The 57,117-nt window shown below is 61.9% G+C and carries 54 protein-coding genes, 1 pseudogene and 1 riboswitch (2 of these 56 only partly in view); of the genes and pseudogenes, 27 read left to right on the forward strand and 28 right to left on the reverse strand.

Annotation, left to right across the window (positions count from 1 at the left end; translation table 11 throughout):
• The 3 genes in view from SKA53_RS09565 to SKA53_RS09575 are tightly spaced (at most 60 nt apart) and all read left to right on the forward strand, a layout consistent with a single transcriptional unit that may run on beyond the window.
• A protein-coding gene (locus SKA53_RS09565; RefSeq protein ID WP_007205935.1) for a helix-turn-helix transcriptional regulator crosses the window boundary here: on the forward strand, positions 1–821 show its 3' portion. It extends 13 nt beyond the left edge of the window; 821 of the gene's 834 nt are visible here — the last part of the coding sequence; the start codon falls outside the window, past its left edge; the stop codon is at positions 819–821.
• 60 nt (positions 822–881) lie between these two features.
• Entirely contained in the window at positions 882–1,889 is a 1,008-nt protein-coding gene (deoC, locus tag SKA53_RS09570) for a deoxyribose-phosphate aldolase (RefSeq protein ID WP_007205936.1), read from the forward strand.
• Between the two features lie 45 nt (positions 1,890–1,934).
• Complete coding sequence (locus tag SKA53_RS09575) at positions 1,935–4,250, forward strand: aldehyde dehydrogenase family protein (RefSeq protein ID WP_007205937.1); 2,316 nt, start codon at positions 1,935–1,937, stop codon at positions 4,248–4,250.
• Here SKA53_RS09575 and SKA53_RS09580 read toward each other — a convergent pair whose 3' ends face one another.
• The 3 genes from SKA53_RS09580 to SKA53_RS09590 form a co-directional block, all read right to left on the reverse strand.
• Entirely contained in the window at positions 4,251–4,901 is a 651-nt protein-coding gene (locus SKA53_RS09580) for a DUF1523 family protein (protein ID WP_007205938.1), read from the reverse strand.
• Positions 4,902–4,909: 8 nt separating this feature from the next.
• The gene (locus tag SKA53_RS09585) at positions 4,910–5,185 is read right to left on the reverse strand and encodes a hypothetical protein (RefSeq protein ID WP_007205939.1); all 276 of its coding nucleotides are present in this window, start codon (positions 5,183–5,185) and stop codon (positions 4,910–4,912) included.
• Between the two features lie 76 nt (positions 5,186–5,261).
• On the reverse strand, positions 5,262–5,606 hold the full coding sequence (locus SKA53_RS09590; RefSeq protein ID WP_040483251.1) for a hypothetical protein: 345 nt from the start codon (positions 5,604–5,606) through the stop codon (positions 5,262–5,264).
• A 103-nt stretch (positions 5,607–5,709) separates the two neighbouring features.
• On the opposite strand from SKA53_RS09590, the gene SKA53_RS09595 reads away from it, so the two are divergent.
• Positions 5,710–6,054 (forward strand): cupin domain-containing protein, encoded by a 345-nt coding sequence (locus SKA53_RS09595; protein WP_007205941.1) that lies wholly within the window; start codon positions 5,710–5,712, stop codon positions 6,052–6,054.
• Between the two features lie 4 nt (positions 6,055–6,058).
• On the opposite strand, the gene SKA53_RS09600 is transcribed toward SKA53_RS09595, so the two are convergent.
• The 6 genes from SKA53_RS09600 to def (SKA53_RS09625) all read right to left on the reverse strand — a co-directional run bounded on the left by SKA53_RS09600 (position 6,059) and on the right by def (SKA53_RS09625) (position 10,741).
• Complete coding sequence (locus SKA53_RS09600) at positions 6,059–6,874, reverse strand: L,D-transpeptidase (RefSeq protein WP_040482901.1); 816 nt, start codon at positions 6,872–6,874, stop codon at positions 6,059–6,061.
• A gap of 153 nt (positions 6,875–7,027) precedes the next feature.
• On the reverse strand, positions 7,028–8,233 hold the full coding sequence (locus SKA53_RS09605) for an aminopeptidase P family protein (protein WP_007205943.1): 1,206 nt from the start codon (positions 8,231–8,233) through the stop codon (positions 7,028–7,030).
• 102 nt (positions 8,234–8,335) lie between these two features.
• Positions 8,336–9,235, reverse strand: a complete 900-nt coding sequence (gene fmt / locus SKA53_RS09610) for a methionyl-tRNA formyltransferase (protein ID WP_007205944.1) — start codon at positions 9,233–9,235, stop codon at positions 8,336–8,338.
• Between the two features lie 15 nt (positions 9,236–9,250).
• A complete protein-coding gene (def, locus tag SKA53_RS09615; protein WP_007205945.1) occupies positions 9,251–9,760 on the reverse strand; it encodes a peptide deformylase in 510 nt (169 codons plus the stop codon).
• The gene (gene def, locus SKA53_RS09620) at positions 9,757–10,215 is read right to left on the reverse strand and encodes a peptide deformylase (RefSeq protein WP_007205946.1); all 459 of its coding nucleotides are present in this window, start codon (positions 10,213–10,215) and stop codon (positions 9,757–9,759) included. Before def (SKA53_RS09620) ends, def (SKA53_RS09615) begins: the two co-directional genes overlap by 4 nt.
• Before the next feature lie 4 nt (positions 10,216–10,219).
• Positions 10,220–10,741, reverse strand: a complete 522-nt coding sequence (def, locus tag SKA53_RS09625) for a peptide deformylase (protein ID WP_007205947.1) — start codon at positions 10,739–10,741, stop codon at positions 10,220–10,222.
• 99 nt (positions 10,742–10,840) lie between these two features.
• On the opposite strand from def (SKA53_RS09625), the gene SKA53_RS09630 reads away from it, so the two are divergent.
• Complete coding sequence (locus tag SKA53_RS09630; protein WP_007205948.1) at positions 10,841–12,013, forward strand: MalY/PatB family protein; 1,173 nt, start codon at positions 10,841–10,843, stop codon at positions 12,011–12,013.
• Between the two features lie 7 nt (positions 12,014–12,020).
• Here the strand turns inward: SKA53_RS09630 and SKA53_RS09635 are convergent, their stop codons facing one another.
• From SKA53_RS09635 to SKA53_RS09665, 7 genes are all read right to left on the reverse strand, one after another.
• Positions 12,021–12,374, reverse strand: a complete 354-nt coding sequence (locus tag SKA53_RS09635; protein WP_007205949.1) for a hypothetical protein — start codon at positions 12,372–12,374, stop codon at positions 12,021–12,023.
• Between the two features lie 94 nt (positions 12,375–12,468).
• On the reverse strand, positions 12,469–13,239 hold the full coding sequence (gene cobM, locus SKA53_RS09640; RefSeq protein WP_007205950.1) for a precorrin-4 C(11)-methyltransferase: 771 nt from the start codon (positions 13,237–13,239) through the stop codon (positions 12,469–12,471).
• 41 nt (positions 13,240–13,280) lie between these two features.
• A complete protein-coding gene (gene cobJ / locus SKA53_RS09645; RefSeq protein WP_007205951.1) occupies positions 13,281–15,092 on the reverse strand; it encodes a precorrin-3B C(17)-methyltransferase in 1,812 nt (603 codons plus the stop codon).
• Positions 15,083–15,784: a precorrin-2 C(20)-methyltransferase gene (gene cobI, locus SKA53_RS09650; RefSeq protein WP_040483252.1), complete on the reverse strand. Its 702-nt coding sequence runs from the start codon at positions 15,782–15,784 to the stop codon at positions 15,083–15,085. The genes cobJ and cobI overlap by 10 nt, the downstream gene beginning before the upstream one ends.
• A gap of 46 nt (positions 15,785–15,830) precedes the next feature.
• Positions 15,831–17,033 carry a bifunctional cobalt-precorrin-7 (C(5))-methyltransferase/cobalt-precorrin-6B (C(15))-methyltransferase gene (locus SKA53_RS09655; protein WP_007205953.1) on the reverse strand — a complete coding sequence of 401 codons (1,203 nt, stop codon included), beginning with the start codon at positions 17,031–17,033 and terminating at the stop codon, positions 15,831–15,833.
• Complete coding sequence (locus tag SKA53_RS09660; protein ID WP_007205954.1) at positions 17,026–17,676, reverse strand: precorrin-8X methylmutase; 651 nt, start codon at positions 17,674–17,676, stop codon at positions 17,026–17,028. The genes SKA53_RS09655 and SKA53_RS09660 overlap by 8 nt, the downstream gene beginning before the upstream one ends.
• A gap of 51 nt (positions 17,677–17,727) precedes the next feature.
• Entirely contained in the window at positions 17,728–18,969 is a 1,242-nt protein-coding gene (locus SKA53_RS09665; RefSeq protein WP_007205955.1) for a sirohydrochlorin chelatase, read from the reverse strand.
• Positions 18,970–19,220: 251 nt separating this feature from the next.
• Here SKA53_RS09665 and SKA53_RS09670 point away from each other — a divergent pair, with 251 nt between their 5' ends.
• Both SKA53_RS09670 and SKA53_RS09675 read left to right on the forward strand, forming a co-directional pair.
• The gene (locus SKA53_RS09670; protein WP_007205956.1) at positions 19,221–20,069 is read left to right on the forward strand and encodes a hypothetical protein; all 849 of its coding nucleotides are present in this window, start codon (positions 19,221–19,223) and stop codon (positions 20,067–20,069) included.
• A gap of 101 nt (positions 20,070–20,170) precedes the next feature.
• On the forward strand, positions 20,171–21,145 hold the full coding sequence (locus SKA53_RS09675; RefSeq protein WP_040482903.1) for a glutathione S-transferase family protein: 975 nt from the start codon (positions 20,171–20,173) through the stop codon (positions 21,143–21,145).
• On the opposite strand, the gene SKA53_RS09680 is transcribed toward SKA53_RS09675, so the two are convergent.
• Complete coding sequence (locus SKA53_RS09680) at positions 21,111–21,500, reverse strand: response regulator (protein WP_007205958.1); 390 nt, start codon at positions 21,498–21,500, stop codon at positions 21,111–21,113. The genes SKA53_RS09675 and SKA53_RS09680 overlap by 35 nt on opposite strands.
• A gap of 182 nt (positions 21,501–21,682) precedes the next feature.
• Between SKA53_RS09680 and SKA53_RS09685 the strand changes: the two genes are divergently transcribed.
• The 4 genes from SKA53_RS09685 to SKA53_RS09700 all read left to right on the forward strand — a co-directional run bounded on the left by SKA53_RS09685 (position 21,683) and on the right by SKA53_RS09700 (position 25,136).
• Positions 21,683–22,057 carry a DUF1636 family protein gene (locus SKA53_RS09685; RefSeq protein WP_040483254.1) on the forward strand — a complete coding sequence of 125 codons (375 nt, stop codon included), beginning with the start codon at positions 21,683–21,685 and terminating at the stop codon, positions 22,055–22,057.
• Positions 22,054–22,989, forward strand: a complete 936-nt coding sequence (locus SKA53_RS09690) for a threonine-phosphate decarboxylase (RefSeq protein WP_007205960.1) — start codon at positions 22,054–22,056, stop codon at positions 22,987–22,989. The genes SKA53_RS09685 and SKA53_RS09690 overlap by 4 nt, the downstream gene beginning before the upstream one ends.
• The gene (cbiB, locus tag SKA53_RS09695; protein ID WP_007205961.1) at positions 22,986–23,879 is read left to right on the forward strand and encodes an adenosylcobinamide-phosphate synthase CbiB; all 894 of its coding nucleotides are present in this window, start codon (positions 22,986–22,988) and stop codon (positions 23,877–23,879) included. Before SKA53_RS09690 ends, cbiB begins: the two co-directional genes overlap by 4 nt.
• 87 nt (positions 23,880–23,966) lie before the next feature.
• Positions 23,967–25,136, forward strand: coding sequence for a lytic murein transglycosylase (locus SKA53_RS09700; RefSeq protein ID WP_007205962.1), 1,170 nt, complete (start codon positions 23,967–23,969; stop codon positions 25,134–25,136).
• Positions 25,137–25,180: 44 nt separating this feature from the next.
• Here the strand turns inward: SKA53_RS09700 and smc are convergent, their stop codons facing one another.
• Positions 25,181–28,636, reverse strand: a complete 3,456-nt coding sequence (smc, locus tag SKA53_RS09705) for a chromosome segregation protein SMC (protein ID WP_007205963.1) — start codon at positions 28,634–28,636, stop codon at positions 25,181–25,183.
• A gap of 221 nt (positions 28,637–28,857) precedes the next feature.
• Positions 28,858–29,076, forward strand: a riboswitch (cobalamin riboswitch).
• 105 nt (positions 29,077–29,181) lie between these two features.
• Here smc and SKA53_RS09710 point away from each other — a divergent pair.
• The 3 genes from SKA53_RS09710 to SKA53_RS09720 all read left to right on the forward strand — a co-directional run bounded on the left by SKA53_RS09710 (position 29,182) and on the right by SKA53_RS09720 (position 31,418).
• Complete coding sequence (locus tag SKA53_RS09710) at positions 29,182–29,823, forward strand: HupE/UreJ family protein (protein ID WP_007205964.1); 642 nt, start codon at positions 29,182–29,184, stop codon at positions 29,821–29,823.
• Between the two features lie 75 nt (positions 29,824–29,898).
• Positions 29,899–30,972 (forward strand): cobalamin biosynthesis protein CobW, encoded by a 1,074-nt coding sequence (cobW, locus tag SKA53_RS09715; RefSeq protein ID WP_007205965.1) that lies wholly within the window; start codon positions 29,899–29,901, stop codon positions 30,970–30,972.
• Positions 30,969–31,418, forward strand: coding sequence for a GNAT family N-acetyltransferase (locus tag SKA53_RS09720; protein WP_007205966.1), 450 nt, complete (start codon positions 30,969–30,971; stop codon positions 31,416–31,418). Before cobW ends, SKA53_RS09720 begins: the two co-directional genes overlap by 4 nt.
• A 2-nt stretch (positions 31,419–31,420) precedes the next feature.
• Here SKA53_RS09720 and SKA53_RS15785 read toward each other — a convergent pair whose 3' ends face one another.
• A complete protein-coding gene (locus SKA53_RS15785; RefSeq protein WP_257790143.1) occupies positions 31,421–31,552 on the reverse strand; it encodes a hypothetical protein in 132 nt (43 codons plus the stop codon).
• Between the two features lie 77 nt (positions 31,553–31,629).
• Here SKA53_RS15785 and cobN point away from each other — a divergent pair, with 77 nt between their 5' ends.
• The 9 genes from cobN (at position 31,630) to mscL (ending at position 41,569) form a co-directional block, all read left to right on the forward strand.
• The gene (cobN, locus tag SKA53_RS09730; RefSeq protein WP_007205968.1) at positions 31,630–35,343 is read left to right on the forward strand and encodes a cobaltochelatase subunit CobN; all 3,714 of its coding nucleotides are present in this window, start codon (positions 31,630–31,632) and stop codon (positions 35,341–35,343) included.
• 21 nt (positions 35,344–35,364) lie between these two features.
• Complete coding sequence (gene cobO, locus SKA53_RS09735; RefSeq protein ID WP_007205969.1) at positions 35,365–35,973, forward strand: cob(I)yrinic acid a,c-diamide adenosyltransferase; 609 nt, start codon at positions 35,365–35,367, stop codon at positions 35,971–35,973.
• Positions 35,974–36,043: 70 nt separating this feature from the next.
• The gene (locus SKA53_RS09740; RefSeq protein ID WP_007205970.1) at positions 36,044–36,715 is read left to right on the forward strand and encodes a YrbL family protein; all 672 of its coding nucleotides are present in this window, start codon (positions 36,044–36,046) and stop codon (positions 36,713–36,715) included.
• Between the two features lie 65 nt (positions 36,716–36,780).
• Entirely contained in the window at positions 36,781–37,209 is a 429-nt protein-coding gene (locus SKA53_RS09745; protein WP_040482905.1) for an ASCH domain-containing protein, read from the forward strand.
• Between the two features lies 1 nt (position 37,210).
• On the forward strand, positions 37,211–37,393 hold the full coding sequence (locus SKA53_RS09750; protein WP_007205972.1) for a hypothetical protein: 183 nt from the start codon (positions 37,211–37,213) through the stop codon (positions 37,391–37,393).
• Between the two features lie 86 nt (positions 37,394–37,479).
• Positions 37,480–39,876: a phenylalanine--tRNA ligase subunit beta gene (gene pheT, locus SKA53_RS09755; protein WP_007205973.1), complete on the forward strand. Its 2,397-nt coding sequence runs from the start codon at positions 37,480–37,482 to the stop codon at positions 39,874–39,876.
• Between the two features lie 56 nt (positions 39,877–39,932).
• Entirely contained in the window at positions 39,933–40,565 is a 633-nt protein-coding gene (locus tag SKA53_RS09760; protein WP_007205974.1) for a class I SAM-dependent methyltransferase, read from the forward strand.
• A 37-nt stretch (positions 40,566–40,602) separates the two neighbouring features.
• The gene (locus tag SKA53_RS09765) at positions 40,603–41,061 is read left to right on the forward strand and encodes a YtoQ family protein (RefSeq protein ID WP_007205975.1); all 459 of its coding nucleotides are present in this window, start codon (positions 40,603–40,605) and stop codon (positions 41,059–41,061) included.
• A gap of 121 nt (positions 41,062–41,182) precedes the next feature.
• Positions 41,183–41,569: a large conductance mechanosensitive channel protein MscL gene (mscL, locus tag SKA53_RS09770; protein WP_040482906.1), complete on the forward strand. Its 387-nt coding sequence runs from the start codon at positions 41,183–41,185 to the stop codon at positions 41,567–41,569.
• 36 nt (positions 41,570–41,605) lie between these two features.
• On the opposite strand, the gene ald is transcribed toward mscL, so the two are convergent.
• Entirely contained in the window at positions 41,606–42,724 is a 1,119-nt protein-coding gene (gene ald / locus SKA53_RS09775) for an alanine dehydrogenase (protein ID WP_007205977.1), read from the reverse strand.
• Between the two features lie 134 nt (positions 42,725–42,858).
• On the opposite strand from ald, the gene SKA53_RS09780 reads away from it, so the two are divergent.
• Positions 42,859–43,317: an Lrp/AsnC family transcriptional regulator gene (locus SKA53_RS09780; RefSeq protein ID WP_007205978.1), complete on the forward strand. Its 459-nt coding sequence runs from the start codon at positions 42,859–42,861 to the stop codon at positions 43,315–43,317.
• A gap of 102 nt (positions 43,318–43,419) precedes the next feature.
• On the opposite strand, the gene SKA53_RS09785 is transcribed toward SKA53_RS09780, so the two are convergent.
• On the reverse strand, positions 43,420–44,652 hold the full coding sequence (locus SKA53_RS09785) for a Coenzyme F420 hydrogenase/dehydrogenase, beta subunit C-terminal domain (protein WP_007205979.1): 1,233 nt from the start codon (positions 44,650–44,652) through the stop codon (positions 43,420–43,422).
• A 118-nt stretch (positions 44,653–44,770) separates the two neighbouring features.
• Between SKA53_RS09785 and SKA53_RS09790 the strand changes: the two genes are divergently transcribed.
• Together SKA53_RS09790 and SKA53_RS09795 are read left to right on the forward strand one after the other, a co-directional pair.
• Complete coding sequence (locus SKA53_RS09790) at positions 44,771–45,793, forward strand: aspartate-semialdehyde dehydrogenase (RefSeq protein ID WP_007205980.1); 1,023 nt, start codon at positions 44,771–44,773, stop codon at positions 45,791–45,793.
• Between the two features lie 138 nt (positions 45,794–45,931).
• Positions 45,932–47,578 (forward strand): DUF4139 domain-containing protein, encoded by a 1,647-nt coding sequence (locus SKA53_RS09795; RefSeq protein WP_007205981.1) that lies wholly within the window; start codon positions 45,932–45,934, stop codon positions 47,576–47,578.
• A gap of 21 nt (positions 47,579–47,599) precedes the next feature.
• On the opposite strand, the gene SKA53_RS09800 is transcribed toward SKA53_RS09795, so the two are convergent.
• The 7 genes and pseudogenes from SKA53_RS09800 to SKA53_RS09830 all read right to left on the reverse strand — a co-directional run bounded on the left by SKA53_RS09800 (position 47,600) and on the right by SKA53_RS09830 (position 56,169).
• Positions 47,600–50,038, reverse strand: a complete 2,439-nt coding sequence (locus SKA53_RS09800) for a GcvT family protein (RefSeq protein ID WP_007205982.1) — start codon at positions 50,036–50,038, stop codon at positions 47,600–47,602.
• Positions 50,038–50,908, reverse strand: a pseudogene (locus SKA53_RS09805) (homocysteine S-methyltransferase family protein). The gene SKA53_RS09800 and the pseudogene SKA53_RS09805 overlap by 1 nt, the downstream one beginning before the upstream one ends.
• 28 nt (positions 50,909–50,936) lie before the next feature.
• Positions 50,937–53,381, reverse strand: coding sequence for a GcvT family protein (locus SKA53_RS09810; RefSeq protein WP_007205984.1), 2,445 nt, complete (start codon positions 53,379–53,381; stop codon positions 50,937–50,939).
• Complete coding sequence (locus SKA53_RS09815; protein WP_040482907.1) at positions 53,378–53,758, reverse strand: GFA family protein; 381 nt, start codon at positions 53,756–53,758, stop codon at positions 53,378–53,380. Before SKA53_RS09815 ends, SKA53_RS09810 begins: the two co-directional genes overlap by 4 nt.
• Before the next feature lie 8 nt (positions 53,759–53,766).
• A complete protein-coding gene (locus SKA53_RS09820; protein WP_007205986.1) occupies positions 53,767–54,336 on the reverse strand; it encodes a helix-turn-helix domain-containing protein in 570 nt (189 codons plus the stop codon).
• A gap of 132 nt (positions 54,337–54,468) precedes the next feature.
• Positions 54,469–54,921 carry a GAF domain-containing protein gene (locus SKA53_RS09825; RefSeq protein WP_007205987.1) on the reverse strand — a complete coding sequence of 151 codons (453 nt, stop codon included), beginning with the start codon at positions 54,919–54,921 and terminating at the stop codon, positions 54,469–54,471.
• An 87-nt stretch (positions 54,922–55,008) separates the two neighbouring features.
• Positions 55,009–56,169, reverse strand: a complete 1,161-nt coding sequence (locus SKA53_RS09830; protein WP_007205988.1) for a thiolase family protein — start codon at positions 56,167–56,169, stop codon at positions 55,009–55,011.
• Positions 56,170–56,293: 124 nt separating this feature from the next.
• On the opposite strand from SKA53_RS09830, the gene SKA53_RS09835 reads away from it, so the two are divergent.
• Positions 56,294–57,117, forward strand: the 5' portion of a protein-coding gene (locus SKA53_RS09835) for a gamma-glutamyltransferase family protein (RefSeq protein WP_007205989.1). The gene runs 751 nt beyond the window's last position; the window shows 824 of its 1,575 coding nt (coding positions 1–824); it begins with the start codon at positions 56,294–56,296; the stop codon falls past the right edge of the window.

The following is a 57,117-nucleotide window of genomic DNA, read 5'->3' on the forward strand; positions in this document are numbered from 1 at the left end:
TGCGCCATGCCGATATTCTGCGCGCCAATGCGCAGGTCCACCTGACAAGGGCGACCTTGACGGCCGAGCGCCCGCGCGCGCTGCATGGACATGATTTTTATGAATTGTTCTGGGTGCAGAACGGCAAGGTCCGCCACCACCTGCCTGACGGCACGCAAACGCTGGCCGAAGGCAGCGTCGTTTTCCTCAGCCCCGGCCAGACCCATGCGCTGCAAGGGCGTGGCGAACATGCGCTGGTCGTTTCGCTTTGCCTGCATCCGGCACTGGTCAAGGCGCTGGTGGACCGGCATCCGTCGCTGGCGGGCCATCTGTTCTGGTCCGGCAAGGGCATCGCGCAGCATCACCGCGACATGCGCGAACTGGCCGTGCTGAACCATGCGGCCGTACAATTGGAACGCAGCCGTTGTGACACGATCGCTGCCGAGGCGTTTTTGCTGCCGCTTTGTGCCGAACTGACCACAGACATCTATCCCGCCGATGCGCCCGACTGGCTGATCAGCGCCTGTCGGGCCGCCCGTCAGCCAACCGTGTTTCGCGATGGCGCGACGGGGCTGGTGGCACTGACCGGCAAGGCGCATCCGCATGTGAGCCGCAGCATGCGCAAGCATTTCGGCATGACCCCGTCCGATTACATCAACCGCATCCGCATGGACCATGCCGCCCGCGCGCTGACCACCGATGCCGATTCCGTGGGCCAGATCGCCGCCGATTGCGGCATCCCGAACATGTCGCATTTCCACAAGCTGTTCCGCGCCGCCTTTGGCGACACGCCGCTGCAATACCGCCAGAAACTGCAACGTCAGGTCGTCCAACCATCATAATGTTTGACCAATTGGTCAAAACTTGCCAAGTCATCGGCAAAGTGCCACGTTTCCCGGGCAATGCAGGAGGCCAACTTGCAAACATCCACGACCCCGCCCGCGGTGGCGCATCTGCCGCAACTGCACCTTGCCCGCAACGAAGGCACGTCCCTTGACCTTGATTGGGTCATGGCCGTGCAGGCCAATACATCCGCCATCGAACGGCGCGCAGCAAGCTTGCCGGGGCGGCGCAGCGTGAAAAAGGATTATCAGGCGGCATGGCTGTGCAAGGCGATCAGTCTGATGGACTTGACCACCCTGTCAGGCGATGACAGCGCAGGCCGCGTGCGCCGCCTGTGTGCCAAGGCGCGCCAGCCGGTACGCGCGGATATTCTGGACGCGCTTGGCATGCAGGGTCTGACCACGGGGGCGGTCTGTGTCTATCACGACATGGTCGCCACGGCTGTTGATGCGCTGGCAGGCTCGGGCATTCCCGTTGCGGCAGTCAGCACCGGCTTTCCGGCGGGCCTGTCACCCTTTCATCTGCGCATTGCCGAGATCGGCGAAAGCGTCGCCGCTGGCGCGCAGGAAATAGACATCGTCATCAGCCGCCGCCATGTGCTGACCGGCGACTGGCAGGCGCTTTATGATGAAATGCGCGAAATGCGCGCCGCCTGCGGGGATGCGCATGTCAAGGCGATCCTTGCCACGGGCGAGCTTGGCACCTTGCGCAATGTCGCGCGCGCCAGTTTGGTTTGCATGATGGCAGGGGCGGATTTCATCAAGACCTCGACCGGCAAGGAACCTGTCAACGCCACCCTGCCCGTCACACTGACGATGATCCGCGCGATCCGCGATTACCACGACCGCACCGGCGTGATGGTCGGCTACAAACCCGCTGGTGGCATCAGCAAGGCCAAGGATGCGCTGGTCTATCTGTCGATGATCAAGGACGAATTGGGTGACCGCTGGCTGCAACCCGATCTGTTCCGCTTTGGCGCGTCCAGCCTTTTGGGCGATATCGAAAGGCAACTCGACCATCACGTCACGGGAGCCTATTCCGCCCAGTGGCGGCATGCCATCAGTTAGGGCGGGATTGAGTATTTTGAACAAAGCGAGGACAGGGGTTGCGCCATGAAGATCAAGGAAATCTTTACTACGATGGACTATGGTCCCGCCCTCGAGAGCAAGGCAGAGGCGCTGGCTTGGTTGGCGCAACATGACAACCTTGTCGGCCATTTCATTGGCGGCAAATGGACGCCCGCGCGCGATGATTTCGCCACCACCAACCCTGCAACGGGCGAAAAGCTGGCTGGTGTCACCAAAGGCACCTCTGCCGATATCGCCGTCGCCGTCGCTGCCGCGCGCAAGGCGCAGCCCGCTTGGGCCAAGTCAGGACACAAGCGCGCTCGCGTGCTGTATGCGATCGCCCGGCTGATGCAAAAGCATGCCCGTCTGCTGGCGGTGATGGAAACGCTCGATAACGGCAAGCCGATCCGCGAGGCGCGTGATATCGACGTGCCACTGGCGATCCGGCATTTCTATCACCATGCGGGGTTCGCCCAGTTGATGCAGGACGAATTACCCGACCGCGCGGCACTGGGCGTTTGCGGGCAAATCATCCCGTGGAATTTTCCGCTGTTGATGCTCGCGTGGAAAATCGCGCCGGCGCTGGCGATGGGCAATACCGTGGTGCTGAAACCCGCCGAATACACGCCGCTGACCGCGATGGTCTTTGCCGATATCTGTATGCAGGCGGGTGTGCCTGCGGGTGTCGTCAATATCGTCATGGGCGACGGTGAAACGGGGGCTGCGCTGGTCGCGGCGGATGTCGACAAGATCGCCTTTACCGGATCGACCGATGTAGGCCGCAAGATCCGCGAAGCCACGGCGGGGACGGGCAAGGCGCTGTCGCTCGAACTGGGGGGCAAGTCGCCATACATCGTGTTCGATGATGCCGATATGGATAGCGCCGTCGAAGGCTTGGTCGATGCGATCTGGTTCAATCAAGGCCAAGTCTGCTGCGCCGGATCGCGCCTTTTGGTGCAGGAAGGGATCGCGGATCGGTTCTATGCCAAGCTGAAAGCGCGGATGGACGGGCTGCGCATCGGTGATCCTTTGGACAAATGCATCGACATCGGCGCGATCGTCGATCCGGTGCAACTGGCGCAGATCACGGCGATGGTGAGCGCCAATGCGGAAGGTGAAACCTATCAGATCACGGCGCCGGAGGGGTGTTTTTATCCCCCCACCCTCATCACCGGATTATCGCCCGCATCGCATCTGATGCAGGAGGAAATCTTTGGCCCCGTGTTAGTGGCGACGACCTTTCGCACGCCTGCCGAAGCGGTCGAGATTGCCAATAACACGCGTTACGGCCTTGCCGCCTCGGTCTGGTCAGAGAATATCAACCTCGCACTCGATATTGCGCCGAAACTGGTGGCGGGGATCGTGTGGATCAACGGGACCAATATGATGGACGCCGCCGCCGGTTTCGGCGGTCTGCGCGAGAGCGGGTTCGGGCGCGAAGGCGGCTGGGAAGGGCTGGCAGGCTATACGCGGCCCAAAGCCAGCGCCAAGCCAATCAAGCGCATCACGGCCTTCGCCAGCAGTGACAGCAGCCCCGCCGACCCGCTGGACCGGACGACGAAGCTTTATATCGGGGGCAAACAGACGCGGCCTGATGGCGGCTATTCGCGCGCGGTGTTCAACCCGCGCGGCAAATTGCTGGGCCATGTGTCCGAGGCGAACCGCAAGGACCTGCGCAACGCGGTCGAGGCGATGAATGCCGCCAAGGGCTGGTCGAAATCCACCGGCCATCTGCGTGCGCAGATCCTCTATTACATCGCGGAAAACCTGTCTGCGCGGGGCGATGAACTGGCCAAGCGCCTTAAGGACCTGACCGGCAAATCCGGCACAGCCGAGGTGGAACAGACCATCCGCGCGCTGTTTACCTTTGCGGCCTGGGCCGACAAATACGACGGCAAGGTCCACGGCGTGCCGATCCGGGGCGTGGCATTGGCGATGCATGAAGCAGTGGGCAATATCGCGGTATTCTGCGGGGAGGCGACCCCGCTGCTGGGGCTGGTCACACCGATGGCCGCAGCGATCAGCATGGGCAACCGCGTGACCTTGGTCACCTCCGCACCCTTTCCGCTGATCGTGGCAGAGATTTACCAGATATTGGAAACCTCCGACCTGCCGGCTGGTGTCGTCAACATACTGACCGGCGATCATTCCGATCTGGCGGGCCATGCCGCCAAACATCACGACATTGATGCCGTCTGGTCGTTTTCAGGCGCGGATATTTCGGCCACGATCGAAAAGGGCAGCGCCAGCAATCTCAAGCGCACATGGGTCAACAATGGTACGGCCCTCACCCCCACTGCGCGCGACTGGTTGGCGGCAGCGACCGAGGTCAAGAATATCTGGATTCCCTACGGCGAATAGCTATTTGCGCCCGAACCACCGGCCACGACGTTCGGCCAGATCGGCCTGTGCCGCGTCGATGTGATGCGTCGCGGCATCAATCACCGGATCGACCGCGCGTTCCCATAACTGCCGCCACATGGCGCGCAAGAACACGACCGCGATCAGCAGAAACACGAAAAAGACGATGTTGAACCATGGGATGATCGTCACATCGGGGCTATCGACGACGCGCAAGCCCACGGCATTGGGATAGATGCTGAGCCAGCGGTTGCGCCAGCCATAATGCGTAACCACGACCCAATCCTCGCCGCGGGTCAGATTGGCGGCTTCGGCCTGCAGGTCGGCGGAATTGAACTTGAAATATGGCGGCCAGATCCAGCCTGTATCTTCGTTGCGGTAAACCATCACACGCGATGTGTCGCGCTGGATAAAGCCAAACAGAAAGGTATTTTGCTTTTGGGTATTAATCAGCCGCAAATCGCGGGTGTCGGGTGTCGCGGACCCGCTGTCCCCGCTGGCAAAGAAGATCCGGTTGAATGATCCCAGATCGGTGCGGATCACCTCGGTCGAGGTGACTTTGACCACATCATGCTGTGGCAGAACATAATGCAGAAACATTGCCACGCCTGCCAGCACCAGCAGTCGAAAGACGAATTTGACGCGGGCCATGGCTATCCTCAGTTCATGTTGATCATATAGATGATGGACCCGATCACAATTGTCGGCACCACATAGACCAGCCCGACCAGTTTTGGGCGGATGGACGCATTATAGGCTGTCATACCCGCAGTGACAAATGCATCGCGCGCGGCGCGGTCAGTATTGCCTGGATGGGCGCCATCAAACGACTTTTCCAACCGTTCCTTGCGGACCGACCGAGCATAGATCGCAACGGACCAATAGATCACCGTCAATGCGATGAAACCGAAAATCACCAGCTTGATAAAGGCCATGTCCTACTGTCCCGTTTAGCATCACCGGGATGATAAATAATGTCGCTTTGGCCAATGCCAAGACGGGTCAGGCCCGCTACCATGTCTTGTCGACCCATTTGCGCGGCAGACCGGCAACCGACAGCACCATGATCGGTGCCCAGATGATCGCAGCGATCACGCCCAAACCGCCAAAGGTGACCAGATTCTGCCTCAACCCATTGGCCAGCAAGTCCCGCGCGGGCACGCCCTGCCAGACATAAAGGCCGAAAAAGAAAGCCGCGCTCAGGATGCACATTACCAGCGCGGACGGGGCAGCATTGGCCAGCAGGGCAAACACGCCTTCGGGCAACAACCGCGCGATCAAGCGCGGCACGCCAAAGCCGAGCAGCGCAAGGATCAGGATGGGCAAAAACAGCCCGTCTGAAATGATGTTACCCATGCGGTTCATACCTTTGCCGGATCATCCCGCGCCTTGCGGGTTCTTGACACAGCGCGCCAAACCCAGCCAGTCTGCGCCAGTTTTGCCATGAAAGGGCCGTAACATGCCAGCCACCATCGCGCAGGTGACCGCAGATGGCGTCACCCCCGAGATCAGCCGCCCCAGCGCGGAAAAGCTGATTTCAGGTGATCCGGTCTTTACGACATGGAATATCGAGGATGCGGACGGGCTTTATGCCGGGATCTGGCAATCAACGCCGGGCAAATGGCGGGTCCGATATGACGAATGGGAATATTTCAGCCTGACGGCGGGCAAATCCATCATCACGCCCGACGGCGGCACACCGATCACGCTGACGACAGGCGACAGCTATATCATCCGCCCGGGTTTCACCGGAACATGGGAAGTGGTCGAAGAGACCGTCAAGGATTATGTGATCCGTCTATAGCACGTCAGATCATCCCCATCCACAATGCATCAAGATCAGGCGGGCGGTTCGCCGCCTCGGCATCAGGGCCGATCAGCTCCTCAGCGGCGATCATCGTGGGCGGCAGCTCTACGCCACGGTCGTAATTTTCCGGATCGACGCGCAGCGATTCTTCAGGCGACCGGATCAGCACGGGCATCGGCGCTGTGATCTGGTTGTACAGATGGATGATGTCCTGATTGAACAGGCGAATACATCCCGCCGACCCCGAATTGCCGATGGACGGCAGGTCATTGGTGCCATGGATGCGGTAGAACGTGTCGCGCCCGCCTCGGAACAGATACAACGCGCGCGCGCCAAGCGGACTGCGCAACCCGCCGGGGATACCGGCCCGAAAATCGCCGTACACCTCGGGTTCGGTGCGCAGCATGTTCTGCGTCGGCGTCCAGCCGGGCCATGCGCGCATGAATTGCATCGTCGCGCGTCCTCGGATCGACCGGCCCGCGCGCCCTACGCCCACGGGATAGCGTGTCGCGGTGCCATCGGCCCTCACATGGTACAAAAACTTGGCATAGGGATCTACGTCGAGAGAATTTGGCGGCGCCTCGCCCTGATAAAGGCCGGTCACGCGGCGGTTGACACCCTGCAGGTATTCACTGGGGATACCCGGCAGGTTGTAACCGGCATCCATAATCGGGGCGTACCCCTCGACCCAGTCTAGCTGTGTCGGCGGCTCCGGCTCTGTGACGGCGGGGTCTATTCGTGGCGCGCAAGCTGTCGCGGTACTGCCTAGCAACATCGCGCCAAAGGCGCGGCGACTGATATCATACGACAAGTTCATTCTGCATTCCTTGTGTGTCAGGTGCGGTGTTAACACCGCACCCCCAGACACCGAAACGCAAGACGGGCAAAAAGGTACCGTTGATCGACAAATTGTGACTTTTCGTGACAATTTACCCCAGAAATAGCGCGGATAGGCTGGTTTCAGCCGACGTTACGCAATGATGTTGAAGGCCGGACCATAGGGATAGCCGGTGATATCCTCGTTCCCGTCTTCGGTAATGAACAAAATATCATGTTCGCGGTATCCGCCTGCGCCCGGCTGACCATGCGGGATCGTCAGCATTGGTTCCATCGAAATGACCATGCCGGGTTCCAGCACGGTGGGGATATCCTCGCGCAGCTCCAGCCCCGCCTCGCGGCCATAATAATGCGACAGCACGCCAAAGGAATGGCCATAGCCAAAGGTGCGGTACTGCAGCAGATCGCGGTCAGCCAGGAAGGTGTTGATCTTGGCGGTTACATCCGCACAGATAGCCCCCGGCACAAGCAGGGACATGCCGTATTCATGGGCGGCGACATTCGCCTCCCAGATGGCGAGGCTGGCAGCATCGGCCTCACCCACGAACAGGGTCCGTTCAAGGGCGGTGTAATAGCCGCTGATCATCGGAAAGGTGTTGAGCGACAGGATGTCTCCATTTTCCAGCTTGCGCGACGTCACAGGGTTATGCGCGCCATCGGTGTTGATCCCCGACTGGAACCAGACCCAGGTGTCACGGTACTCGGCCTGCGGGAACCGTGCGGCGATTTCCAGCTCCATCGCGTCGCGCCCTGCCATGGCCACATCAATCTCGCGCACACCCGGTTTGATCGCATCGCGGATCGCATAGCCGCCAACATCGGCCACGGCTGCACCCGCGCGGATGAGGTCCAGTTCAGCTGGCGATTTGCGCATTCTTTGTGCCATTGTCTCTGCCGCCAGATCGACCAGACGTGCCGGTTGCAGATTGTCGCGCAAGGCCAATCGGATCGCCACGGTCAGGTGGTCCGATTCGTAGCCCAGCACCTTGCCCAAACCCGTCACCGACCGCACCGCGCGCCAGTAATTGCTGCGGTCCCAATCGGTATAGGTTATCGCATCGCCATAAGACCGCCGCCAAGGCTGCGCAGCGTCGATGCCTGCGCTGATTGTCACGCAATCGGTCGGCGTGACGACCAGCCCGTATTGCCGCCCGAAACTGCAATACAGAAAGCCGGAATAATAAGCGATGTTCTGCATCGAGGTGAACAACACCGCTTCGACCCCTGCCTTGTCCATGATGGCACGCAGTCCCGCCAGCCGCGCCTCGTATTCGGCAGCGGCAAATGGCAGGGTCTTTTCACCTTGGTGGAATTTATAGAAATGTGGACGCGCTGTCATGGCGGACCCTTTCCTCAACGGTCCCGGCGTTCAGGACGGACAAAGCCAGAGGTAGCGACGCCATCGCCACAGGCCTAGTGCTAGCGCAGGCCGCGCAGCCGATCAAGCCAATCTATCACCCAAGCTGAGCCCGTTCAGAACATCCGCGGCAGGCATCGCACGCTTGCCTTCGCGTTGGGCCGTGGTGATGGTGACGGCACCCGTGGCGCAGGCGATGGTAAAGCCATCCAGCACCGTGCCGGGAGCGGCATTGCCATCCGCTGTTTCAGCCCCCAAAAGCTTGACCCGTTCGCCCGCCACATCGCACCATGCGCCCGGAAACGGCGACAGCCCGTTGATCTGGCGCGCGACCGTTGCTGCAGGTTGGGCCCAATCCACGCGCCCCTCGGCCTTGTCGATCTTGGCGGCATAGGTGACGCCTTCGTCGGGTTGCGGCTCCGGTGTCAGATCGGGCAGACGGCGCAACGCTTCGACAACCAGCCGCGCGCCCATGGCAGACAGGCGGTCATGCAGGGCACCCGTCGTGTCATCGGCGGCAATGTCGGTCGCTTCGCGCAGCAGGACAGGGCCGGTATCCAACCCCGCCTCCATCTGCATGATGCAGACGCCGGTCTGCGCATCCCCCGCCATGATCGCGCGGTGAATGGGGGCAGCACCGCGCCAGCGCGGCAGCAAGGAGGCGTGAATATTCAGGCATCCCAGACGCGGCGCGTCCAGCACCGCCTGCGGCAGGATCAACCCGTAGGCCACGACGACGGCGATATCGGCGTTAAGATCGGCAAACTCCGTCTGCGCCTGCGGATTGCGCAAGCCGACAGGGTGCCGGACAGGCAGGCCCAGTTCCAAAGCCCGCAGATGCACCGCCTGTGGGCGGTCCTTTTTGCCACGCCCCGCCGGGCGCGGCGGCTGGGTATAAACCGTGACAATGTCATGCCCCGCCGCGACCAGCGCATCCAGCACCGGGACCGAAAACTCCGGCGTTCCCATGAAGATGATGCGCATGGTGTTTCCTTTGGATCAGATCGCAGCTTTAGCGGCGATTTTATGTGCTTTCTTGATCAACATATCACGGCGCACCTTGGTCATCCGGTCAATGAACATCCGCCCCGCCAGATGGTCGATCTGGTGCTGTACCGAGGTCGCCCAAAGGCCGACGAAATCACGCTCCTCAACCTCGCCATCCGCGTTCAGAAACCGGACGGTCACGGCACGCGGGCGGCTGATCCGCGCCCAGACGCCGGGCAGGTTGGGCGAGCCTTCCTCATGGTCGCGGAACTCCACCGAACTATGCAGGATTTCGGGGTTCGCCATGCGCACCGCCTGCCCCCGCATGGTCGAGGCATCGACCACTGCCAAGGCCAGCCCGACACCCAATTGCGGCGCAGCCAAGCCGACACCGGGCATGGTGTCCATCGCCACGATCATTTCATCCCACAGTGCGCGGATCTCATCGGTGATCGCGGCAACCGGCGCGGCTGGCGTACGCAACACCGGATGCGGCCACTGCACATAGGCGCGATGCGTCATTGCGCGACCCCGATATCGGTAATCAGCACACCGTCCAGATGATCGTATTCATGGCACACGCAGATCGCTGCGACACCGTCGAACCGGCCTTGCTGCACGTCGCCCGCGATATCCTGCCAGCGCATGTCCACCCATATCGGACGGGTGACCGCAAAGGCACGGTCGGGAATCGACAGGCACGCCTCGACCGCAGTCGCGGTGGTCTTTGACCGTGCGATGATCTGCGGATTGACGAAGGCTTGCGGATCGGGGTCGCCGTCCTTCCATGTCGTGTCGATGACAAAGACCCGCTGCGAGACACCCACCTGCGGCGCGGCCAAGCCTCGGCCGGGGGCAGCATACATGGTCGCCAGCATCTCGGCCACGAGCAGAGCCAGATCTTCGTCGAACGCTGTTACGGGTTCAGCCACGGCACGCAGCACCGGATCGCCATCAAACCGCAGATCCAGTGCCATGCCGTTACCCTCGTGCCATTTCGCGTTTCAGTTTCTGCATCTTGCGGGTGATCATCTGGCGTTTCAGCGGGCCAAGGCAATCAATGAACAACTTTCCGTCCAAATGGTCGATTTCATGCTGCACGCAGGTCGCCCAAAGCCCGTCAAAGCGCGCACGCTGCGGCTTGCCGTCAAGGCCCAGCCACGCCACCTCGACCTCGGCGGGTCGCGTCACTTCGGCATATTGTTCGGGGATCGACAAACAGCCCTCATCGTAAACGGAAGTCGCCTCAGAGGACCAGATAATCTCGGGGTTGATCAGGACCATGGGTTCGGGTGTCGCCTCGGCGTCTTTCTGGCAATCCATAACGATGACGCGGCGCATCACCGCCACCTGCGGCGCGGCCAGCCCGATACCGGGGGCCTCATACATGGTTTCAAGCATATCATCGGCCAGCCGCCGCAGATCATCATCAATGGATGCGACGGGGGCAGTCACCTTTTTCAGGCGCGGATCGGGATGAATCAGGATGGGGCGAATGGTCATGCCAGCGCATTTAGGCCGCGGCGATCAGAAATGCAACGCGGACCGCTTGCACAGCGCAGCGGTCGGGTTAGGCTGCGCCAAAGCCAGAGGAAAAGCGCCATGTCATTCAATACCCCCATCGACCGCCGCAATACGAACAGTTCCAAATGGGACCTGATGGAAAAATTGTTCGGTGTCGCGCCAGACAGCGGGCTGGCGATGTGGACGGCCGACAGTGACTATCAGACAGCACCCTGCGTTCTGGCCGCCATCGACCGCGCGCGCGACCATGGCGTTTTCGGCTATGGGATCGACAGCACGGATTACACCGATGCGATCACTTGGTGGATGCAGAACCGGCATGGCTGGACAGTGGACCCCGACTGGATCGTCTCGACCCAAGGGCTGGGCAATGCAATCGCGCTGTCGCTGCAATTGTGGTCAGAGCCGGGCGATGCGGCGGCGATCTTTACCCCCGTTTACCATGAATTCGCGCACAAGATCACCCGTGCGGGCCGTGTCGTAACCACCTGCCCGCTTGTGCGCGACGGCGATACCTATGCGCTCGACCTCGACGACGCCAAGACGCGGCTGACTGGCCGCGAAAAGCTGCTGATCTGGTGTTCGCCTCAAAACCCCTCAGGCCGGGTCTGGACCACGGCTGAATTGCGCGCCGTTGCCGCCTTTGCGCGCGATAACGGGATGCTGCTGATCAGCGACGAAATCCACCATGATCTTGTCTACCGCGACCATGATTTCGTGCCGATGGCCGTGGCCGCCCCCGATTTTGCCGACAATACCGTCTATCTGACGGCGGCGTCCAAGACCTTCAACATCGCAGGTCAGCGTACCGGCAACATGATCATCCCGAACGCGGATCTGCGCGCCCAAGCCCAGACATGGCAGGCGATGATGGATTACAAACCCGGCAGTCTGGCCATCGCGATGATCACCGCCGCCTATTCCGCCGAAGGGGCGGCTTGGGCCGATGCGCAAATGGACCATCTGCAGGCCAATCGCGACCTTTTTCAGGACGGGTTGCGCGCCATCCCTGGCGTCTGGTCGATGCCGTTGCAATCGACCTATCTGGCCTGGGTGGATTTTTCGGGCACCGGCATGGACCATACCCAGATCGCAGCACGCATCCGAGATGACGCAAAAATTGCCGTCTCTCCTGGCCCGGCCTTTGGCTCTGGCGGCGAAAACTTCATGCGGATCAACTTCGCCACGCAGCGCCATGTTGTCGAAGACGCCGTGCAGCGTCTGCAACACGCGTTCCGCGACCTGCAATAGCGCGGCGTCAGCCGCGTTTTTCCAGCAATCCGGCAGGGACGAAATCAGGATGCACAAAATCGGCGGCAGGCCGGTCAGCCACTGGCGTCAGCCATTTGAACTCGAACACGCGTTCTTCGTCATCTGCGACGGCGGAAACCACAAGACATTGATACAGGTGCTTTGGGCCGTCATAGATATCGACATGGCCGCGCAATTTATCGGACCCTTTCAGGTCCAGCGCAAAACCACCATCCCACAACCGCCTGATCCTATGGGTTGCATCGCCATCGCGCACCGACAACCTGTCCTTGCGGCGAAGCGCGGCTTTGCGGGCATCTTCCAATCCTTGGCGCACCGCTTCCGGCAAAAACGTATACATTCGAATCCCCCTGTTCCGCTAAGTGTGCGCACACAAAGGTAAAAATCAAGTAACGCGATCCGCCGCGATGCAGCATGATGCAGCCACGCGCCAGTCAGTCCGCCTTGACGCGCGGACGCAGCACATGCGGCTTGGCCGCGTCATAAAGTGCGGAATCAGGAAATCCGTGGTTTTCCGACAATGCAGGCCCCACCAAAATCAGCGCCGTGCGCGTGATCTTGGCCACGCGCACCTGCGCATGGATATCGCTCAACGTGCCACGCAGGATCAACTGGTCGGGCCAGCCCACGCGATAGATCACGGCCACCGGACAATCCGCGCCGTAGAACGGCACCAATTGGCGCTCGATCTCGCGCAGCGCACGGATCCCCAGATGGATCGCCAGCGTCGCACCGCTGCGGGCAAAATTCTCCAGCGTCTCGCCCGCGGGCATGCCGGTCGATTTCATCGACATGCGTGTCAGGATGATGGATTGCGCCACTTCCGGCACGGTCAGTTCGGTCCCCAGCGCCGCCGCCGCAGCGGCATAGGCCGGCACGCCCGGAATGATCTGGTAATCGATCCCATCCGCCTTCAACCGCCGGATCTGTTCGGCAATCGCCCCGTAAAGCGACGGATCACCCGAATGGACCCGCGCCACATCCTGCCCCTTGGCATGGGCCTGCAGAATAACAGCATGGGTGTCGTCCAGCGTCATCGGGGCTGTATCCAGCACCAGCGCATCTGCTGGCGCACAAGCGACGACCGCCTCTGGCACCAGTGATCCCGCATAAAGGCACACAGGGCATTCCCCGATCACCCGCGCCGCCTTGAGCGTCAGCAGTTCGGGGTCACCGGGGCCCGCCCCAATAAAATAAACGGTCATCTTCTCTTTTCCCCAAATACTCCCGCCGGCAGGCGGAAATGTCATCCTGCCGCAAGATCACCATCAATCTTGCGGGCATAGCCGCGCGGCGTATACATCCGCGGCCCTGTCCCCAGCTGCGCCAGCCGTGAATGCGACGATCCGACCAGCACCACCGTCAGCATATCAACTTCGTCCACATCCAACTGATCCAGACGGCGATAGCGGATATGCTCCTCCGGCCGCCCCAGTGACGAGGCCAGCATCACCGGCGTCTCGGCGGGGCGATGGCGCAACAGGATGTCGCGCGCCTCGGCCAGCAGGGTGCGCCGGCGCAGCGACACCGGATTATAAAACGCAATCACGAAATCGCCGATCGCCGCCGCCTGCAACCGTTTGATGATATCGCCACGCGGCGTCAGCAGGTCCGACAAGGAAATCGCGCAGAAATCATGGCCCAAAGGCGCGCCTGCCCGCGCCGCCGCCCCTTGCAAGGCACTGACACCGGGCGAACAGACCACCTCGACCCGGCGGGCCGCATCCGACACACCCATCTGGTCAGCGCTGCGGTCTAGGAGCTCGAACACCAGCGCCCCCATCGCGTAAATTCCCGCATCACCCGAACAGACCAGCGCCACATTCTTGCCCAGCCCCGCCTGTTCCAGCGCATAACGACAACGATCCTCCTCGCCACCCAGCGGGAAATCCGACCGCTGCTTGCCAATCGCCAATGGCCCCAGCAGATCGATATATAGCCCGTACCCCACCAGTTCCTCGGCCTCGGCCACCAGCCGCGACACTTCGGGCGTGCGCCATGCCGCCTGACCGGGGCCGATGCCCACGACAGACAAGCGCCCGCGTCCGCGGCCCGCCAATACGGTGATCGGGGCGGGTGCAATCGCCAGCGCACAGGTCGCATTGGCCGTCTTGCGCTTGGCGATCAGCAATGTCGCCTGCGCCCCCGCCTGCGCCAATGCGGCCGCTTCGGCCACGCCATGCGTGCCGACCTCGGCGAAAACGACGTCGGACGGGGTGGCCAAACGCGGGGTCAACGCCTCAAGCTCCGCTGCTTCGAACAGGCGCAGTGGCACGTCCAGCGTGCGCGCCAGATCAATGATCGCCGGTTCATCCGCTTTCAGCGTGATCGTGTTGACGGACTGCACGGCCTCCGCCGCAACACCAGCCTCCGCCAGCACCTCAGCGACCAATGCAGCCATCTCGGCAGGGTCACAATCGCGCGCACAGCCCAGACCCAACGTCAGGCGCTGCGGCGCGAATTGCAGATGATCCACCCCCAGATCAAACTGCGCCTTTATCGTGCAGGATAGCCGCAAAGCATCGCCTGCGGGCAAATCTGCCAGCCAAGGCGCATCACCCAAGACCCGCGCCCCGCCCCCCGATAAAAGCGCTGCCATCGCCCCCTTGGCATCTTCGCGGTTGACCAGCCTCCAGCCGCTAGGTGGTTCATCCAGCGCCACGCCCAGCGCCACATCGCCCGCCGTCGTCACCGCTGCCACAGCGCCAAGTGCTCGCGCAATTTGCGCCGCCAGCCGGTTCGCGCCGCGATGGCCACCCAACAAGGGCACAACCACCGCACCATCATCGGACACGGCAATTACCGGCGGCTCCGCCCTCTTGTCCGCCAGCAAGGGAGCGACCGCACGGATCAGGATGCCCGCCGCACAAACCCCGACCACCGGCACACCGGCAGCGAACAGATCACGCGCATGATCCAGCGCATTGGCAAAAAACGTATCCGCCTTTGCCACGCGCCCCTTGCGGCCATGGACCTGCGCACCCAAGACAGCGGCAACACGATGCGCCACAGCCTCGCCCGAGGCAGACAGCGCCAGAACAACCGGTTTCACAGCCATGGATCAGCCCCTTTGGTCAGCAGGATCATTGAAAAATAAGGTGCGGCCGCAGGTGCGTCAGCCAAGGGCAGCACGACCTCGTCGGGCAGGGTCGCGCGTTCGACATAAACCGCCATATCCGTCAGCCCCAGATCGGCGATCACTGTACGGATCTTCGTCAGATGGCGGCCCACCTTCATGATAACGACACTTTCGGCACCATCGATGCGCGCGCGCAATTCCTCCTCGGGCAAAGGACCAGGCAAAACGGTCAACCGCTCATTGCGCGCCACCAAGGGCCGGCCCGCCCGCGCGGCACAGGCGGTGATCGACGTCACCCCCGGCACGATCTCGACGCGGTAACGCCCCGACAGACGCGCAAACAGATACATGAACGACCCGTAAAAGAATGGGTCACCCTCACAAAGGCAGACAACATCCTGCCCAGCATCGAGCGCCGCCGCAATCTGCACAGCCCCGGCGTCATAGGCCGCCTGCGCAGGCGCGCGTTCGACGCTCATTGGCACATCCATCACGATCTCGCGGGCGTCAGGCGCGATCAGATCAGCAGCAATCGCACGCGCAAAACTCGCAGCCCCTGCCAACGTCGGATAGGCTACAACAGCGGCCCCTTCGATCAATCGCGCAGCGCGCAGCGTGATCAGATCCGGCGCGCCAGGGCCAAGACCGACGCCGTAAAGCACACCCGTCACCATCCGCCCTCGCTTTGTTTGAAATACTCCCGCCGGAGGCTAAAAATCATCTTTTTACAAGGCTCCATTGCGTCACCGGCATCAGCGGTCGCCAGCCAGTCAACCGCCCGACAGGTTCGGCGCGATGCACCGAAAGTTTCACCAGATCGCCGCCATGCGTCTTATGCAGGGCGATCAGTTCCGCCTCGCTTTCCAGCGTCACGGCGTTGGCGACCAACCGGCCCAAGGGGCGCAAGGCGGCCCATGCAGCGTTGAACGTTTCACGGCTCAACCCGCCACCGATGAAAATCGCATCGGGGGCGTCCAAGCCATGCAAGGCCTGCGGTACCATCCCGTCGATCAGTTCCAGCTTTGGCGCGCCCAGCGCCAATGCATTGGCGGCGGCAAAGGCGCGTCGGTCTGCACGCGGCTCGATCCCGATGGCGCGGGCATAGCGCGCGGCGCGCATCCACTCGATGGCCACAGACCCGCAGCCACAGCCGATGTCCCAAAGCAGCGCGCCACGCATCGGCATCAGCTTGGCGAGGGTGACAGCGCGGATTTCTTGCTTGGTCATGGTGCCGTCGGACTGGAACAATTCATCCGCCAACCCCGGCACGCGGGGCAGCAGGGCCGCATCAGGGGCCGCGATACACTCTACAGCCAGCGTATTAAACGCAGGTACATCATGCGCCCAGGTTTCGGCCACACCATCAAAACGCGCCTCGTCCTTGCCGCCCATCGCCGCCAGCACCGTCATGCGCGACTGCCCAAAGCCACGCGCTGCCAGAAACGCCGCGATCTGGGCGGGCGTTTCTGCACCGGTGGTCAGGATCAACAGCCGCGCATCGGGCTGGATAAACGCGATCATCTGTTCCACCGGACGGCCATGCACGGTCAACGTTTCGACATCCGGCAACGACCAGCCCATCCGCGCCGCCGCCAACTGGAACGCAGACAATTGCGGGTGATAGACAATCTGTGCCGGATCAATCGCGCGTCCGATCCGCGCACCGACCGAGAACCACAAAGGATCACCTGTCGCAAGCACGACAACGCGTCTGCCCTGCAGGCCCCTGATCGTGGAAATCAGCGCATCAAACGGATGCGGCCAGGCCAGCCGTTCCGCTGTCAGGTTTTCGGCCAGCACATGATGCCGATCGCCCCCGATGATAACCTCGGCGGCTTCGACCACCGCGCGGGTTGCAGGCACCAGCCCCGCCATTCCATCCTCGCCGATGCCGACGATATGCAGCCATGCGTCAGACATCCTCGGGCAACCCCGCAGCCAGCGCATTCACTGCGGCCGACGCCATGGCCGACCCGCCACGCCGCCCGCGCAAGGCGATATAGTCGCAACCGCGCGGATCGCGCGCGAGTTCTGCCTTGCTTTCGGCAGCCCCGACAAAACCCACCGGAAACCCAAGGATCACTGCCGGTTTCGGCCATCCTGCATCAAGCAATTCCAGCAGGTGAAACAGCGCTGTCGGCGCATTGCCGATGGCGACAACCGCGCCAGCGATCCGGTCCTGCCACAGCTCGACCGCAGCGGCAGAGCGGGTATTGCCAATCTTGGCTGCAAGCGCGGGCACCGCGGGATCGTTCAATGTCACGATCACATCGTTGCCAGCTGGCAGATAGCGCCGGATGATTCCTGCACCCACCATTTCGCAATCACACAGCACGGGTGCACCGGCGCGCAAGGCTTGCTGCCCTGCCACCACCACCTGTTCGGAATAGGCGAGCCTGTCGACGATTTCCACCATACCACAGGCGTGGATCAACCGTGTCATCAGCGGATGCAGGTCAGCCGCAAAGCGGTCAAGCCGCGCCTCGGCCCGCACGGTGGCGAAGCTTTGCGTATAGATTGCCTTGGGGTCGGTCTCGTAGGGACGCAATATCGGGCCTTTCATCTGGCACAAAGACCTGAGCCTCCGGCGGGAGTATTTTCAACAAAGCGAGGATCAGGGTTTCGTTTTGCGCGCGCTTTCCGGTCCATGCGGGTGTTTGGCATGGGGGTAGGGCGCGTGGTGATGGTGGTCATGGTCGTGATCGTGACCGTGGTGATGGTGGTGATCATGCTGATCCTGCACCACAAGACGGCACATGCCGGTGCAGAACGTGGTGCAAAGTTTGCAATCGGCCACGTTTGATCCGGGCGCGCTCGCACCCTGGCCTTCGACATGGTGATGGTGGCTTTCTTGTAAGGCGCCGACCTCGCCCTCGAACCCCAGCACTTGCGTGCGGTATTTGCACAATACGCAGGTCGCGGGCGGCACCGCGCCAAAGGCAGGGTGGCTGCGGTCGGCGGCGCTGATCGTGTGGTTATGCCCATCCTCCAGCGCCAGCATCTGCGCGCGATAGCCGCAGATGCCGCAATTGGGCGGTGGGGTTGCGCTGTCTTGTTCCAGAATACGTTCGGCAAAGGTTTCCAGCACCTTGGGATGATCGCCAAGATACCCTGCCTTCACAAACTGAATGCCGGGATGTTCGGCGGCGACCTGATCGGTAAAGCCGTAGATCCGGTCGATCAGGATGCCTGAGAACAGAAAATACGGGAACACGATGATCCGCTTGTAAGGCAGGCGGGCGGCATGTTGCAGGCAGGGTTCAACCAGCGGAAAGGTCACGCCGGAATAGCCGACCTCGCACCAGCCAAAGCCCATGCCTTCCTGAATCATCCGCGCGATTTTTGCGACATTGCCGTTGGCGTCAGGGTCGGATGCGCCGCGCCCGATGACCACCAGACAGGTTTCCGCCACCGGCAGCGCGCCATATTTGACATTGGCGCGATCCACGGCTTCTTGCACGCGGCCTGCGGCGGCGGCAATCATCTTGGGGTCAATCCCCAGTTCGCGGCCATAATTCACGGCCAATCCATGTTTGGCAGCATAGGTGTTCAGCACGGTAGGAATGTCGTTTTTGGCATGCATCGCAGCAAAAAGCATTCCTGGCACCGCCAGAATCCGGTCACAGCCCGCCGCGCGCAGCCGGTCCAGCCCGTCACGGATCACAGGATTTGCAAATTCAAGATAGCCGTAGTCGGTGACCCAGTCGTCGGGCAGATAGGCAGGCAGCTTTTCCGCCAGCACCGCGAATTCATCCACGGCAGACTGGCTGCGCGATCCATGGCCACAAATCATCACACCTGTTTTCACGCTGTTTTCCCTTCGCCGCTGGCTCGGTCGGTCATGGCCGGATTTCATTTCTCCCGACATGACCAGAGACCCGCAAACCACGGGTGCGACGATGCGACAGCCTGGTCCCCGTCTGGGTCGACCGTCCTGTCTCCAACCGTTCTGGCCCTGCAAGGGCTTCGTCTGATTGGCGGTATAGACGGCCCATGCAGACGGGGCAAACGGTTAAGCGACGTAACCTGTGTTGGGTCCGACGTATCTTGTGGCGCTACAGGGAATATGGCAGGCCAAGGGCGCAAACCTGAACGGATGGCATACGCGTGAATGACTGGTATCTGATCCTGATGATCTGGGGTGACGCCTATAGTGACGCCGATTGCAACCGCCTGATCCGTAACGCCCATATGCATAGCCCCAGCTTGAAGGGTGCCATCGTGCTGTCGGACAGGGTCGATCGGGATTTGGACCCCCGTGCGATACAATGTCGGATCAGTCCGGATTTCGATCGCAGCGATTTCAAGAAAAATGGCCTGGCCGTCAAGATTTCATTGTTCGAGATTGATGTATTGCCGCCCGGCGCCCGTTGCGTCTATGTCGATCTTGACAGCGTGATCATTGGCGACCTGGGAAAAGTCGCCGCGCTGACGCTGAGCGCACCCCTGTGGACCTTGCCAACACCCCGCGCGCGGCTTGACGCTTGGTCGCGGCTACGCTGGCGGTTGAGCAGGGGCCGACGATATGGCGCTGGAAACTCTTCCGTCTTTGCCTATCGCAACGCATTTCCAGGCAATCCGACAGCCAAGTTCCGCAACAAGACAACCGTTTTCGGGCAGGCAGCATCAGACGATATCCGCAGCAATGACGACCGGTTCATCGGGTGGTCCTGTCAGGACGTCATCCGTCCGCTGCCCACGCAGCTGGCGGTCAGGTTCAGGATCGAGTTTCTGGAAGTGACATTCTGGATGAACAGGATCAAGGCGCGCTATCGGCGCAAGGCGCGTCAATCGCTTGTTGTTGTCACGTTTGACGGGGCGCTCACCAAACCGGCAGTGATCGCCGCGCTGCGCGATGGCGCGGTGATTGCCGACCATCATGGTCGCCGCGCAAGATGGACAGATCTGGAAATGAGCGGTCTGCGCCAGACCATGCAGGATGCCTTGCAAGACTGATCACGCCACCATTGTGCGCAGACGCACCATCGCTGCGCCGTCATTCGCCTTGGTTCATCACGGCCAAGGGGTTAGGTCGGATGCAACAAAGGAGCATCATCATGGGCCAACTGGTTGACGGCATCTGGCACGACGTCTGGTATGACACCAAGACATCAGGCGGCAAATTCGAACGTACAGAGGCATCGTTCCGCAACTGGATCACAGCAGACGGGTCTGCGGGTCCATCGGGGACAGACGGTTTCCCGGCGGAATCGGGGCGCTATCATCTATACGTCTCTTACGCCTGCCCCTGGGCGCATCGCGCGCTGATCTTTCGCGCGCTGAAGGGGTTGGAGGATCACATCAGCATCTCGGCCGTGCATCCAGACATGCTGGGCGAAGGCTGGTCGTTTCAAAAGGACGACAACGGGGCCACCGGCGATACATTGTTTGGGTATGATTACGCCCGCGAGGTTTATTTGCGCGCCCTGCCCGACATGACAGGCCGCGTCACCGTGCCGATCCTTTGGGACAAACAGCGCGAAACCATCGTTTCCAACGAATCGTCGGAAATCATCCGCATGTTCAATTCCGCCTTTGACGCGATCACCGGCAACAGTGACGATTATTGGCCATTGGCATTGCGCGATGCCATCGTGCCGGTGAACGACCGGATCTATGACACTGTCAATAATGGTGTTTACAAATCGGGTTTTGCCACGACGCAGCAGGCATACGAGGATGCGGTTTATCCGCTGTTCGACAGTCTTGACTGGCTCGAAGACCGGCTGGGCAAGTCCCGCTATCTGATGGGCGACCGGCTAACCGAGGCGGACTGGCGTCTGTGGACGACCCTGCTGCGGTTCGATCCGGTCTATCATTTGCATTTCAAATGCAATCGCAAACGGATCGCGGATTATCCGAACCTGTCAGGTTTCCTACGCGATTTGCACCAGATTCCGGGCATCGCCAAGACGGTGAACATGGATCACATCGTGCGGCACTATCATTACAGCCACGATACGATCAATCCGAACCGGATCATCCCGATCAACCCGGTCATCGATCTTTCGCAGCCGCACGGTCGGGCCTAAGGCTACCGTAATAGTGGACGATCGCGGCCAAATCGTTCGGCGGGGTCGCGGTCTGGATAAAGGCGCGCGCATTCCCGCTATAGCCGAAAATAGAACCGTCAGAGAACACCGTGGTATCCGTGACGAACACCACGTTGGCCCATGGTTGCCGGAACTGCGCCATGTCGGCAACGGCAAGCGCGCTGCAACCGTCCAGCATGACGTCAAGCACGATCACGTCAAAAATGATCGTCTCCAGCGCCGCAAGCGCCGCCACGCTGGTGCGCGCCTGCGTGACCTGCGCATCAAGCATTTCCAGATGCCGCTGCCAGGTCGCAGCAAGCCCACCATTGCCATGAATGATCAGAACATGCATGTTATCGGGCCGATCCTTGCTGGCTTACCGGCGGGTCCAGATGACGGGGAGCCAGCCATCCCCGAGCTTGGAACCATCATCCACGAACACACAATCATGGCAAAAGATTGTATCTTTCGTCTGATCTTGCGGATCACGCGATTATCCGCTTGAAAGGCGTTGATCATGACGGGCGGCAAAAAATGACAACTTGGATAACGATTTGCGACACCTGCAAGCGCGAAGGCTGGGACTCGGGCACGATGGCCCAGACCGACGGCGAGGCACTGGCAGGACTGATCGAGGCAGCGGCCTCGGGACTGGCCGGGGTGAAAACACGCCGCGTATCGTGCCTGATGGGCTGCAAATCTGGCTGCAACATCACCATTCAGGCGCCCGATAAGCTGAATTATACGCTGGGTGACTTTACGCCGGATACGGATGCGGCGGCTGGCATCGTGGCCTATGCGCAGGCCCATGCCCAAAGCCCGACAGGTCAGGTTCCGTTTCGCGACTGGCCACAAAGCATCAAGGGTCATTTCGTGACACGCCATCCACCCTTGCCCGCCAGCGAATGACGGTTGCGCGCGATCATGGCGGCGGGCTTGATGCCGCCATCGCGCGCCATGGTGGCAGCCGTGCGACATGGCTTGATCTGTCCACGGGGATCAATCCCGTCCCTTACCCGCTGCCGCAATTTCCCGCCGATGCCTGGACAGCGCTGCCGGACAAGGCGGCTTTTGCACGCCTGCATAATCTCGCACGCGGCTTTTGGCGCGTACCACAGGACGCGACGATCCTTGCAGCAACAGGGGCCTCTGCCATTATCGCGGCCTTGCCACGCGTGTTTGCGCAGGGCGAGGTCTGTATCCCCGGCCCCACCTATAACGAACACGAAGCCGCTTTTCGCGCCGCAGGCTGGACCATCGGCACTGTGCCGCGTCACGCGCTGGTCGCTGTGCATCCCAACAATCCCGACGGGGCTATCTGGTCCGCGCCGGATTTCACCACGCAGGTCACCATCATCGATGAAAGCTTTTGCGACGTTTTGCCTGAAAGGTCGCTGGTCCATCTTGCCAGCCGCCCGAACACGGTGGTGCTGAAAAGCTTTGGCAAATTTTGGGGGCTGGCGGGCCTGCGCCTTGGCTTTGCCATCGGTGACCCTGCGGTCGTCGCGCGGTTGGCGGAGATCTTGGGCCCGTGGCAAGTCTCTGGCCCCGCGCTGAACATCGGGGCAGAAGCCTTGGCCGATCTACAATGGGCTGATACGACACGGGCAAGGCTGGTGCAGGATGCCCACAGGCTCGACCAACTTGTGACTGCCAAAGGCGCCAAACTGCTGGGCGGCACCTCCCTGTTCCGGCTATACCGCGTTGATGACGCCGCAGCTTGGCAGGACAGGCTGGCGCAAGGCCATGTCTGGTCACGCATCTTTCCCTATGCGGGCGACTGGCTGCGCCTTGGCCTGCCTGCCCCCGACCGCTGGGCGCAGCTGGAGGCCGCATTATGACATTGTTTTTCGGCATGATCCTTGATGCGCTGTTCGGAGAGCCGAAATGGCTCTGGTCGCGCTACCCGCATCCGGCTGTCCTGATGGGGCGGCTGATCGGCTGGTGTGACCTGCGTTTTAACGCAGGCCCCGCGCGGCAAGGCAAAGGCATCGCCGTACTGACGGGGCTGGTCGTCGGCGCAGGGCTTTTTGGGCTGATCCTTGACGCGCTGCCGGGTACAATCATCGACATTCTGATCGTCGCCGTACTGCTGGCGCAAAAATCGCTGGCCGATCATGTACGCGCCGTAGGCAACGCCCTGCGGCTGTCACTGGGCGACGGCAAGCGCGCCGTGGCGATGATCGTAGGGCGCGATACCCAAGCCATGGACCGGCCCGCCGTCGCACGTTCCGCGATTGAAAGTGCCGCCGAAAACCTGTCCGACGGGGTGATCGCGCCCGCTTTCTGGTTCCTGATCGCGGGGCTGCCGGGGCTTTTGATCTACAAGATCGTCAATACCGCCGACAGCATGATCGGCTACCGCACGCCGTGCCACGCCGAATTCGGCTGGGCCGCCGCCCGGTTCGACGATCTCATCAACCTGATCCCTGCGCGCCTGACAGCGGCGATGATCTGGGCCGTGACCAGCCGCCCTGACCCGCGCGGCATCTTGGCTGACGCGCCCTTGCACCGCTCGCCCAACGCAGGCTGGCCAGAGGCGGCGATGGCCCATGGCCTTGATATCGCGCTGAGCGGGCCGCGCAGCTATGACGGGCAATTGCGCGACTATCCTTTCGTGAACGGGGGCGGCGAACATGATCTGACGCCGGACGACATCGACCGCGCGGTGGGTGTCTTGTGGAAAACATGGGCGGTGATGCTGATTCTGGCATTGATCACCACAGCCTGACCCGTTTCCGCCGATCCGGCAGCCGACATCTTGCACGCTTTGCCCGCCCTGTTAGGCTCGCGGCGAACCAGAACCGGAGCCCACATCATGCGCCTTGCCCTTGCCGCCGCCCTGACCCTGCTGACTGGTGCCGCGACAGCTCAGACTTGCGGCGGCGATGTCGGCAGCTTCATCGCAGGCGTCAAGGCCGAGGCTGTGGCCACCGGCATCCCCGCCGCCACCGCGGATGCGTTTTTCGCTGGCGCGCAGATCGAACAATCCGTGCTGAACGCGGACCGGTCCCAAGGCGTATTCCAGCAAGATTTCATCCAGTTCTCGCGCAACCTGATCAGCCAGAACCGCATCGATAACGGCACACGCAACAGCCAAAGATTTGACAGCACGTTCCGCGCCATCGAAAACCGCTTCGGCATCCCACGCGGCGTGCTGCTGGCGTTCTGGGCGTTCGAAACCGATTACGGCGCGGTGCAGGGCAATTTCAACACCCGTAACGCCCTGCTGACGCTGGCGCATGATTGCCGCAGGCCCGACCTGTTCCGCCCTCAATTGATCGCCGCGATCGAACTGTACCGGCGCGGCGGCATGGACCCTGCAACCACCTTGGGCGCTTGGGCCGGTGAAATCGGCCAGTTGCAAAAACTCCCGCGCGAGATCGTCGAAAAAGGCATGGATGGCGACGGTGACGGGCTGGTGGACCTGAAAAACTCGGCACCCGACGCGCTGACGACGGGCGCAAACGTGCTGTCCTCGCTCGGCTGGCGGCCCAATGAACCATGGATGCATGAAATCACCGTCCCTGCGAACCTCGACTGGTCGCAGACCGGCCTGACCAACAAACGGCCCGTCAGCGACTGGGCCGCGATGGGCGTGACCGCGCGCCAAGGCAGCCTTGGCCCCGCAAACCTGCCCGCCGCGATCCTGCTGCCGATGGGGCGCAACGGGCCGGCCTTCATGACCTACCCCAATTTCGACGTCTATTTCGAATGGAACCGCAGCTTTGTCTATGTGACCACCGCCGCTTATTTCGCAACCCGCCTCAGCGGCGCGCCGGTCTACAATGCGGGGAATCCGTCGCCCGCGCTGACAGGCGACCAGATGCGCCTGTTGCAAGAACGGCTGACCGCGCGAGGCTATGACGTGGGCGGGATCGACGGCATCCTCGGGGCGATGACCCGCAATGCGGTGCAGGCAGAACAGGCCCGCCTTGGCCTTCCGGCAGATGCCTGGCCGACGCTTGATCTGCTCAATCGCCTCTGATCATCTTCCGAGCCAAAATATCCCCGCCGGAGGCCTAAAAGTTCTTAAGCCACCATCGCCGCCGCACGCTTAAGATCGACCGACACCAGCTGAGACACCCCCTGTTCGCCCATCGTCACGCCAAACAGCCGGTCCATCCGGCTCATCGTGACAGCATGGTGGGTGATGATCAGGAACCGCGTGTCGGTGCGGCGGCACATCTCGTCCAGCAGGTCGCAAAACCGCGTGACATTGGCATCATCCAGCGGCGCATCAACCTCGTCCAGCACACAGATCGGCGCAGGATTGGCCAAAAACACCGCAAAGATCAACGCCAGCGCCGTCAGCGTCTGTTCACCCCCCGACAGCAGCGACAGCGTGCTCAGCTTCTTGCCGGGCGGCTGGCACATAATCTCCAGCCCCGCCTCCAGCGGATCATCTGATTCGACCAGCACCAGCTTGGCCTCGCCCCCGCCGAACAGATGCGTGAACAGCAACCCGAAACTGTCGTTGACCTGCTCGAAGGCAGTCAACAGACGTTCGCGGCCTTCCTTGTTCAGGCTGGCGATACCGGTGCGCAGGGCGGCAATAGCGGCAAGCAAATCGGCCTTTTCGCGCACCAGCGCATCATGTTCGACCTGCACCCCCTTGGCATCTTCTTCCGCGCGCAGGTTGACCGCACCCAGCGCGTCGCGCTGCCGCTTGAGCGCATTGACCTCGGCCTCGACCGTGGCAACCGGCGGCATGTCGGCAACCGGCACGCCCAAAGCGTCCAGCAATTGCGCGGGTGTCACCTCCTGTGCCTCCATGATCCGCTCTGCGGCATAGGCAATGGTTTCGCGCGCGGCATCGGCGCGAGCCTCGGCACGGGCGCGGGCCTCGCGCGCCTCTGACGCCAGACGTTCGGCCTCGCGTTCGGCATGGCCCGCATCGCGCAGCAAAGTCTCGGCCTCGGCCAGCCTGTCGGCCGCGGCACGGCGGCGGGTTTCTGCGGTGGCGATCGCATCGGCAAGTTCGGCACGCTTGGCGGCAATCTCCTCGGGTGCTGCAGAGGCTTCGGCCAGTTCCGCCTCGGACGCGGCCTTGCGGTCTGCCAGCTCGGCGCTGCGCTTGGTTGCAGTTTCCAGCCGGTGTTTCCAGCCACTGATTTCCTTGGTGATCTCCTGCGCACGGCGCAGACGGGCGTCGCCTTCACGGCGCAATTCCTCGGATGCGGACCGGCGCGACATCATCGTGATGCGCGCGGCCTCGACCGTCATCTTGACATCCTCGACCGAGGCACGCGCCGCGGCCAGATCGCCCAATGCGGCGGCGGCCTGTTCCGCCTCGGCCAGCGCCTTGCGCGCGCCCATCGCCTCTTCTTCAATCCGGCGCAGGGCAAGGCCAAGGCTTTCCAGCCGCCCTTGCGACAGGTTCCGGTCCGCCTCGGCGCGGCTGGCGGCACGGTTGGCATCGGCCACGGCGCGGTCGGCATCGCGGCGGGCCGCGCGGGCGGCCTGATCGACAACCGTGCAGTCTTGCAAGGCACGGGTCAGCGCATCATGCGCCGCCGCTGCCTGCTGTGCCTTGGCCGCCGCCGCATCCAGATCGCGCTGCAATTCCGCCAGCCGGTTGAGTTGTTGCAACCGCAGGGCCGCAGCCGAAGGGGCATCCTCGGCCCCCGACCTAAACCCGTCCCAGCGCCACAGGTCACCTGCCAACGATACAAGCCGTTGGCCGGGCTGCAATTCGGCCTGCAAACGCGCACCATCGGCGGCATCGACCAGCCCGATCTGCGCGATCCGGCGGGCAAGCACCGCAGGCACAGTCACGACATCTGCCAAAGGCGCCACACCGGCAGGCAAGGCCTGTGCCTGCGCATAATCGGGCAGGCTGGCCCAGCCTGTCGGCGCATCTGCCCCCACCGCAGGCGCGCGCAGATCGTCGGCCAAAGCCGCGCCCAGCGCCTTTTCATAGCCCTTTTGCACTGACAACAAGTCCAAAACCTGCCCGCCCTCGGCACGGTCACGATCCACCAGACGCGACAGCGCGGTCACCTCGGCACGTAGCGCATTCGCGCCGCCTTCGGCTTCGGAGCGCAGCGCGCGCGCCTCGCTTTCCTGCGTCTGGGTCGCGGCACGGGCGGCCTCGGCGGCAGCCAGCGCATCTTCGGCGGCATCGGCAGAGGCCAGCGCCGCAGCCTCGGCCAGACCGGCAGCGGCGAAATCCGCCTCGGCCCTGGCCAAGGCAGTCGCGGCGTCTTGTGATGCGGCCTTGGATTTGGCGGCCTCGGCCTCGTTCTTGGTCAGGGTCGCGCGATGATCGTCGATCAGGCGCTGCGTCGATTGATGGCGCGCGGCCAGACGGGCGACATCCTCGGTCAGTTGCGCCGATGCGGCCTCGGCCTCTTGCAAGACACCCGCGGCCTCGCGCGCGGCCCCCTGTGCGGCCTCGAGCCGAGCGTCATGGCCTTCGCCGGCCTTCGCGATCTCACGCGCTTCCCATTCCAGCCGGGCGATGGTTTCACCGGCGTCCTTGTTCAGCCCCGCCTCCCGGTCGATATCGCGGGTCAGCTGGTCGATGCGGGCGCGCAGCGTCGCGATCATGTCGCGCGCGCGGGCTTCTTGATCCTGCAAGGCATCGCGCTGGACCTGTAGGCGTTGCAGGACGGCAGCGGCAATCGCCTCTTCCTCGCGCAGGGGCGGCAAGGCATCCTCGGCACCCTGCCGCGCCTTGGTCGCATCGCGCGCAGCACGTTCGGCCTGTGCTGCGGCCGTCGTGCGGTCGCGCAACAGGTTGGTGGCCTCGAGCAAGGCATCATCCGCCTCTTGCCAGCGGCGGAACAACAACATGCCCTCCGCGCGGCGCAGACTTTCGCCGATCTCGCGGTACCGCGCCGCTTGCCTTGCCTGCCGCGCCAATTGTGCCAATTGCGCGGCCAGCTGGTCGATGACATCATCAACACGCGTCAGGTTGGTTTCCGCACCTTTCAGTTTCAACTCGGCCTCGTGACGGCGCTGGTACAGACCGGAAATGCCTGCCGCTTCTTCCAGAATACGGCGGCGCGACTTGGGCTTGGCGTTGATCAGTTCCGCGATCATGCCTTGGCGCACGAGCGCAGGCGAATGCGCTCCAGTGGACGCATCCGCAAACAGCATCTGCACATCCCGCGCGCGCACGTCCTTGGTACCGACCTTATACGCAGACCCTGCATCACGCGTGATCCGGCGCACGATTTCAAGCTGGTCAGCATCATTGAATGCGGCAGGCGCCAACCGTTCGGCATTATCGATGATCAGCGACACTTCGGCGAAATTGCGCGCTGGCCGTGTGGCGGCACCGGCAAAGATCACATCCTCCATCCCACCGCCGCGCATGGCCGAAGCGCGATGTTCGCCCATCACCCAGCGCAAGGCTTCCAGCAGGTTGGACTTGCCACAGCCATTCGGCCCGACCACGCCGGTCAGACCATCCGCGATGATCAGATCCGTCGGATCGACGAAGCTTTTGAAGCCATTCAATCGCAGTTTGCTAAAACGCACTGGTTCGCTGCCCTTGATTCTTTGCCTGACAAAGATGCTGACGCCTCAGGCGGGTCCGAGTCAACGAAACCAAGCTACATAAGGGCGTTTTCAGCCGTTTATCCACAAGATATTGCGAAACCCCATCTTCAGAGCCGAAATATCCCCGCCGGAGGCCGCGCCAGTGGCGCTTCTGACACGGCCAGGGTCGGTTACGGGCTTGACCGCGTGCCGCCAATGCAGGCACAACATGACGGCACGGTTCCCCGCACGGCGCGCAGCGTCAGGGGATCAAATGGGAATGTGGACGCGCCGATCCTGTCAGGGAGGCGCCAAGCCACAGCCGCCCCCGCGACTGTATGCGGAGAGTGCCTTGTTAACATGCCACTGGGTCCGCCCGGGAAGGCAACAAGGTGCATCGACCCGCAAGCCAGGAGACCAGCCATGCACCGGGGATCGCCCCGGCCAACAACAACGGACGGGGTGTTCCGTGGGGGTTTTGCACCGGCCGTATGGCACGTGCTTCCCATGAAATCCCCCCTTTAGTCGATCCAAAGGGGACGAAAATGAAAAGAATTCTTACCATCGCAGGGCTAAGCCTTGCCGCATCGCCTGCCTTTGCGCATCACCCGCTGGGTGGTTTGCCGATGGAAACCTTCACCCACGGCCTGCTTTCGGGCGTTGGCCATCCGGTGCTGGGCTTTGATCATCTGTTCTTTGTCGCGGCCATGGGCATCGCTGCGACCTTTACGGCCAACCGTCTGCTCACACCCGCGGCCTATATCGGCGCGATGCTGGCCGGCTGCGTGCTGATGTATGCGGGCATCGCGATGCCACTGGCCGAAACGATGATCGTGCTGTCGCTTCTGGTCGTCGGTGGGATCGTTCTGTCGGGCAAAGGCTTGACCACGACGACCGCGTTGATGGTCTTTGCGGCCTTCGGCCTGTTCCACGGATCGGCCTTTGGCGGTTCGATTGCAGGACAAGAAGGCGGTGTCGGCGGCGGCGTGCTGGTCGGCTACCTGATCGGCCTGGGCGCGATCCAGTACTTGATCGCCATCGGTGCTGGCTGGGCCACACGCAAGCTGGGAGCCACGGACGCGAGTGCCGTAACCGCCCGTCTGGGCGGCGCGATGGTCGCAGGTGTCGGCGTATTCCTCGCGCTGGAAATCATCGAAGGTCCGATTGTCGCCGCCCTCGTCGGCTAAACTTGCAACCTGCATCCCTGAGGGCGGCCCACCGCGGCCGCCCCTTTTCACGTTTTCCGCCATCAAGGACACCCCATGCCCGCCAAAATCCCCGCCACCATCGTCACCGGCTTTCTTGGCTCTGGCAAAACGACGCTGATCCGGCACATGCTTCAAAACGCGAACGGCAAACGGATCGCGCTGATCATCAACGAGTTCGGTGACCTTGGCGTCGATGGCGACATCCTCAAGGGCTGCGGCGAAGAGGTCTGTTCCAAGGACGATATCGTCGAATTGTCGAACGGCTGCATCTGCTGCACCGTCGCTGATGATTTCATCCCCACGATGGAGGCGCTTTTGGCGCGCAATCCAGCCCCCGACCATATCGTGATCGAGACATCCGGCCTCGCCCTGCCACAACCTTTGGTGCGCGCGTTCAACTGGCCGGGCATTTCGACCCGTGTTACTGTGGACGGCGTCGTCACTGTCGTCGATGGCCGCGCCGTGCAGGACGGCCAGTTCGCCCATAACATCGCCGCAGTCGATGCCCAGCGCGCCGCCGACGACAACCTTGACCACGAAACACCGCTGTCGGAATTGTTCGAAGACCAGATTGCCTGCGCCGACATGATCGTCGTGAACAAGACCGACCTGCTGACCGCCGAAGAGGCCGACAGCCTTGCCGCGCAATTGCGCACCGACAGCCGCGACGGCGTGCAGGTTGTCAAAACCAGCATGGGCGCATTGCCCGTTGATGTGCTGTTGGGGCAAGGTATAGGGGCTGAGGGTGATCTGGAATCGCGCCATGAAATCCACCACCATCATCACCACCACGATGATGACGAGGATGATCACGAGGATGACGATCATCATCACGATCACGGCCATGACGAATTTGAGTCATTCATCGTCACCCGTGACGAGGTGAGCGATGCCGCAGCCTTTGCCGCCCAAGTCAGCGCTGTGATCAAGTCCAACAACATCCTGCGCCTGAAAGGCTTTGTCGCTGTCACCGGCAAACCGATGCGCATGACCTTGCAGGCGGTCGGCCCACGCGTTGACACCTATTTCGACCAGCCCTTTGGTGATGCCCCGCGCCAGACCCGGCTTGTCGTGATCGGCGAGGCCGGTCTGGACCAATCCGCGATCACCGCCGCCTTGCAAGCATGATCATCGTCGGCATCACCGATCCGCATGATGCGCAGGCAACGGCCCTGCTGCAGCAAAGCCACGCGCTGATGCAGGCGCTGTTCCCGCCAGAGGATAATTTCTACCTGTCCATTGACGATCTGGTGGCCAGCGACATCCATTTCTACACCGGCCGGATCGGCGATGTGATCCTTGGCACCGGCGCGCTGCGGGTCTGCGACGGCTATGGCGAGATCAAGTCGATGTTCGTGGATGAGGCCGCGCGCGGCAAAGGTGTGGCTGATGCAATCCTGCGCCAGATCGAGGATCAGGCGCGCAGCCTGTCATTGCCGTTGCTGAAACTGGAAACCGGCAACATCCTGCATGCAGCACACAAGCTTTACGCAAGGCATGGGTTCACGCCTTGCGGACCGTTCGGCGATTATCCAGAAACCGCCAGTTCGGTTTTCATGGAAAAGCGGCTGTGATCTCAGCCTTTCTTTTCCTCGGCGGCCTTTTTCATCCGCGCCAGCAATTCGGCCTTGTCGGGACGCGCGCCAAACGGCTTTTTCTTCGATCCCGGCGCATTGTGTTCTTCGTGCTTGGGGCCTTTTTTAGCCATTTTCGGTGCTCCTGCAGCGTTGTAATCCATGGGTCTATCCTCGTGTTTGGCCGCCTCTTAGCACAAGGCAAAAGCTGATGCACCTGCTCGCCGCCACCCCCGGTGCGATTTCGGACGGGACCGAACCTGTCGATCTGGGCCAGACGCCTGCCAATGTGGTCATCATCTCTGCCGCCGATACCGAACTGGCCGCCCTGGCCGAAGCACGGGCCGAAATGCCTGACCCGCCCACCTTGCGGCTGGCCAATATGCTGCATCTGGCACATCCGATGTCGGTCGATCTGCATCTGGACGATTGCGCCACCAAGTCGCGTCTGGTGATCGCACGCATTCTTGGTGGTGCAGGCTATTGGAAATACGGCCTGACCCAGTACGCGGCGCGCCTGCACGACGCGGGCGTGCCCGTGGCCTTTCTGCCCGGCGACGACAAACCCGACCCCGAATTGCGCGGGCTGTCCACCGTCAGCGGCACCGATTACGATGCACTTTGGTCCTATCTGGTCGAAGGTGGGCCACAAAACAACATCAACGCGCTGGCCTATGCAAAGGCGATGCTGGACGGCAGCGACAAACCCAGCGCCGCTGCCCCCTTGCTGCGCGCCGGCATCTACTGGCCCGGTGCGGGCATCGCCGATCTGACAACGGCACAGGCGGCATGGACACCTGACGCGCCCATCGTGCCGATCATCTTTTACCGCGCCTTGGTGCAGGGCGGCGGGCTGAATCCGATCAACCGCCTGACCCGCAGCCTGTCGCGCGCCGGCCTGAACCCGCTGCCGATCTTCGTGGCCAGCCTGAAAGACCCCGTCAGCACCGCCACGCTCGACCATATATTCACCGTCACCCCACCCGATGTGATCCTGAACTGCACCGCATTCGCCGTGGGCTCGCCCCATGACGGCGACGACAGCCCGCAAAACCCATTGCTTGCCAACAATGCGCCGATCTTTCAGGTGATCCTGTCAGGTGCCTCCGAGGCGTCATGGGCAGAGGGCCTGCACGGCCTGACCGCACGCGACATCGCCATGAACGTGGCCCTGCCAGAAGTTGACGGGCGCATCCTGTCGCGCGCGATCAGCTTCAAGGGCGAGGCGTTCTTTGACGACGCTACCCAATGCCCGATCGCCACCTATCAGGCGCGCGGCGACCGCGTCGATTTCGTCACGCAACTGACCGCGAATTGGGCGCGCATGCGGCACACACCCGCCAAGGCCAAAAAAGTCGCCCTGATCCTCGCCAATTACCCCAACAAGGACGGACGGCTTGCCAATGGCGTCGGCCTCGACACCCCCGCCGCGACGATCCACACGCTGAACCTGCTGACGCAGGCGGGCTACCAGACTGATCCACCCGCCGACAGCGCGACCCTGATGGCCCAAATCATGGCCGGCCCTACCAACTGGCTGACCGACCGGGCCGATAAACAGGGCGGCGTATTCCTGCCACTTGAAACCTACCGCCAGCATTTTGACGCTCTGCCATGGGACATCAAGGAGCAAATCACCACCCGCTGGGGCGCCGCAGAGGACGACCCGTTCTTCGCTTTGTCCGAACTACTCCCGCCGGAGGCCCCAAGCCGCGCCAGCGGCGCAGGTTTTGCCCTCTCCATCCACCGCTTCGGCAATGCAGTCGTGGGCCTGCAACCCGCGCGCGGCTATAATATCGACCCGACAGACACCTATCATTCCCCCGATCTGGTCCCGCCGCATAATTACCTCGCCTTCTATTTCTGGCTGCGGCACCACTGGGAGGCCGATGCGATCGTCCACATGGGAAAGCACGGCAATCTGGAATGGCTACCGGGCAAGGCCGTCGCCCTGTCGGAAACCTGCTGGCCAGAGGCTGTTTTTGGCCCCACACCGCATATCTATCCTTTCATCGTCAATGATCCTGGCGAAGGCACACAGGCCAAAAGGCGCGCCTGTGCCGTCATCATCGACCACCTGACGCCGCCGCTCACACGTGCTGAAAGCTATGGGCCGATGCGCGATCTGGAAGCCTTGGTCGATGAATACTACGAGGCAGCCGGCGTCGATCCGCGCCGGGTGACCCACCTGCGGCGCGAAATCCTTTCGCTGTCCGAGGCAACAGGGCTATCGCGGGACGTGGGCTTTACAGGCGACAACAACACCGACCTTGGCAAGCTCGATTCCTACCTATGCGAGTTGAAAGAGGCGCAGATCAGGGACGGACTGCATATTTTTGGGCAATCGCCCACGGGACAACAAGAAATCGACCTTGCCATCGCGCTCGCCCGCGTGCCGCGCGGAAATGGCAAGGGGCACAATGCCTCGCTCCTGCGGGCCTTGGCGGAGGACCTTGGCATCAGCATTGACCCACTTGATTGTGATATGGCAGCACCAGCGCCCGAAAAGCCGGACGCATTGGCCGATGGCACGACATGGCGGACCAATGGCGACACCGTGGAACGTCTCGAAAACCTGTCACAACGCCTTGTGCGGGACGGCGGGCGGGGCGTCGTGGGGTTTACCCCACGCGCGTCGCAGGCCGTTGTGCAAACCATCCGCGACGATATCCTGCCCACGATCCGCGCTTGCGGCCCGGCGGAAGGAACGGCCCTGCTCACCGCGCTTGCAGGGCATTTCGTTGCCCCCGGCCCGTCGGGTGCGCCAACACGCGGGCGGCTTGATGTGTTGCCCACGGGGCGCAATTTCTTCAGCGTGGACAGCCGGGCCGTGCCAACGCCCACCGCTTGGGCGCTTGGGTGGAAATCGGCCAATCTGCTGATCGAAAAACACCTGCAGGATCACGGTGACTGGCCGCGCAGCATGCTGATTACGGCATGGGGCACCGCCAATATGCGCACAGGCGGCGATGATATCGCACAAGCCTTGGCCCTGATGGGCGTCAAGCCGACATGGGACAGCGCCAACCGGCGCGTCACTGGGTTCGACGTTCTACCACAAACAGTGCTGGGCCGCCCGCGTGTCGATGTGACCCTGCGCATCTCCGGCTTTTTCCGCGACGCCTTTCCGCAGCTGATCGCGCTGGTCGACAGTGCCGCACGCGCAGTACAGGCGCTGGATGAACCCGCAGACCTGAACCCTGCCGCTGCACGCTCCCAGGCGGGCGAAGACGCCACCCGCGTTTTCGGCTCAAAACCGGGCGCTTATGGCGCGGGGCTGCAGGCCCTGATCGACGAACGTATCTGGTCCGACAAATCCGATTTCGCCGCCGCCTATATCGCTTGGGGCAGTTATGCTTATGGTGCCAAGGCCAGCGGCGCGCGGGCAGAAGCCGCGTTCAAGCAGCGCCTGTCCCAAGTCGAAGCCATCGTGCAGAACCAGGACAACCGCGAACATGACATCCTCGACAGCGACGATTATTACCAGTTCGAAGGCGGGGCCGCCGCCGCCGTCAGCACTCTGCAGGGGCGCGAGCGCCCGATCTATCACAACGACCATTCGCGCCCCGAACGGCCGGTGATCCGCACCCTCGACGATGAAATCGGGCGTGTCGTGCGATCGCGCGTGGTCAATCCCAAATGGATCGACGGGGTGAAACGGCACGGCTACAAAGGCGCGTTCGAGATTGCAGCGACGGTCGATTACCTTTTCGCCTTCGCCGCCACGACAGGGGCCGTGCGCAACCACCATTTCGATCTGGTCGAAGCCGCGTTTCTGGCCGACGATGCCACCCGCGACTTTATCGCCGATGCCAACGCCCCCGCGCTGCGCGAAATAGCCCAGCGCCTGCAAGAAGCCATCGACCGCAACCTGTGGCAACCTGCTTCGAATTCCGCGCGCGCGCGCATCGCGGGCCTGTTATGATCTGCGCAAAGGAGACTGCCAATGACCGATGACCCCGACCGCCACGCGATGAAAATGGCCAAGAAAAAGGCTGCGCGTGACAAGATCATGGCGACAAAGACCGACCAGAAAGGTTTGATTATCGTCCATACCGGCAAGGGCAAGGGTAAATCATCCGCTGCCTTTGGCATGATTTTCCGCTGCATCGCGCATAATATGAAATGCGCCGTCGTGCAATTCATCAAGGGGGGTATGTCGACCGGCGAACGTGACCTGATCCTTGCCAAATTCAGTGACACCTGCGCGTTTCACACCATGGGCGAAGGTTTCACCTGGGAGACGCAGGACAAATCTCGCGATACCGAAATGGCGCAGGCGGCTTGGGCACAGGCAAAGGAATTGATCGTTGATGACACCAATTCCATGGTGCTATTGGACGAAATCAACATCGCGATCCGCTATGATTATGTCGCTATCGCGGATGTCGTGGCCTTTCTGCGCGATCACAAGCCGCCGATGACCCATGTCGTGCTGACGGGGCGCAACGCGCATGAGGACCTGATCGAATTGGCAGATTTGGTGACCGAAATGGAGCTGGTCAAGCATCCGTTCCGGTCGGGGATCAAGGCGCAGATCGGGGTCGAGTTCTGATCGTTATCCATTTTTCATATTTTCGTTACATTGCTTGCGCTGAACCCATAGGTTGAGTTAATTTCACCCTATGGGTGCAAGCGTTCTGCAATTATCGGATATGGTGGCAACGGGCGTCCAGCGCGCGGTCTATCTGCATCCGCTTGACCCGACCAAGCTGATCAAAGTGCTGCGGCCTGCGGGCTCCGTGCCGCGTCGGACCAATTTCAACGGAATCATGGACCGGCTCCTGCCCGGCACACGGCTGCGCCAGATCCACAAAGAATATACCGAGTATCTGCGCGTCATGCTGAACCATCCAGAGCCTGACTTTCACACGCCCATCGCGCATATGTTCGGCTTTAGCCAGACAAGCGAAGGGCTGGGCTGCATCACTGAACGGGTGATGGAGCCGGGCCGCCAAGTCGGCGAGACGCTGGGTGCCAAAGCGGCCGCTGGCACATTGACGCCAGCGCATATCGCCATGCTGAACGACACAGTCCAGCGCATCTATGCCAGTGATATCCGCGCCAGCGACATGAACCCCAACAACTTCGTCTTTGGTCAGAGGGACAATGGCACCGGCCCGGGACCAGAGGAATGTGTGCTGGTCGATGGTTTCGGCGATATCCACGCGATCCCCGTCCGGTCGATGGCGCGCTGGTCCAACCGGATGGGGCTGGATGACAGCTGCAAACGGCTGGCGCGCAACGCAAAGCTGCACTGGGACGCCAAAGCGCGGGAATTCGCACTGCCCCGCTAGGCGGCTTGGCTGTTGGCCAGCAACAGCGTATGACGGACCATCGCGACAGTCCTGAAAGAAACGCCATGACCGATGATACCGAAGATCTGCAAGACACCTATCCCGGCGCAGGCACGTTCCGATTTGGCGATACGCCCGAGCTGTGCCAATATCTGATCGGCCTTGTCAGGCAGCGCAAGAAAACCGCGACCTGCGGGGCGGCGGCGGACTTTGCGGATGACCCAGACTCCATGCCCGTCGTCGGCCGCTGCGACATTGCCGCCAATTGGGATGGCACGCCCGCACTGGTGATCCGCACGACCAAAGTGCAGCAAATTCGCTTTTGCGACGTGACCGAGGAAATGGCACTGGCCGAGGGGGCGAACGACAGCCTGTTGGGCTGGCGCAAGGATCACAAGGCCTATTTCAAACGCAACGGCGGTTTTGACCCCGAGATGATGCTGGTCTTTGAGCATTTCACGCTGGTCGAGGATCTGGCCGGGCGCGAGTTGTGACATGCGCCTCTGGATCGCCTGCCTGCTGGTCATGATCATTGGCGCGCATATCGCAATGTGGACATCGGACATGCCGCGCGATCTGGCCCTGCGGCTGACGCTGATCAATGCGGCGGGCTGGGCGGTGATCCTGCTGCCCGCTTGGGCGGTCAGCAAATGGGCGGCGGCGCACAAGCACCGGTAAGGTGGGTCATGACCCACCCTACGGGCCTTTCGCATTGCGGCAAGATCGGCTAGATCGCTTGCAAATGACTTTTCTTGGATGAACAGATGAAATTCACGCTTTCCTGGCTGAAACACCACCTTGAAACCGATGCTTCGGTGGATCTGATCGCCGAAACCCTGACCGATCTCGGGCTTGAGGTCGAAGGCGTGGAAAACCCCGCCGAACGTCTGGCGGATTTCACCATCGGCTATGTCGAAAGTGCGGAAAAGCATCCCGACGCCGACAAATTGCGCGTCTGTCAGGTCCAGACCAAGGACGGGTTGACCCAGATCATTTGTGGCGCACCCAATGCGCGCGCGGGCATCACCGTCGTGATCGCCAGCCCTGGCACCTATGTCCCCGGCATCGACACGACCATCGGCGTGGGCAAGATCCGGGGCATCGAAAGCCATGGCATGATGTGTTCCGAACGCGAGATGGAACTGTCCGAAGAACATGACGGCATTATCGAGCTGCCATCAGGCACGGTCGGCCAGACCTTTACCGACTGGCTGGCGCAAAACCAGCCTGAAAAGGTCGATCCCGTGATCGAAATCGCGATCACCCCGAACCGCCCCGATGCGCTGGGTGTGTACGGCATCGCACGCGATCTGGCCGCGCGCGGGCTTGGCACGCTGAAACCCCTCACGATCGATCCGGTGCCTGCCTCTTTCACCGCTGATCTGAGCGTGTCGATTGATGATGATACCCACGACGGATGCCCCGTGTTCTGTGGCCGCTTGATCCGTGGCGTCAAGAACGGCCCTAGCCCTGCGTGGCTGCAAACGCAGCTGCGCGCCATTGGCCTGCGTCCGATCAGCTTTCTTGTCGATGTGACCAACTGGTTCACCTATGATCTGAACCGGCCTTTGCATGTGTTCGATGCCGACAAAGTGCAGGGCGATCTGCGCGTCCACCGCGCCAAGGGTGGCGAGACGATCCTTGCGCTGGATGACAAGACCTACACCCTGCAGGCAGGTCAGATCGCGATTTCCGATGACCACGGCGTGGCAAGCATTGCCGGAATCATGGGCGGTGATGCGACCGGTTGCACCGACGAGACGGTCAATGTCTTTGTTGAAAGCGCCTATTGGGACCCGATCCAGATCGCCTATACCGGCCGTGCGCTGAAAATCAATTCCGACGCCCGCTACCGGTTCGAGCGCGGCATCGACCCCGCCTTCACCCCCGAAGGTCTGGAACATGCCGTGCGGATGATCGTCGATCATGCGGGCGGCGAGGCGTCCGAACTGATCATCGCAGGCGCCGTGCCGGACACATCGCGGGCTTACCGTCTGGATGCGCAGCGCCTGATCAGCCTTGTCGGCATGGATATCCCCGAAAGCACCCAGCGCCAGACGCTGACTGCCCTCGGATTCCGGCTCGAAGGCGATATGGCGCATGTGCCGTCATGGCGCCCCGATGTACAGGGCGACGCCGATCTGGTCGAAGAGGTCGCGCGCATCGCGTCCCTGACCAAATTGCAAGGCAAGCCGATGCCGCGCATGGATGCCGGTGTGCCAAAACCGATCCTGACCGCAGGCCAGCAGCGCCAGCAATCTGCGCGCCGAACCATGGCGGCGTTGGGCTATAATGAATGTGTCACCTATAGCTTTGTCGATGCGCAGGCCGCGACACTTTTTGGCGGCGGTGATGATGCGACGATGCTGGAGAACCCGATTTCCAGCGAATTGTCGCATATGCGCCCGAACTTGTTGCCCGGTTTGCTGCGGGCCGCGGCCCGCAATCAGGCGCGCGGTTTCATGGATATGGCCCTGTTCGAGGTCGGTGCCGGTTTTCACGGTGGCGAGCCGGGCGAACAGCACAACCTGATCACCGGTGTGCTGATCGGCAAGACCGCCAGCAAGGACGTGCATGGCACGTCGCGCGCGGTCGATCTGTACGACGCCAAGGCCGATGCGGAATCAGTGCTGGCCGCCATTGGTGCCCCCGCCAAGGTGCAAATCCTGCGCGGTGCGGCTGATTGGTGGCACCCCGGGCGGCACGGCATGATCTGCCTTGGCCCGAAAAAGGTTCTGGCCGTCTTTGGCGAACTACACCCAAAGGTCCTGCGCGAGATGGATATCAAAGGCCCCGCCGTCGGCTTTACGATCTGGCCCGACGAAGTGCCGGTGCCCAAGTCCAAGACCAACACACGGCCCGCGCTGGTGGCGACCGACCTGCAAGCGGTCGAGCGTGATTTTGCTTTTGTCGTGGGTGCAGATGTCGAGGCACTGACGCTGGTCAATGCCGCGTTGGGTGCCGACAAGGCGCTGATCACCGATGTGCGGGTCTTTGACCAATTCATTGGCGGCAATCTGGGCGAGGGGAAGAAATCTCTTGCCGTCACGGTGCGCCTGCAACCTACGACCACGACGCTGAAGGATGCCGATATCGAAGCGGTCAGCGCAAAAATCGTGGATAAGGTGACAAAGGCGACGGGCGGCATTCTGCGCGGTTAAACTTGTCATCTGTCTGACAGGCAATCGGCGTAAAATGCCAATTGAGGGAGAATACGATGATAGATTCAGCCATTTTCTGGGACCGCGCGGCAGAAAAATACGCAGCTTCCGCCATCGGCAATCCTGCCGCATACCAGTACACACTGGGCCGGACCCGTGGTTATCTGCGCCCGACCGATCATGTGCTGGAAATCGCCTGTGGAACTGGGTCAACGGCCGTGCTGTTGGCCCCGGATGTCGCCAGCTATCTGGCCACGGATGTATCGCCCGAAATGATCCGCATCGCGCGGGGCAAGCTGCCAGTCAAGGCTGCTGATCTGCGGTTTGATGTGGCGGGGGAATTGCCGGAAACTGGGCCGTTTGACGTGGTGCTTGCACATTCTTTCTTTCACCTTGTACCTGATATGGAACGACGCATGGCGCAGATCTTTGATCTGCTCACGCCGGGAGGATATTTCATATCCAAGACCGCTGCGCTGAAAGGGCGCAGCTTGAAATGGACCCTGATAGGCGCGGTGATCCCGCTTGTGCAGATGCTGGGCAAAGCGCCATTCCTGCGCAAATTCACTGTGCAGGAATTGGAAGGTGCAATATGTGCCGCCGGGTTCGAGATTGTCGAAAGCGGCGATTTCGCAATCCCTGCACGCTATATCGTGGCGCGCAAACCGGGGGTGGCCAGCGGGGGTTAAGGCGTTAGGATGTCGCCAAACACAGGAGACACTGCCAATGACGTTGCATATTTACCTTTCCGGCGAAATCCACACCGACTGGCGCGACCAGATTATTGCGGGGGCTGCTGATCTGGATGTGGTCTTTTCCGGGCCGGTCACGGATCATGCGGCATCAGATGATTGCGGCGTCGCGATCATGGGCGCAGAGGCGCAAAAGTTCTGGCACGACCATAAAGGTGCGAAGCTTAACGCTATCCGCACAAGGCACGGGATCGAGACCGCCGATATCGTCGTGGTCCGCTTCGGTGATCAATACAAACAATGGAACGCAGCCTTTGACGCGGGCTATGCGGCGGCGATGGGCAAATCGCTGATCGTGATGCATGGGCCGGATCATCAACATGCGCTCAAAGAGGTGGATGCCGCAGCACTCGCCGTGGTGGAAACACCGCAGCAGGTGGTGGATGTGCTCACCTATGTGCTGCACGGCAGCTTGCCGGATCGGCAGGGATAAATTGGGCGCGTGCCGGGGTGAACACCGGTTTGCGCTAAAAGAAAACCGATGGCTTTATCATGCGGGGTTGCTACAATCTGACGCTGTAATGTGCAGAACGATTCAGCCAGAGGAACAAATCATGTTAAACGAATTCAAGGACTTCATCGCCAAGGGCAGCGTGATGGACCTCGCCGTCGGGATCATCATCGGCGCAGCTTTTACCGCCATCGTCAGCAGTCTTGTCAATGACCTGATCCAACCGCTGATTGGGCTGATCATCGGCGGGATCGACTTTAGCGGTCTCAGCTTTGGCCTGGGTGACGCGCAATTCATGTATGGCAATTTCATTACCGCAACGATCAATTTCCTGATCATCGCTTTCGTGGTGTTCATGCTGGTCAAGGCGGTCAACCGCGTCAAATCCATCGCAGACAAACCCGATGACATCGCGCCAGAGGTCCATACCGGCCCGTCGGAGCTGGATATCCTGATCGAAATCCGTGACGCGCTGGCCAAACGGCCCTAAGCTACGACAGGCCCGCCTTGCAGCGGGCCTTTTGTGTTACGCCTTCAGCGCCAGGGCAGGCGACAGCACGTCGATGCCCAGCGCCTTGCCAACGGCATAATAGGTCAGCCGCCCCGCATGCACGTTCAGCCCTGCCAGCAGATGCGGATCATCCTCGCAGGCCTGCCGCCAGCCCTTGTCAGCCAGCGCCAGCATGAAGGGCATTGTCGCATTGCCCAGCGCGATGGTCGATGTGCGCGCCACCGCCCCCGGCATGTTCGCCACGCAATAATGCATGATCCCGTCCACGTCATAGATCGGGTCCTGATGCGTCGTGGCGCGGGATGTCTCGAAACAGCCGCCCTGATCAATCGCAACATCGACCAGCACGGCACCCTGTTTCAGCTCGGCCAGTTGCGCGCGTGAAATCAGCTTGGGTGCTGCGGCGCCGGGGATCAGCACCGCGCCGATGATCATATCCGCCGCGCGGGCCAGCGCGATCGTGTTGGCCTTGCTGGCATAGCTGGTCTTGAACTGACCGCCGAACGTATCATCCAGATAGCGCAAGCGCGGCAGCGACCGGTCCAGCACGGTCACATCCGCCCCCATTCCTGCCGCGATCCGCGCGGCGTGGGTGCCCACGACACCGCCGCCGATCACAACGACCTGAGCAGGGCCGACACCCGGCACACCGCCCATCAGCACACCGCGCCCGCCATTGGCCTTTTGCAGCGTCCATGCGCCCACCTGCGGTGCAAGCCTGCCCGCGACCTCTGACATGGGGGCGAGCAACGGCAGACCGCCGCGATCATCTGTGACGGTTTCATAGGCAATGCAGGTCGCACCCGACGCCATCAGGTCGCGCGTCTGGTCGGGGTCGGGTGCCAGATGCAGATAGGTGAACAGAATCTGGCCAGCGCGCAGCATTTTGCGCTCGACCGGTTGCGGCTCCTTGACCTTCACGATCATGTCGGCGCTGGCGAATATCTCTGCCGCCGTCCCCGCGATCTGCGCACCGGCGGCGCTGTAATCATCGTCGCTGAAACCCGCGCCGATGCCTGCGCCGGTTTCGATCATGACCTTGTGGCCGTGTGCTACAGCCTCTTGCGCGGCATCGGGAGTAACCCCGACCCGAAATTCCTGTGGTTTGATTTCTTTTGGACAGCCAATCAGCATTGCGAACCTCCCGCGTGATGGGTTCACCCTGCATGCGTGCCGTTGCAATTTCTGGGGATTTATGTTGGTTGATAGCATGATTTACGCTAGGATCGTGCGTATTATAACCACTTTGTGAAAGGATCTTGCAGGCTATGGACCTCGATAGCATCGACCGCCGAATCCTCGCTGTTTTGCAGAAATCGGGGCGCATTTCCAACGCGGACCTGTCAGAGGTCGCGAACCTGTCGCCTTCGGCCTGTCACCGCAGGGTGCAGCGGCTGGAAAAGGACGGCTATATCCGCGAATATGTCGCCTTGCTGGACCCGCGCAAAATGGGGCGGCCAACAACCGTTTTCGTTGAAATCACGCTGAGTGGTCAGGCAGACGAGGTGCTGGACGCGTTCGAAAAAGCCGTGGCGAAAGTGCCCGACGTGCTGGAATGTCACCTGATGGCGGGCACGGCGGATTACCTGCTCAAGGTCGTGGCCGGCGATACCGAGGATTTCGCCCGTATCCACCGCAAACATCTTGCAACCTTGCCCGGTGTCGCGCAGATGCAATCCTCCTTTGCACTGCGCAATGTGCGCCAGACGACCGCCTTACCAGTCTAGACAATTTTGATGCAGCGGCATTTCGCCCTATCATTGCGACAGCCAAACCACCTGACGAGCAACACTTGGCCCGACCTGATCGGTGGCGGTATCGCGCTGTATTCACTGCTGATGGTCATCGTCCTTGGGACGCGCGGATACCTCGCCTGCCTCGGGCGTCAGCCCGTAAGGTGCCGCAAGGTTCCAGACATGGGCTGGAACCATATTCTTGATCTTGGCCGGCTCTTCGCGGCGCAGATGCAGGATGGTTTCAGCTGCCTTCATCTCGAGCCGCGCGCGGGCGAATTCCAGCCCGCGCGGCCCGATCTTGGGCATCAGCCAGCCCATGATCCCACGCATGAAATCGGGCATCCGGCGCAGCGGCAAGCCCCCCGCCGCCAGCCGCGTATTTTCGACAAAGCCTTTGACCGCCCCCGCCCGCTTGCCGCGTGATCCGGGTGCGGCCAGCGTAACCTCTGCACCCAAGCCGTCCAGCATTTCCTGCCCGCGCACGTTACGCACGATCAGCCATTGTTCCCCTTCGCCCGCCATATAGCCCACGGTGATATCGGCCAGCCGGTTGGTGTAATCCACGCAGGTCCGGCAGGTCGTGGGAAAGAAATCGCGCGGCAGATCGGCGATCGGTAGTTTCAGGAACGGGATCAGGCGCTCACTGCCATCGGCAAATCGCAATTCGACATGATAATCCGCGCGGAATTCCAGATAGGTCACGGTATCGGGCGCATCGGTCAGTCGGGCCAGAAAGCCGTGGAAATTCTCGGTCGTGGTATTGTCAGAACAGGGCGTGCCGATGACATAGATCCGCTCAAACCCCAATTGCGCCTCGAGCGCGCGCAAGGCGTAGATCTGGCAAGGAATCCCGATCACGGCAATCCGCCGATGCCCGGCCGCGCGCGCCGGTTCCAGCAAGGCCAGCAACGGGGCATAGCCCATGCGCATCCCCCGCGCCTCGGCCATATCAGCGGCATCGGTGATGATCGCAGGGCGCGGGCGCCAGCGGTCGGCAGGATCAGCCACCATCGTCAGTACTGCATCGACAGCGCCGGTTTCCAACAGCCGTTCGGCCAGCCGCGTCGTCAGGCCGGTCCATTGCGCGCCTTGGCGTGCAGGCTGCAAAGCCGCGCGATACATAGCCCCCGTAACGCCAAAGAACGGCTCATCCCCCTGCATGCCAGCAGCGCGGCCATGCACGCGGGCCTCCATCGCGGGGTAATCGGGTTTGATGAACTGGCAGGCCTTGCCACAGGCGCTGGCATCCGCCATCCGCGACACACCGCAATCGGTGCAAAGCCCACGCGGGGCCGGTTGGGCGAAATCGGGCGTGTTGATTGTCATGCCGCGACCTTACCCTGCCATGCCCCCCTGTCCAGTTTGATTTACACTTTGCGACGGCCCTTTTCCTTAGGGAACTGACGCGGTAAGAGGCAGCACTTGCAAACAAGGAGCCAGCCAAATGGGCTATCGAATCGCTATTGTCGGCGCCACGGGCAACGTGGGCCGCGAAATGCTGAACATCCTCCATGAACGGACCTTTCCGGTGGATGAAATCGTCGCACTTGCCAGCCGCCGGTCGCTGGGTAGCGAAGTCAGCTTTGGCGATACCACCCTGAAGACCAAGGATCTGGACACCTTCGATTTCACTGGCTGGGACATCGCGCTGTTCGCCGTGGGGTCCGAGGCGACCAAGACCTATGCGCCCAAGGCCGCCAAGGCCGGCTGCGTCGTGATCGATAATTCCTCGCTTTACCGCTATGATCCTGATGTGCCGCTGATCGTGCCAGAAGTGAACGCGCAGGCGATCCACGGCTATTCCAAGAAAAACATCATCGCCAACCCCAATTGCTCGACCGCCCAGATGGTTGTCGCGCTCAAGCCCCTGCATGACCGCGCGCGCATCAAGCGGGTTGTCGTCAGCACCTATCAATCGGTGTCCGGCGCCGGCAAGGAAGGGATTGATGAGCTTTGGGACCAGACCAAGAGCATCTACAACCCCACCGACAGCAAGCCACCCAAGAAATTCACCAAGCAGATCGCGTTCAACGTGATCCCGCATATCGACGTGTTTCTTGACGATGGTTCGACCAAGGAAGAATGGAAAATGGTCGCCGAGACCAAAAAGATCCTTGATACCAAGATCAAAGTCACCGCGACCTGCGTGCGCGTGCCTGTGTTCGTCGGCCATTCGGAATCGATCAATATCGAATTCGAGGATTTCCTCGACGAACACGAAGCCCGCGACATCCTGCGCGAAAGCCCCGGTATCATGGTGATCGACAAGCGCGAGGACGGCGGCTACGTCACACCGATCGAATGCGTCGGTGATTACGCGACATTCATCAGCCGCATCCGGCAGGACAGCACGATCGACAACGGTCTGAACCTATGGTGCGTGTCCGACAACCTGCGCAAGGGAGCAGCCCTGAACGCCGTGCAAATCGCCGAAGTCCTGGGACGCGAGTGTCTGAAAAAAGGCTGATTGTCGGTCATAGCTGAACGAAAAAGGCGCTGTTTCAGCGCCTTTTTTATGCGGCGAATTCTGCCGATGGTTGATTTCGGGGCATGCGACACGGCGTCTTTCAGGATATTTCTGGCGTAGACACCTTGGAGTTTTGTGATGATTCGTCTTTTTGTGACCACCAGCTTGCTCGCCCTTGCCGCCCCTGCCTTTGCCGACACGATCACCGGACAGGCGCGCGTCGATACCGTCACGATCTTTCCCGGCCTTGCGACCGTCACGCGGCTGGTGACGCTCGATCTGCCCGCAGGTCAGCATGACATCACTGTCCCTGACCTGCCGCAGGGCCTGTCTGCTGACGGGCTGCGCATTTCTGCACCAGGGCAGGTCCGGCTTGGGGCAGTCAGCCGTGCCTTTGACCGTCTGCCGGTGACGCCCGACCAGTACAGCCCCGCCATTCTGGCTGCCCGTACGCAGGTCGAGCGTCTGGAAGACGTGTTGCGCGAAAGCGATGCAGCCATTGCTACGATCCGCTTGCGCGCGCAGGCCGCAGAGGACCAGATCGCCTTTCTGCAAAGCCTTGGTCAGGCCAGCGCAGGCGAAACGCTGAGCACGATTGCCAACATTCAGGCCCTCGCACAGATGGTCGGGTCGGAAACGCTGGCGCTGCGCACCGCTGCCTTTGCCGCCGAACAAGAGGCGCAGGCTGCCACCCGCGCGCGCAAAAATGATGTCGATGCGCTGGACAATGCCCGCCGCGCCTTGGCCGCGCTGCTGGCCCCCGAGGAGCAAGGTTCTGTACTTTCCTTTACGCTGGATGCCGCCGAGGCGGGCGAGGTCACGCTGGAAATCAACACAACCGAAAGCTTTGCTACTTGGTCGCCAGTTTATGACCTGCGCCTGACCACCGGCGATGATCCGCGTCTGGACATCGACCGCGCCGTCGTCATCAGTCAGGCCACCGGTCAGGATTGGCTGGACGTGCAGCTGATCCTGTCCACCGCGCGCCCCGGTGACCAGATCGCACCCGGTGGTGCCTGGGCAGAGCTGCGCCGCATCATCGCAGAAGACGCGCTGACGCGCGAAGCAACCGGCATGGCCGATGAACCAATGCCCCTGCAACGCAACAGCGCCGTCATGGCCAGCCCGATGATGGACGCGACCCCCATCACCGCACAGGCCGATTTCAGCGGTGCGGCGGTGCTTTATGTCTATCCAAACCGCATTGATATCCGCAACGGGGTCGAGGATTTGCGCCTGCCTCTTGATCAGCTGACCTTTGACGCCGATGTCTGGGCCGAGGCGACACCGATGACAGATGCCAATGCCTATCGCATGGCTGAATTTACCAACACCACCGATGAAATCCTGCTGCCCGGCCGCGCGATGCTGCATGCGGACGGTACAATGATCGGGTTCAGCCACCTGCCTCTGCTAGCGGCGGGGGCCGATCTTGACGTGGGCTTCGGGCCGCAGGACGGGCTGCGCCTTACGCGGATCACGCCGGACAGGTCCGAAGGTGACAGGGGCGTGTTTTCGTCGTCCAATCAACTGGTCGAACGCACGGTCCTGACGGTAGAAAACCTGACAGGACAGGATTGGGAGGTGCTGCTGCGCGATGCCGTGCCCTATTCCGAACAGGACGATCTGCAAATCAGCCTGACTGCGGCGCCAGAGGCCACGCGCCGCGACCCCGACGGCGCGCGCGGGATCGTAGAATGGGACCTGAGCGTGCCTGCGGGTGCCAAACAAGAGGTCGTGATGGAAACCACCCTTCGCTGGCCCAGCGGTTTCGTGCTGCACTAAGGCAGGCCGCTGCGGGTGATGTCACATCTTCACCCGCGCCCCTGCGGGATCGTAGAACGGTTTCAACTGCGCCTCTGCTACGACCCTGACCCCCATTACGTCGATCTCGTACCGGCTGGCCAGCAGGTCATCCACGCTTTCGCCCGCGCAAGGCACATAGCCCATGCCCAAGGCCGCGCCGACATGATGGCCATAGCCGCCAGAGGTCAGATGCCCGACGACCCGCCCGTCACGCAGCACAGGTTCGTTGTGATAGAGCAGCGGCGCGGGATCGGTCAGCTTGAACTGCAATAACCGCCGCGCCAGCCCTGCATCACGCTTGCGCAGCACCGCGTCGCGCCCGATGAACACAGGCTTGTCGGTCTTGACCGCAAAGCCAAGGCCCGCCTCCAGCACATGATCCTCGCAGGTAATGTCATGGCCGAAATGGCGGAAACCCTTTTCCATCCGTGCGGCATCCATCATATGCATCCCGCACAGCTTGAGCCCCATGTCCTGGCCTGCGGCGTGCAGCACCTCGAACACATGGCCGGCCATGTCTGCGCTGATGTAAACCTCCCAGCCAAGCTCACCGACATAGGACACGCGATGCACACGGGCCAGCGCCATGCCGATTTCGATCTCTTGTGCGGTGCCAAACGGATTGTGATCGTTGGAAAAATCGTTTGGCGACACCTTTTGCAGCAACGCACGACTGTGCGGCCCCATGACGGCCAGCACGCCTTCACCCGCTGTCACATCGGTGATGACGGCGGTGTAATCGCCCAGATTGCGCTGCATCCATGTCTGGTCGGCCAGCCGCGTCGCGGCAGGAGTCACGACCAGATAGGCGGTTTCCGACAGGCGGGTCACGGTGACATCCGCCTCGATCCCCGCCTTGGCGTTCAGAAACTGGGTATACACAATGCGCCCGACAGCAACATCCATCTGCGCGCCGCAGATATGGTTCAAAAAGGCGCAGGCATCGCGCCCTTCGACCCTGATCTTGCCAAAGGACGACATGTCATACATGCCGACATTACCGCGCACAGCCGCCAGTTCTGCCCCGACATTACCAAAGAAATTCTGCCGCTGCCAAGAATAGGCGTAGGCCGGGTCCTGACCCGGCACCGCAAACCAGTTTGCCCTTTCCCAGCCTGCCAGTTCGCCCATGACAGCGCCCTGATCCAGCAAATGCCGGTGGAACGGCGTCCGCCTGATGCCACGCGCGGTGGCTTTTTGACGGTAAGGGAAATGATCGGCATAAAGCAGGCCCAGCGTTTCCTTGGACCTCTCAAACAGATAGGTTTTATTGCCCTGAAACGGCTGCATCCGCGATATATCGACATCGCCCAGATCAAAGGGTTTTTCGCCCGCATCCATCCATTGCGACAGCGCCATTCCCGCGCCCCCTGCTGATTGGATACCGATGGAATTGAAACCGGCGGCAACCCAGACATTGTCCATCTCTGGCGCAAGCCCAAGATGATAGGCGTCATCTGGTGTAAAGCTTTCGGGGCCGTTGAAAAAGGTATGAATACCGGCGCTGGCCAGCATCGGCATCCGGTTTACGGCCTGTTCAAGGATCGGCTCGAAATGGTCGAAATCCTCGGGCAGCTGGTCGAATTCGAAATCTTCGGAAATGCCCGCCATGCCCCAAGGCTTGGCGTTTGGCTCGAACGCACCCAGCATAATCTTGCCCGCGTCTTCCTTGTAATAGGCGCATTCATCGGGCACGCGCAGCACGGGCATCTGGGTCAGGCCGGGGATCGGTTCGGACACGATATAGAAATGTTCGCAGGCATGCAGCGGCACGTTGACGCCCGCCATGCGGCCGACCTGATGGCCCCACATCCCCGCGCAATTCACCACCATATCGCAGGTGATCTGGCCGACATCGTCGCCGCTGGCCCAATCCACTGATGTGACCCGCCGCCCCGTGCGGTTGATCGCCGTCACCTTGGTGTGTTCGGCCACAATTGCCCCACGCATCCGCGCGTCCTTGGCCAGTGCCAGCGCAATATTGGCCGGATCGCCCTGCCCGTCCTTGGGCAAAAAGACGCCCGCGGTGACGCCGTCGATGTTCAGATGATGATAGCGGTTCTTGACCTCCGTTGGTGAAATCTCCTCGATCTCCACCCCAAAGGCACGCGCCATTCCGGCCGAGCGGAAAAGCTCCTCGCGCCGCTCGTCCGTCAGCGCCACAGTGATCGACCCCACGCGCCGGAACCCCGTGGCGATCCCCGTCTCCGCCTCCAGCCCGCCATAAAGCTGCTGGCTGTAATTGGCGAGCCGCGTCATGTTGGCCGTTGCGCGCAATTGTCCGATCAGGCCGGCGGCGTGCCATGTGGTGCCGGATGTCAGTTGCTTGCGTTCCAGCAGGACGACATCCTGCCAGCCCAGTTTGGTCAGATGATACGCGACCGAACAGCCGATGACGCCACCACCGATAATCACCACGCGCGCATGTTTGGGCAGCATCAAATCACCTCATGTCCGGCGTCAACAATTGCTGCGCCAGCCGCGCGATATGGGCGGGGCCGACCTCGCAGCAGCCACCGACGATGGTGGCCCTTGGTCGATCCAGCCCAGCGCGAAATGGGCATAGGCATCCGGCCCCAGATCACGGCGCGCAGACAGCGCATCCACCGTAGGCTTGCTTTTCAGGAAATCCTTGGTGATTTGGGTGAACCCGTTGGCATAGGCCCCGAACGGCAGATTGCCTTTGGCAAATGCGGCCATGGCAGCGGCCATCGCCTCTGGCGCGGAACAGTTCGCTAGCAGCGCGCTTGCGCCCTGCGCCGCCTCAAGCACATCGGCCACAGGCTCGCCTGAGCGCAGGCGGCTGCCATCCTCGTCATCCAAGGTTACCGACAACCAGACCGGTTTGCCCAAAGGCAGGGTCGCGGCCAGCACCGCACGGGCATGGGCGACGGAAGCGACGGTTTCGCACAAAAACAGATCAACGCGCGGCGCGATCAGCGCTGCCACCTCGGCATAGGCTGGCACGGCGATATCATGGGCGGGGTGGATATCGGGGCGGTAGCTGGCGATCAGCGGCCCGATGGACCCCGCGATGCGTCCACTGCCCTGCGCCTCGGTCGAAGCGGCGGCGGTCAGATCGGCAAAGCGATCCTCGAGCCCGGTGCCTTCCAGCCTGTCGCGGTGGATGGCATAGGTGTTGGTGGTATGCACCGTAGCCCCGGCAGCGCGGTAATCGGCATGGACCGCCGCCACCATGCCCGGATGGTCGATCATGACCTGCGTAGACCAAAGCGGGGTTGGAGCCTCGCCCGACCGGCGGATCAGTTCCTGGCCCATACCGCCATCAAGAAGGGTGATTTTCGTCATTTTTGTTACCTGTTCCAAACTTTCAATATCACGCCCTGATCCTAGCATTTGCAGGGTCCCACAACGGCGCATCTGGTTGCACTGTGGCGCTGACTTGGGTGCCATAGATATCAATCGCAACCTTGGTGCCTGCCACCGCCAGATCAGCGCGCAGCATCCCCAGCGCGATAGATTTGCCCACGCGGTAGCCAAAGGCGCCTGACGTGGTTTCGCCCACGACAGCACCATCATGCGAAATCGTCGCCATATATGGCGCGTCATATGCGTCCGCATCATCCAGCACCAGCGTGACAAAACGTTTCGCCACGCCGCGCTGTTTTTCCGCCAGCAAGGCTGGTTTGCCAACAAAATCGGGTTTGTCGAAATTGATGAACCGGTCCAGCCCGCCTTCGAGCAAGGAATAATCAGTGCTCAGGTCGCCTTTCCACGCGCGATAGCCTTTTTCGATCCGCAAGGCATTCAGCGCGAACATGCCAAAAGGCACAGCCCCACCACCAAGGATCGCATCATATATCGCGGGCGCATCGGCATTGGCGCAATGCACTTCCCAACCCAGCTCGCCCGCGAAGGATACGCGCAGCAGGTGGCAAGGTTTGCCGCAAACCTGCGCGTCCTGGAACGACAGCCACGGCAGGGTCAGGTCGGCATCGGTCAGCGGTGCCAGAATATCGCGCGCCTTTGGCCCGGTGACCAGCAGGCATTCGTATTGGTCGCTGCGATCCTGCACGCGGACCCCATCGGGCAAGTCGCGCAGCAGGACATCGCGGTCATGCCACTGCGCCACCGATGCGGTGATCAGCCAGATGTCATCATCGCTTTGCGGGATCACCGACATTTCCGTCAGGATACGGCCCCGATCATCGGGGAAATACGCAAGCCCCACGCGCCCCGGTTTGGGCAGGGTGGATGCGGTCAGGCGGTCCACATGCGCCCGCGCGCCCGGACCCGTCACCGCCAGACGGGTGAAACCGGAAATCGCGATGACACCGGCGTGATCGCGCACGGCGGCACATTCCGCGGCGATGCGCGGCTGCCAAGGGCCCGCGCGGCCCCATGTCTGGGTCGCCGCCTCGGACAGATCATCGCCGGATTTGGCGAACCAATTGGCGCGTTCCCAACCGTTATAGGCCCCCATCACGCCGCCCAGCGCCTTGATCCGGTCATGTAACGGCGACAGTCGCTGGTCGCGGCCAGCTGGCCAGGCATGATAGGGAAAATGCATCGCATATTCATGGCCATAGGTCTCGACCGCCTTGGCGTGGCAATACTCCTGCCCCGTGTAATCGGTATAGCGGCGCGGATCGCAGGACCACATGTCCCATTCAGGCTGGCCATCCACGATCCATTCCGCCGCCACCTTGCCCGCGCCACCGCCCTGGGTGATGCCAAAGGTGAACACGCAAGCCTCATAGGCGTTCTTGACGCCCGGCATCGGGCCAAGCAGCGGCAGACCATCGGGAGCATAGGGGATCGGGCCGTTGATGACACGCCCCACCCCTGCGGTGCCAAGGATCGGGACGCGGGCCATCGCGTCTTCGATATACCATTCCAGCCGGTCCAGATCGTCGGGGTAAAGCTGGAAACTGAAATCGTCGGGCTGCGGGTCGTCAGGCGTGACCCAATGCGCACGACAATTGCGCTCGTAAGGGCCAAGGTTCAGCCCGTTCTTGTCTTGGCGCAGGTAATAGCTGCTGTCCACATCCCGCAGCAGCGGCACTTTGCGGCCATTGGCGGCGGTCCATTCTGCCAGCGCGGGGATTTCATCGGTCAGGAAGTACTGGTGCGACATGGTCACCATCGGCACGGTGCGCCCGCCGTAAGGCTTGAACCATTCGCCGACACGCTGCGCGTAATAGCCCGCGGCATTCACTACCTTTTCGCAGGCGATATCGCCCTTGTCGGTATGCACGATCCAGCCACCCGGCGTCTGCGTCACACCTGTTGCAGGACAGAACCGTTCAATGCGCGCGCCCATCTGCCGCGCGCCCTTGGCCAGCGCCTGCGTCAGTTGCGCGGGATCAATATCACCATCGTCGGGATCATATAACGCCCCCGCAAGATCATGCGTTTCCAGGAACGGATAGGCCGCCTGCGCCTCCTCGGGCGTCATCAGCGCAAGGTTCAGCCCCTGATAATTCCCCATCGCGCGGGCGCGGGCGAATTCCTGCATCCGCTCCTTGGAATGCGCCAGCCGGATTGATCCGGTGACGTGATAGTTTATCGGATAATCGACCTCGGCCGCCAGCCGTTTATAAAGCGATAGTGAATAACGCTGCATGTTCATCACCGCCCAAGACGTGCTGAAGGACGGGCAATTGCCCGCCGCATGCCATGTGGACCCGGCGGTCAATTCGTTCTTTTCCAGCAAGACACAATCGGTCCAGCCTTTCTTGGCCAGATGATAGAGTGTCGAAACCCCCACCACGCCACCACCGATGATGACCACGCGGGCCGACGTGGGAAAATCGTTCATGTCTCTTGCTCCTCTTGCGGGACACCGCCGTGGATTTCGTAATAGTCGCCCTTATCCGCGACGAAGATATGCCGCGCCAGTGTTAGTCCCGTCGGCCCATCCAGCGCGCCCAATGCAATGCCGGTATCGGGATCATCATGCCCCTTCCAGAACAGGAACGACCCGCAGGTCGGGCAAAAGCCGCGCCGTGCGGCCGGGGTCGCGGCGTACCAGCGCACCTCGCCCGTGACGCTGAGATCGGCATCCGGAACCTGCATCGCGGCCCAGAAATGACCCGATTGCTTGCGGCACTGGCTGCAATGACAGGCCGCCGGGTCGCGCGCGGCACCACGGGCGGTAAATGTAACGGACCCGCAAAGACAGCTTCCTTGATACATCACGGACCTCAATAAACGGGCGGCGAGATCACCCAGATGATCTCGCAGGTTTCGGGATAGGGGTTGGCCCAACGGAACAGATCGCCGCGCAGCCGGAAACTGTCGCCAGGGTGCAGATGGAACAGTGTTTCCTCGATCCAAAGATCGAAATGACCCGCGACGACATAGCCCACCTCTTGGGTCGGGCGGCTGACGGCATGGTCCAGCCGCGCACCGGGGGCAAAGCGGGAATGGATCACTTCGAAATCATCGGTCAGATCGGGCGACAGCAAGCCTTCCGTCAGGCCGGGGTTGCGGTTGCCGATCGGGCGGCGATTGTCTGCGCGCACGATCCTGCCCGCCTCCTGCCCACCACCCAACGCCAGCAGGCTTGATGTGGCGACATCAAGCACCCGCGCAAGGGCTGCGATATCATCGACGCTGGCGCTGGACAGGTCCCGTTCGACCTGGCTCAGCCAGCCGACCGACCTGCCGACACGCTCCGCCAAGGCGGTCAGCGTCAGCCCGCGCGCCTTGCGCAGGGCGCGCAAATCGGCCCCTTGCAGGTCAAACGAAGCGGAGGCATGAAAATCTTCCATCAATTTTCACGCTAGGGGGTTCGCAGCAATCTGCAAACGCCTTTTGCGCCAGAAAAGCGCCGGTCTCCGACATCTTCCGAGCCAAAATATCCCCGCCGGAGGCTTGGCGCGGCCATGGCCGCGACAAAGGCCTCAGCGCGCAAAAACGCTGTGCAAAATGTCGGTCAAAGCATCAGCATCGGCTTGGGTAAAGGCATCGGGCTTGTCGCTGTCGATATCGAACACACCGATCAGCGCGCCACTGGCAGCAAAGACCGGCAGCACGATTTCCGAACGTGTGCTGCTGGCGCAGGCGATATGGCCGGGAAAGGAATCAACATCCGGCACCAATTGCACCTGACCGGTGCGCGCCGCAGCACCGCAGACGCCCCGCGCGAAGGGGATGACAAGGCAGCCATGCCCGCCCTGATAGGGGCCGATCTTGAGCAGCTCGGGGCCGACAACACGGTAGAATCCTGTCCAGTTGAACCGGTCGTCGCTGTGGTGGACCTCGCAAGCGACGGTGGCCATCAGGGCCACCTGATCAGTCTCGCCTTCGGTCAGGGATGCAATGGTTTGGTGCAGGGTCGGGTAATCAACGCGCATGTTCTGTCCTGAATTGATGTTGCAGGGGGTTTTCCACCCCCCATGCCTGCGGCATGTCCCCCGAAGGATATTTGTGCTCGGAAGATGTTACGGGCGTTCGATGGCAATCGCTGTGCCTTCACCGCCGCCGATACAGATCGCCGCGATGCCGCGCCGCAATCCGCGGGTTTCCAGCGCGTTAAGCAAGGTCACGATGATCCGCGCGCCAGATGCCCCGATCGGGTGGCCCAGCGCGCAGGCGCCGCCGTTCACGTTGATGCGGTCGCGGAGGATATTCATCTCGCGCATGAAGGCCATGGGGACGACGGCAAAGGCTTCGTTCACTTCCCACAGATCGACATCACCGACGGACCAGCCAAGACGGGCGAGCAGTTTCTGCGCCGCTGGCACAGGGGCCGTGGTGAACAGGCCGGGCGCCTGCGCGTGGCTGGCGTGGCCCATGATCCGTGCGCGGATGTTGGTGGCCGTATCGCCGCGTGCCAGCACGAGGGCGGCTGCGCCGTCGGAAATGCTGGATGCATTGGCCGCTGTCACTGTCCCGCCGTCACGGAAGGCGGGCTTGAGGGTGGGAATCTTTTCGGGCCGCGCCTTGGCGGGTTGTTCGTCCGCGGTGATCCTGACCTCGCCCGTGCGGGTTTTCAGCGTGACGGGGGTGATTTCACGGTCGAAAGCACCGCTGTCCTGAGCCGCCAAGGCGTTTGAAAGCGATTGCAGCGCATAATCGTCCTGTGCGGCGCGGGTGAATTGGTAGGTCGTTGCGCAATCCTCGGCAAAGGTACCCATCAGCCGGCCCTTGTCATAGGCGTCTTCCAGCCCATCAAGGAACATGCTGTCGATGACCTGAGCATGCCCGATCCGCGCGCCGCTGCGCATTTTTGGCATCAGGTACGGCGCGTTGGTCATGCTTTCCATGCCACCTGCGATCATGACATCGGCACTGCCTGCGGTGATCTGGTCAAAGGCCATCATCGCGGCCTTCATGCCGGACCCGCACATCTTGTTCAGCGTGGTGGCCGGCACTTCCTCGCCCAAGCCGCCCAGGAAGGCCGCCTGCCGTGCCGGTGCCTGCCCTTGACCGGCGGGCAAAACGCAGCCCATCAGCACCTCGTCCACCGTCGCCACACCAGCGTTTTCGAGCGCCGCCCGAATCGCTGCACCGCCCAAGGTCGGCGCGTCCACATCGGCGAAAACGCCTTGAAAGCCGCCCATCGCTGTTCGCGCAGCCCCGGTGATTACGACATCCTGCATTGACTCACCTTTCGTTGATTGCCCCGAAACTATGCCCGCATCGGCCAAAGGAAAACCCCCGTTTGCCGTTGCAGCCGCCTAGGATTGTCGTAGGGTCTCAGTTGTATCGACGGGGAGACAGCAGATGCGCGATTTTCACAAACCGGGCCGGTCGGCCGTTTACGCCACCAACGGCATGTGCGCCACATCGCATCCGCTGGCAACCAAGGTCGCCGTGCAGATGCTGGAAGCAGGCGGCAATGCCGTGGATGCCGCCATCGCGGGGGCGGTGCTGCTGGGGATTTGCGAACCACAGATGACCGGCATCGGCGGTGATTGTTTCGTACTGTTTACCCCCCCGGGCGAAGACCGCGTGCTGGCGCTGAACGGATCGGGCCGCGCGCCTGCGGGGATCAATGCGGATGCCTTGCGCGCCAAGGGGCCGGTGATCGCGCCCTACAGCGCCGATGCCGTCAGTGTGCCAGGCGCGGTCGATGCCTTTTGTCGTTTGTCCAAGGACTGGGGCAAGCTGGGGCTGAAAGCCGTGCTAGCCCCCGCGATCCATTATGCGCAAACCGGTGTGCCGGTGGCTGAACGCGTCGCCTCTGACTGGGGCAAGGCCGATAGCAACCTGTCAGGCACAGCGCGCGATCTGTTCCTGCTGGACGGCAAACCGCCCCGCCCCGGTCAGGTCTTTGCCGCACCGCGCCAGGCCGAAGCCTTGCGCCGCATCGCCCTGCACGGCCGCACCGGTTTCTACGAGGGCGAGGTGGCAGAGGATATGGTTGCTGCACTGCGCGCGCAGGGTGGCACCCACACGCTGGAGGATTTTGCCGCGACCGCCTGCGATTACACCGATCCGATCACGGGCGGTTATGGCGGGCTGGAATTGTGCGAGCATCCGCCGAACGGCCAAGGAGCCACCGCGATCCTGCTTTTGAACATCCTCAAGCATTTTGACATCGCCGC

The organism is Yoonia vestfoldensis SKA53 (assembly GCF_000152785.1).
In the GTDB taxonomy this organism is placed as follows: domain Bacteria; phylum Pseudomonadota; class Alphaproteobacteria; order Rhodobacterales; family Rhodobacteraceae; genus Yoonia; species Yoonia vestfoldensis_A.

Bases quoted from the DNA above. Each gene is read 5' to 3' on its own strand.
- deoC (WP_007205936.1), top strand. From the start codon at position 882: ATGCAGGAGGCCAACTTGCAAACATCCACGACCCCGCCCGCGGTGGCG.
- SKA53_RS09575 (WP_007205937.1), top strand. From the start codon at position 1,935: ATGAAGATCAAGGAAATCTTTACTACGATGGACTATGGTCCCGCCCTC.
- SKA53_RS09580 (WP_007205938.1), bottom strand. From the start codon at position 4,901: ATGGCCCGCGTCAAATTCGTCTTTCGACTGCTGGTGCTGGCAGGCGTG.
- SKA53_RS09585 (WP_007205939.1), bottom strand. From the start codon at position 5,185: ATGGCCTTTATCAAGCTGGTGATTTTCGGTTTCATCGCATTGACGGTG.
- SKA53_RS09590 (WP_040483251.1), bottom strand. From the start codon at position 5,606: ATGGGTAACATCATTTCAGACGGGCTGTTTTTGCCCATCCTGATCCTT.
- SKA53_RS09595 (WP_007205941.1), top strand. From the start codon at position 5,710: ATGCCAGCCACCATCGCGCAGGTGACCGCAGATGGCGTCACCCCCGAG.
- SKA53_RS09600 (WP_040482901.1), bottom strand. From the start codon at position 6,874: ATGAACTTGTCGTATGATATCAGTCGCCGCGCCTTTGGCGCGATGTTG.
- SKA53_RS09605 (WP_007205943.1), bottom strand. From the start codon at position 8,233: ATGACAGCGCGTCCACATTTCTATAAATTCCACCAAGGTGAAAAGACC.
- fmt (WP_007205944.1), bottom strand. From the start codon at position 9,235: ATGCGCATCATCTTCATGGGAACGCCGGAGTTTTCGGTCCCGGTGCTG.
- def (WP_007205945.1), bottom strand. From the start codon at position 9,760: ATGACGCATCGCGCCTATGTGCAGTGGCCGCATCCGGTGTTGCGTACG.
- def (WP_007205946.1), bottom strand. From the start codon at position 10,215: ATGGCACTGGATCTGCGGTTTGATGGCGATCCGGTGCTGCGTGCCGTG.
- def (WP_007205947.1), bottom strand. From the start codon at position 10,741: ATGACCATTCGCCCCATCCTGATTCATCCCGATCCGCGCCTGAAAAAG.
- SKA53_RS09630 (WP_007205948.1), top strand. From the start codon at position 10,841: ATGTCATTCAATACCCCCATCGACCGCCGCAATACGAACAGTTCCAAA.
- SKA53_RS09635 (WP_007205949.1), bottom strand. From the start codon at position 12,374: ATGTATACGTTTTTGCCGGAAGCGGTGCGCCAAGGATTGGAAGATGCC.
- cobM (WP_007205950.1), bottom strand. From the start codon at position 13,239: ATGACCGTTTATTTTATTGGGGCGGGCCCCGGTGACCCCGAACTGCTG.
- cobJ (WP_007205951.1), bottom strand. From the start codon at position 15,092: ATGGCTGTGAAACCGGTTGTTCTGGCGCTGTCTGCCTCGGGCGAGGCT.
- SKA53_RS09655 (WP_007205953.1), bottom strand. From the start codon at position 17,033: ATGTCTGACGCATGGCTGCATATCGTCGGCATCGGCGAGGATGGAATG.
- SKA53_RS09660 (WP_007205954.1), bottom strand. From the start codon at position 17,676: ATGAAAGGCCCGATATTGCGTCCCTACGAGACCGACCCCAAGGCAATC.
- SKA53_RS09665 (WP_007205955.1), bottom strand. From the start codon at position 18,969: ATGAAATCCGGCCATGACCGACCGAGCCAGCGGCGAAGGGAAAACAGC.
- SKA53_RS09675 (WP_040482903.1), top strand. From the start codon at position 20,171: ATGGGCCAACTGGTTGACGGCATCTGGCACGACGTCTGGTATGACACC.
- SKA53_RS09680 (WP_007205958.1), bottom strand. From the start codon at position 21,500: ATGCATGTTCTGATCATTCATGGCAATGGTGGGCTTGCTGCGACCTGG.
- SKA53_RS09685 (WP_040483254.1), top strand. From the start codon at position 21,683: ATGACAACTTGGATAACGATTTGCGACACCTGCAAGCGCGAAGGCTGG.
- SKA53_RS09690 (WP_007205960.1), top strand. From the start codon at position 22,054: ATGACGGTTGCGCGCGATCATGGCGGCGGGCTTGATGCCGCCATCGCG.
- cbiB (WP_007205961.1), top strand. From the start codon at position 22,986: ATGACATTGTTTTTCGGCATGATCCTTGATGCGCTGTTCGGAGAGCCG.
- SKA53_RS09700 (WP_007205962.1), top strand. From the start codon at position 23,967: ATGCGCCTTGCCCTTGCCGCCGCCCTGACCCTGCTGACTGGTGCCGCG.
- SKA53_RS09710 (WP_007205964.1), top strand. From the start codon at position 29,182: ATGAAAAGAATTCTTACCATCGCAGGGCTAAGCCTTGCCGCATCGCCT.
- cobW (WP_007205965.1), top strand. From the start codon at position 29,899: ATGCCCGCCAAAATCCCCGCCACCATCGTCACCGGCTTTCTTGGCTCT.
- SKA53_RS09720 (WP_007205966.1), top strand. From the start codon at position 30,969: ATGATCATCGTCGGCATCACCGATCCGCATGATGCGCAGGCAACGGCC.
- SKA53_RS15785 (WP_257790143.1), bottom strand. From the start codon at position 31,552: ATGGCTAAAAAAGGCCCCAAGCACGAAGAACACAATGCGCCGGGATCG.
- cobN (WP_007205968.1), top strand. From the start codon at position 31,630: ATGCACCTGCTCGCCGCCACCCCCGGTGCGATTTCGGACGGGACCGAA.
- cobO (WP_007205969.1), top strand. From the start codon at position 35,365: ATGACCGATGACCCCGACCGCCACGCGATGAAAATGGCCAAGAAAAAG.
- SKA53_RS09740 (WP_007205970.1), top strand. From the start codon at position 36,044: ATGGGTGCAAGCGTTCTGCAATTATCGGATATGGTGGCAACGGGCGTC.
- SKA53_RS09745 (WP_040482905.1), top strand. From the start codon at position 36,781: ATGACCGATGATACCGAAGATCTGCAAGACACCTATCCCGGCGCAGGC.
- SKA53_RS09750 (WP_007205972.1), top strand. From the start codon at position 37,211: ATGCGCCTCTGGATCGCCTGCCTGCTGGTCATGATCATTGGCGCGCAT.
- pheT (WP_007205973.1), top strand. From the start codon at position 37,480: ATGAAATTCACGCTTTCCTGGCTGAAACACCACCTTGAAACCGATGCT.
- SKA53_RS09760 (WP_007205974.1), top strand. From the start codon at position 39,933: ATGATAGATTCAGCCATTTTCTGGGACCGCGCGGCAGAAAAATACGCA.
- SKA53_RS09765 (WP_007205975.1), top strand. From the start codon at position 40,603: ATGACGTTGCATATTTACCTTTCCGGCGAAATCCACACCGACTGGCGC.
- mscL (WP_040482906.1), top strand. From the start codon at position 41,183: ATGTTAAACGAATTCAAGGACTTCATCGCCAAGGGCAGCGTGATGGAC.
- ald (WP_007205977.1), bottom strand. From the start codon at position 42,724: ATGCTGATTGGCTGTCCAAAAGAAATCAAACCACAGGAATTTCGGGTC.
- SKA53_RS09780 (WP_007205978.1), top strand. From the start codon at position 42,859: ATGGACCTCGATAGCATCGACCGCCGAATCCTCGCTGTTTTGCAGAAA.
- SKA53_RS09785 (WP_007205979.1), bottom strand. From the start codon at position 44,652: ATGACAATCAACACGCCCGATTTCGCCCAACCGGCCCCGCGTGGGCTT.
- SKA53_RS09790 (WP_007205980.1), top strand. From the start codon at position 44,771: ATGGGCTATCGAATCGCTATTGTCGGCGCCACGGGCAACGTGGGCCGC.
- SKA53_RS09795 (WP_007205981.1), top strand. From the start codon at position 45,932: ATGATTCGTCTTTTTGTGACCACCAGCTTGCTCGCCCTTGCCGCCCCT.
- SKA53_RS09800 (WP_007205982.1), bottom strand. From the start codon at position 50,038: ATGCTGCCCAAACATGCGCGCGTGGTGATTATCGGTGGTGGCGTCATC.
- SKA53_RS09810 (WP_007205984.1), bottom strand. From the start codon at position 53,381: ATGAACGATTTTCCCACGTCGGCCCGCGTGGTCATCATCGGTGGTGGC.
- SKA53_RS09815 (WP_040482907.1), bottom strand. From the start codon at position 53,758: ATGTATCAAGGAAGCTGTCTTTGCGGGTCCGTTACATTTACCGCCCGT.
- SKA53_RS09820 (WP_007205986.1), bottom strand. From the start codon at position 54,336: ATGGAAGATTTTCATGCCTCCGCTTCGTTTGACCTGCAAGGGGCCGAT.
- SKA53_RS09825 (WP_007205987.1), bottom strand. From the start codon at position 54,921: ATGCGCGTTGATTACCCGACCCTGCACCAAACCATTGCATCCCTGACC.
- SKA53_RS09830 (WP_007205988.1), bottom strand. From the start codon at position 56,169: ATGCAGGATGTCGTAATCACCGGGGCTGCGCGAACAGCGATGGGCGGC.